This window comes from Tenacibaculum larymnensis, from assembly GCF_028829235.1.
GTDB classification, from domain to species: Bacteria; Bacteroidota; Bacteroidia; order Flavobacteriales; family Flavobacteriaceae; genus Polaribacter; species Polaribacter larymnensis.
The window spans coordinates 346,029-403,699 of record NZ_JAIWJY010000004.1 but is presented as its reverse complement, the minus strand read 5'-3'; the positions used below and the strand labels follow the sequence as shown (position 1 = coordinate 403,699).

49 protein-coding genes (2 of these 49 cut by a window edge) are annotated in these 57,671 nt (G+C 31.8%); 10 read left to right on the top strand and 39 right to left on the bottom strand.

Features of this window, described 5'->3' with window-relative positions:
• The 3 genes from LCI24_RS08790 to LCI24_RS08780 all read right to left on the bottom strand — a co-directional run.
• Positions 1 to 454, bottom strand: partial view of an FMN-dependent NADH-azoreductase gene (locus LCI24_RS08790; RefSeq protein WP_274640038.1) — the 5' portion only. Its footprint begins 170 nt before the window's first position; the window shows 454 of its 624 coding nt (coding positions 1-454); the start codon lies at positions 452 to 454; its stop codon lies beyond the left edge, outside the window.
• Positions 455 to 520: 66 nt separating this feature from the next.
• A complete protein-coding gene (locus LCI24_RS08785; protein WP_274640037.1) occupies positions 521 to 1,102 on the bottom strand; it encodes a Crp/Fnr family transcriptional regulator in 582 nt (193 codons plus the stop codon).
• A 168-nt stretch (positions 1,103 to 1,270) separates the two neighbouring features.
• Positions 1,271 to 2,263, bottom strand: a complete 993-nt coding sequence (locus LCI24_RS08780; RefSeq protein WP_274640036.1) for a dienelactone hydrolase family protein — start codon at positions 2,261 to 2,263, stop codon at positions 1,271 to 1,273.
• Between the two features lie 139 nt (positions 2,264 to 2,402).
• On the opposite strand from LCI24_RS08780, the gene LCI24_RS08775 reads away from it, so the two are divergent.
• Positions 2,403 to 2,612: an SHOCT domain-containing protein gene (locus tag LCI24_RS08775; RefSeq protein ID WP_120187669.1), complete on the top strand. Its 210-nt coding sequence runs from the start codon at positions 2,403 to 2,405 to the stop codon at positions 2,610 to 2,612.
• Between the two features lie 77 nt (positions 2,613 to 2,689).
• On the opposite strand, the gene LCI24_RS08770 is transcribed toward LCI24_RS08775, so the two are convergent.
• A complete protein-coding gene (locus LCI24_RS08770) occupies positions 2,690 to 3,163 on the bottom strand; it encodes a nucleoside deaminase (RefSeq protein ID WP_099214218.1) in 474 nt (157 codons plus the stop codon).
• Positions 3,164 to 3,381: 218 nt separating this feature from the next.
• Here LCI24_RS08770 and LCI24_RS08765 point away from each other — a divergent pair, with 218 nt between their 5' ends.
• A complete protein-coding gene (locus LCI24_RS08765) occupies positions 3,382 to 4,887 on the top strand; it encodes a hypothetical protein (protein ID WP_274640035.1) in 1,506 nt (501 codons plus the stop codon).
• Positions 4,888 to 5,123: 236 nt separating this feature from the next.
• Here LCI24_RS08765 and LCI24_RS08760 read toward each other — a convergent pair whose 3' ends face one another.
• Both LCI24_RS08760 and LCI24_RS08755 read right to left on the bottom strand, forming a co-directional pair.
• The gene (locus LCI24_RS08760; protein ID WP_274640034.1) at positions 5,124 to 6,260 is read right to left on the bottom strand and encodes an NAD(P)/FAD-dependent oxidoreductase; all 1,137 of its coding nucleotides are present in this window, start codon (positions 6,258 to 6,260) and stop codon (positions 5,124 to 5,126) included.
• Between the two features lie 8 nt (positions 6,261 to 6,268).
• Positions 6,269 to 9,457 (bottom strand): LodA/GoxA family CTQ-dependent oxidase, encoded by a 3,189-nt coding sequence (locus LCI24_RS08755; RefSeq protein WP_274640033.1) that lies wholly within the window; start codon positions 9,455 to 9,457, stop codon positions 6,269 to 6,271.
• 422 nt (positions 9,458 to 9,879) lie between these two features.
• Between LCI24_RS08755 and LCI24_RS08750 the strand changes: the two genes are divergently transcribed.
• On the top strand, positions 9,880 to 10,128 hold the full coding sequence (locus tag LCI24_RS08750) for a hypothetical protein (protein WP_274640032.1): 249 nt from the start codon (positions 9,880 to 9,882) through the stop codon (positions 10,126 to 10,128).
• Between the two features lie 74 nt (positions 10,129 to 10,202).
• On the opposite strand, the gene fumC is transcribed toward LCI24_RS08750, so the two are convergent.
• Positions 10,203 to 11,603, bottom strand: a complete 1,401-nt coding sequence (fumC, locus tag LCI24_RS08745) for a class II fumarate hydratase (RefSeq protein ID WP_274640031.1) — start codon at positions 11,601 to 11,603, stop codon at positions 10,203 to 10,205.
• 145 nt (positions 11,604 to 11,748) lie between these two features.
• On the opposite strand from fumC, the gene LCI24_RS08740 reads away from it, so the two are divergent.
• A complete protein-coding gene (locus LCI24_RS08740; protein ID WP_164505156.1) occupies positions 11,749 to 11,925 on the top strand; it encodes a hypothetical protein in 177 nt (58 codons plus the stop codon).
• Between the two features lie 165 nt (positions 11,926 to 12,090).
• On the opposite strand, the gene LCI24_RS08735 is transcribed toward LCI24_RS08740, so the two are convergent.
• The 3 genes from LCI24_RS08735 to LCI24_RS08725 all read right to left on the bottom strand — a co-directional run bounded on the left by LCI24_RS08735 (position 12,091) and on the right by LCI24_RS08725 (position 18,354).
• Positions 12,091 to 14,538, bottom strand: a complete 2,448-nt coding sequence (locus LCI24_RS08735) for a TonB-dependent receptor (RefSeq protein WP_274640030.1) — start codon at positions 14,536 to 14,538, stop codon at positions 12,091 to 12,093.
• 127 nt (positions 14,539 to 14,665) lie between these two features.
• Positions 14,666 to 16,540 (bottom strand): membrane protein insertase YidC, encoded by a 1,875-nt coding sequence (gene yidC, locus LCI24_RS08730; RefSeq protein ID WP_274640029.1) that lies wholly within the window; start codon positions 16,538 to 16,540, stop codon positions 14,666 to 14,668.
• 194 nt (positions 16,541 to 16,734) lie between these two features.
• Positions 16,735 to 18,354 (bottom strand): CTP synthase, encoded by a 1,620-nt coding sequence (locus tag LCI24_RS08725; RefSeq protein WP_274640028.1) that lies wholly within the window; start codon positions 18,352 to 18,354, stop codon positions 16,735 to 16,737.
• A gap of 229 nt (positions 18,355 to 18,583) precedes the next feature.
• On the opposite strand from LCI24_RS08725, the gene rpmH reads away from it, so the two are divergent.
• Both rpmH and carB read left to right on the top strand, forming a co-directional pair.
• A complete protein-coding gene (gene rpmH, locus LCI24_RS08720) occupies positions 18,584 to 18,745 on the top strand; it encodes a 50S ribosomal protein L34 (RefSeq protein WP_028891113.1) in 162 nt (53 codons plus the stop codon).
• Positions 18,746 to 18,848: 103 nt separating this feature from the next.
• On the top strand, positions 18,849 to 21,701 hold the full coding sequence (carB, locus tag LCI24_RS08715) for a carbamoyl-phosphate synthase large subunit (RefSeq protein ID WP_274640027.1): 2,853 nt from the start codon (positions 18,849 to 18,851) through the stop codon (positions 21,699 to 21,701).
• Positions 21,702 to 21,757: 56 nt separating this feature from the next.
• Here the strand turns inward: carB and LCI24_RS08710 are convergent, their stop codons facing one another.
• The 6 genes from LCI24_RS08710 to LCI24_RS08685 form a co-directional block, all read right to left on the bottom strand.
• Positions 21,758 to 22,309 (bottom strand): hypothetical protein, encoded by a 552-nt coding sequence (locus LCI24_RS08710; protein WP_274640026.1) that lies wholly within the window; start codon positions 22,307 to 22,309, stop codon positions 21,758 to 21,760.
• A gap of 83 nt (positions 22,310 to 22,392) precedes the next feature.
• Positions 22,393 to 24,480 (bottom strand): M64 family metallopeptidase, encoded by a 2,088-nt coding sequence (locus LCI24_RS08705; protein WP_274640025.1) that lies wholly within the window; start codon positions 24,478 to 24,480, stop codon positions 22,393 to 22,395.
• Between the two features lie 9 nt (positions 24,481 to 24,489).
• Positions 24,490 to 25,578 carry a hypothetical protein gene (locus tag LCI24_RS08700; RefSeq protein ID WP_274640024.1) on the bottom strand — a complete coding sequence of 363 codons (1,089 nt, stop codon included), beginning with the start codon at positions 25,576 to 25,578 and terminating at the stop codon, positions 24,490 to 24,492.
• Between the two features lie 259 nt (positions 25,579 to 25,837).
• Positions 25,838 to 26,530 carry a cyclase family protein gene (locus LCI24_RS08695; protein ID WP_274640023.1) on the bottom strand — a complete coding sequence of 231 codons (693 nt, stop codon included), beginning with the start codon at positions 26,528 to 26,530 and terminating at the stop codon, positions 25,838 to 25,840.
• A 2-nt stretch (positions 26,531 to 26,532) separates the two neighbouring features.
• A complete protein-coding gene (locus LCI24_RS08690) occupies positions 26,533 to 27,081 on the bottom strand; it encodes an acyl-CoA thioesterase (protein WP_125344856.1) in 549 nt (182 codons plus the stop codon).
• On the bottom strand, positions 27,071 to 27,457 hold the full coding sequence (locus LCI24_RS08685; protein WP_274640022.1) for a 6-phosphogluconate dehydrogenase: 387 nt from the start codon (positions 27,455 to 27,457) through the stop codon (positions 27,071 to 27,073). Before LCI24_RS08685 ends, LCI24_RS08690 begins: the two co-directional genes overlap by 11 nt.
• A gap of 104 nt (positions 27,458 to 27,561) precedes the next feature.
• On the opposite strand from LCI24_RS08685, the gene LCI24_RS08680 reads away from it, so the two are divergent.
• Positions 27,562 to 28,737, top strand: a complete 1,176-nt coding sequence (locus LCI24_RS08680) for a GlmU family protein (protein ID WP_274640021.1) — start codon at positions 27,562 to 27,564, stop codon at positions 28,735 to 28,737.
• A 42-nt stretch (positions 28,738 to 28,779) separates the two neighbouring features.
• Here LCI24_RS08680 and LCI24_RS08675 read toward each other — a convergent pair whose 3' ends face one another.
• From LCI24_RS08675 to LCI24_RS08650, 6 genes are all read right to left on the bottom strand, one after another.
• The gene (locus LCI24_RS08675) at positions 28,780 to 31,152 is read right to left on the bottom strand and encodes a TonB-dependent receptor plug domain-containing protein (protein WP_274640020.1); all 2,373 of its coding nucleotides are present in this window, start codon (positions 31,150 to 31,152) and stop codon (positions 28,780 to 28,782) included.
• Positions 31,149 to 32,069 (bottom strand): FecR family protein, encoded by a 921-nt coding sequence (locus tag LCI24_RS08670; RefSeq protein ID WP_274640019.1) that lies wholly within the window; start codon positions 32,067 to 32,069, stop codon positions 31,149 to 31,151. The genes LCI24_RS08675 and LCI24_RS08670 overlap by 4 nt, the downstream gene beginning before the upstream one ends.
• 73 nt (positions 32,070 to 32,142) lie before the next feature.
• On the bottom strand, positions 32,143 to 32,661 hold the full coding sequence (locus LCI24_RS08665; RefSeq protein ID WP_099214236.1) for an RNA polymerase sigma factor: 519 nt from the start codon (positions 32,659 to 32,661) through the stop codon (positions 32,143 to 32,145).
• Between the two features lie 62 nt (positions 32,662 to 32,723).
• On the bottom strand, positions 32,724 to 34,472 hold the full coding sequence (locus tag LCI24_RS08660; RefSeq protein WP_274640018.1) for a M14 family metallopeptidase: 1,749 nt from the start codon (positions 34,470 to 34,472) through the stop codon (positions 32,724 to 32,726).
• An 18-nt stretch (positions 34,473 to 34,490) separates the two neighbouring features.
• Positions 34,491 to 34,943 carry a pantetheine-phosphate adenylyltransferase gene (gene coaD / locus LCI24_RS08655; RefSeq protein WP_099214238.1) on the bottom strand — a complete coding sequence of 151 codons (453 nt, stop codon included), beginning with the start codon at positions 34,941 to 34,943 and terminating at the stop codon, positions 34,491 to 34,493.
• Positions 34,943 to 35,926: a D-alanine--D-alanine ligase gene (locus LCI24_RS08650; RefSeq protein ID WP_274640017.1), complete on the bottom strand. Its 984-nt coding sequence runs from the start codon at positions 35,924 to 35,926 to the stop codon at positions 34,943 to 34,945. Before LCI24_RS08650 ends, coaD begins: the two co-directional genes overlap by 1 nt.
• 154 nt (positions 35,927 to 36,080) lie before the next feature.
• Between LCI24_RS08650 and LCI24_RS08645 the strand changes: the two genes are divergently transcribed.
• Complete coding sequence (locus LCI24_RS08645; RefSeq protein ID WP_099214240.1) at positions 36,081 to 36,662, top strand: PASTA domain-containing protein; 582 nt, start codon at positions 36,081 to 36,083, stop codon at positions 36,660 to 36,662.
• Between the two features lie 16 nt (positions 36,663 to 36,678).
• Positions 36,679 to 37,713 (top strand): RluA family pseudouridine synthase, encoded by a 1,035-nt coding sequence (locus LCI24_RS08640; RefSeq protein ID WP_121146982.1) that lies wholly within the window; start codon positions 36,679 to 36,681, stop codon positions 37,711 to 37,713.
• Positions 37,714 to 37,754: 41 nt separating this feature from the next.
• Here the strand turns inward: LCI24_RS08640 and LCI24_RS08635 are convergent, their stop codons facing one another.
• The 17 genes from LCI24_RS08635 to LCI24_RS08555 form a co-directional block, all read right to left on the bottom strand.
• On the bottom strand, positions 37,755 to 39,038 hold the full coding sequence (locus LCI24_RS08635) for an APC family permease (RefSeq protein WP_099214242.1): 1,284 nt from the start codon (positions 39,036 to 39,038) through the stop codon (positions 37,755 to 37,757).
• 39 nt (positions 39,039 to 39,077) lie between these two features.
• Positions 39,078 to 39,896 (bottom strand): hypothetical protein, encoded by an 819-nt coding sequence (locus LCI24_RS08630; protein WP_274640016.1) that lies wholly within the window; start codon positions 39,894 to 39,896, stop codon positions 39,078 to 39,080.
• A gap of 155 nt (positions 39,897 to 40,051) precedes the next feature.
• Complete coding sequence (locus tag LCI24_RS08625) at positions 40,052 to 40,447, bottom strand: VOC family protein (RefSeq protein WP_275563637.1); 396 nt, start codon at positions 40,445 to 40,447, stop codon at positions 40,052 to 40,054.
• A 105-nt stretch (positions 40,448 to 40,552) separates the two neighbouring features.
• Complete coding sequence (locus LCI24_RS08620) at positions 40,553 to 41,290, bottom strand: hypothetical protein (RefSeq protein WP_274640015.1); 738 nt, start codon at positions 41,288 to 41,290, stop codon at positions 40,553 to 40,555.
• Between the two features lie 202 nt (positions 41,291 to 41,492).
• Positions 41,493 to 42,536 carry a DKNYY domain-containing protein gene (locus tag LCI24_RS08615; protein WP_274640014.1) on the bottom strand — a complete coding sequence of 348 codons (1,044 nt, stop codon included), beginning with the start codon at positions 42,534 to 42,536 and terminating at the stop codon, positions 41,493 to 41,495.
• 192 nt (positions 42,537 to 42,728) lie between these two features.
• Positions 42,729 to 43,487, bottom strand: a complete 759-nt coding sequence (gene bla / locus LCI24_RS08610; protein ID WP_274640013.1) for a subclass B1 metallo-beta-lactamase — start codon at positions 43,485 to 43,487, stop codon at positions 42,729 to 42,731.
• Positions 43,488 to 43,535: 48 nt separating this feature from the next.
• Positions 43,536 to 44,444 carry an alpha/beta hydrolase family protein gene (locus LCI24_RS08605; RefSeq protein ID WP_274640012.1) on the bottom strand — a complete coding sequence of 303 codons (909 nt, stop codon included), beginning with the start codon at positions 44,442 to 44,444 and terminating at the stop codon, positions 43,536 to 43,538.
• 265 nt (positions 44,445 to 44,709) lie between these two features.
• On the bottom strand, positions 44,710 to 45,723 hold the full coding sequence (locus LCI24_RS08600; RefSeq protein WP_274640011.1) for an alpha/beta fold hydrolase: 1,014 nt from the start codon (positions 45,721 to 45,723) through the stop codon (positions 44,710 to 44,712).
• A 44-nt stretch (positions 45,724 to 45,767) separates the two neighbouring features.
• A complete protein-coding gene (locus LCI24_RS08595; protein ID WP_274640010.1) occupies positions 45,768 to 46,055 on the bottom strand; it encodes a YciI family protein in 288 nt (95 codons plus the stop codon).
• A 150-nt stretch (positions 46,056 to 46,205) separates the two neighbouring features.
• Entirely contained in the window at positions 46,206 to 47,066 is an 861-nt protein-coding gene (locus tag LCI24_RS08590; protein ID WP_274640009.1) for a hypothetical protein, read from the bottom strand.
• A gap of 3 nt (positions 47,067 to 47,069) precedes the next feature.
• Positions 47,070 to 47,861, bottom strand: coding sequence for a hypothetical protein (locus LCI24_RS08585; RefSeq protein WP_274640008.1), 792 nt, complete (start codon positions 47,859 to 47,861; stop codon positions 47,070 to 47,072).
• Between the two features lie 229 nt (positions 47,862 to 48,090).
• Positions 48,091 to 49,134, bottom strand: a complete 1,044-nt coding sequence (locus tag LCI24_RS08580; protein WP_274640007.1) for a metallophosphoesterase — start codon at positions 49,132 to 49,134, stop codon at positions 48,091 to 48,093.
• Positions 49,135 to 49,773: 639 nt separating this feature from the next.
• Positions 49,774 to 50,832 (bottom strand): restriction endonuclease, encoded by a 1,059-nt coding sequence (locus LCI24_RS08575; RefSeq protein WP_274640006.1) that lies wholly within the window; start codon positions 50,830 to 50,832, stop codon positions 49,774 to 49,776.
• Positions 50,833 to 51,066: 234 nt separating this feature from the next.
• Positions 51,067 to 51,864 (bottom strand): TrmH family RNA methyltransferase, encoded by a 798-nt coding sequence (locus tag LCI24_RS08570; protein WP_274640005.1) that lies wholly within the window; start codon positions 51,862 to 51,864, stop codon positions 51,067 to 51,069.
• A 283-nt stretch (positions 51,865 to 52,147) separates the two neighbouring features.
• On the bottom strand, positions 52,148 to 53,446 hold the full coding sequence (locus tag LCI24_RS08565) for an amidohydrolase family protein (RefSeq protein WP_274640004.1): 1,299 nt from the start codon (positions 53,444 to 53,446) through the stop codon (positions 52,148 to 52,150).
• A 19-nt stretch (positions 53,447 to 53,465) separates the two neighbouring features.
• Positions 53,466 to 56,408: an amidohydrolase family protein gene (locus tag LCI24_RS08560; protein ID WP_274640003.1), complete on the bottom strand. Its 2,943-nt coding sequence runs from the start codon at positions 56,406 to 56,408 to the stop codon at positions 53,466 to 53,468.
• Positions 56,409 to 56,484: 76 nt separating this feature from the next.
• A complete protein-coding gene (locus LCI24_RS08555) occupies positions 56,485 to 57,534 on the bottom strand; it encodes a WD40/YVTN/BNR-like repeat-containing protein (protein WP_274640002.1) in 1,050 nt (349 codons plus the stop codon).
• 64 nt (positions 57,535 to 57,598) lie between these two features.
• Between LCI24_RS08555 and LCI24_RS08550 the strand changes: the two genes are divergently transcribed.
• On the top strand, positions 57,599 to 57,671 hold the 5' end (the start) of the coding sequence (locus tag LCI24_RS08550; RefSeq protein WP_274640001.1) for a patatin-like phospholipase family protein. The gene runs 881 nt beyond the window's last position; 73 of the gene's 954 nt are visible here — the first part of the coding sequence; it begins with the start codon at positions 57,599 to 57,601; its stop codon lies beyond the right edge, outside the window.

Below are 57,671 nucleotides of genomic sequence, written 5' to 3'. Positions count from 1 at the left end.
CACCATAGCCAGTATCACCTCGGCTAGATAGAATAAACATTTTTTTGTTTTTCAGTAAGCCAACATAATCACCATCGGGTGTACCTGAGCGGAATTTCCATGTTTCATTAATTCTCATAAGCTGATCTATGTAAGCTTTTAATCCGCTAGGTATAGACCAATTGTACATAGGTGTTCCAAGAACATACACATTGTGTTCTTTAAACTCTTTAATTAGCTTATCGCTCAAGTTAACTCCTAATTGATTTTCTGCTGTTCTGTCTTCAGGCTTAATAAAGGCACTAGCAATCCATTTTTCATTGATAGGAGGTATTTCTTTTAACCCAACCTCTCGGTATGAAAATGTATCGTTAGGATGCTTTTGTTGCCAATTTTTTACAAAGAGTCGAGTTAATTGCCTACTGTGCGATTTTTCGTTTCTTACACTTGCGTTGATAATAAGTACTTTGTTCATATCTTAATATTGTTTACATGATATGGCAAAGTTCGTTGTATAAGAAATGAAAAAAATTGACCTAGTTTAAGATGGCTTGTGTTTTTTACGAATTCTGCTTAAAAACTCAGGAGTTACACCTAAGTACGAAGCAATTAAGTATTGAGGAACTTTGTCTGCTATTTTGGGGTAGTTTTTTATAAAATCAAGATACCGTTGTTCTGCATCATACACATTGTTGTGAATTATTCTTCTTTGCAAGCTGCCAAGATAGTTTTCGAGTATAATTCTAAAAAAACGCTCCAGCTTAGGTATTTGTTTTAGCATTTCTTGAAAAGAGTCATAGCGTATCTGTAACAATTCAGTTTCTTCTATTGCTTGGATATTATAAATAGAAGGTTGTTGCTTTTGAAAGCTATCAATATCTGTAGCCCACCAATTTTCTATAGCAAAATATAAAACTTCTTCTGTTCCTGTAGCAGCGTTTATATAAAAGGCTTTAAGAGTTCCATTAACTACAAAGTTATCGGTTCTACATACATCACCATTTCTTAAAAGGTATTCTCCTTTTTCAAGAGTCTTTTCAGTCCAAAAGCTTTTAATGATATTCTCTTCTTCTGAAGTTAACTTGATGTATTTTGAAATTGATGTTATTAGTGGATTTTTCATTTAAGCTGTTGCTAGTATATTATTCTTTTTTTATTTTGGATAAGCTATTATTCTTAACCCGAAAGCTGAAAACTTATCACCCACAAAAGGTAAGCTTTTTATAAGCTCTTTGTTAGTGTAGGTTAAAATAAAATATACTAGGTTTTAAAGCTGTTTTATATTCTTTTATTATTGATTTACCCAGTTCAAAAAATCTTTAAAAACAACGTTCCAATACTTTTCATATTTTCCATTCTCTAGTTCTTTTCCAAATCCATGGTCTAAACCTGAATAAGCTTTGAATGTTAAATTGTTTTTCTGTTTCCTAATAAACTCTATTGGAATTAGGTAAGCGGATTCAGGAGCCACAGCCTGATCTTTTGTTCCAATGGCTACAAATAGAGGCTTTGAAATTTTTAATAAATTGTTAATTGGTGGCTCAGAAAAAGAACTCCATCTTTTATAACTATTGTTTTTACCAGCCCAATATTTATCGGTAGCATTAGGGTTTGCCATTATTTTTTTAAAATCTTCTAATATTGAACTAATCTCTCTTTGTGCTTCTTTTTCACTAATTAAGCCTTTAGCTAATTTCTTTCTAGTAAATGTAATAAAGTCAATAAACTGAGTGCTACCTCCACCAGACAAATACCCAAAATGAGTTATACTATTATTTACAGTTCCTAATTTAGCAACAACATCGCTCCCTTCAGAGTGTCCGAGAGCAATAACTTTTTTGAATTTATTTGGATACTTTTTAGTTATACTGTTAATTACTAGGTTAGCTTGATGAGTTCGATACGCTAATGTTTGGTTTTCATAATATGATTTAGGAACAGGAAACTCCTCATCCATTTTTGTTAAGAAAGGAAAACCCTTTTTAGATATTACGACAAATAAATAATTATCAGGCAAAAGGTTAAAATCAAGAGGCAATGTTGTTCCAACATACGTTTTTCCGTTTTCTTTCATTGTTTGATATAGAGACATTGCTTTGGAACCTTGAATATATAAGAGAAGAACATTGGTAGATTCAATATCTTTTTTAGCATATGTATGATAGTTAATGGTGTCTTTACTTGTTACTACAGAATAGTGTTTAAAAGTCTTTAAGTCTTTTGTTCTTTGGCTAAAGGATGTTGAACAAATACATAACGATAATAATAGTGCAAGTAGTTTCATATAAATCTTTTTAATTTTACATTAAAGACTGAAAAGAAAAAGACATGTTGCAAAACTTATATTTAAAAGTGTATTTATCTGGTATTCAGCTGTATAATTTCGTAACTTAGTGTTGCTTTAATATAAAAACTAAATAGTTATGCATTATCACGACGGACATTTTTGGGGTATGCACTTTGTATGGTGGATTGTTTGGATAGTAATAGGAGTATTCTTTTTCTTGTTTTACAGTTCTTTATTCCAAGTAACAAAAAAAGAATCTCCGTTAGAAGTCCTTAAAAGACGTTTTGCAAAAGGTGAAATCACCAAAGAAGAATATGAAGAAGCTAAAAAAGTACTAGATTCTTAAGTGTAATAAAAAAGAAACCCTTTGTAAAAATTACAAAGGGAATATTATTCTACAGGTTTATCCTGAGGTTATTTGCTCTAATATTCTATTTTATCTTCTTTTTCAGACCATTTCTGGAAAGGTTCTAGCGCAATATCACGTCCTATTTGCTCAAACGGAATACTTCTCTTTTCGTATGGTAACGGAATTTCTTTGTAAATAAACTCATCATCAAAACCAATATTAGCAGCATCTTGTTGATTACTACCATAAAAAACTTTATCAGGACGCGCCCAGTAAATAGCTCCTAAACACATAGGGCAAGGTTCGCAAGAAGTGTATACAATACAACCATCTAGCTGAAAAGAACCAATATTTTTACAAGCATCACGAATGGCAGTTACTTCTGCGTGAGCTGTAGGGTCGTTAGTAGAGGTAACTTTGTTGTTACCACGCCCAATAACTTCTCCATCTTTTACTACAATACAACCAAAAGGACCTCCTTCGTTATTTTGCATTCCTTTTAAAGCTGCTTTTACAGCTTCACTCATATATTCTTCGTGTGTATTCATTGTTTAGTTTTTAATAAAAAAAGGGTTACAAAACTAAGCCTTTTCTTTGATTCAATTTACGAAATAAAACACTTTTTAAAGTAAGAGCATAAAGGGTATATACACTTGGCATCAAAAAACAGCTTTTTATAACTATAATTTAAGAGTTTATGCCATCTTTTTTAACAAGCTACTAAAATATTCGCTAATTTGTAACTATTATCAAAAACTAATCAATCATGAAATTAACAACCAAACTTATTTTAAATGCAATGCTTGTAATGGGTGTTGTATTTTTTAATTCTTGTAAAAAGAAGAAAAAAGAAAACGATGCTGTAGAGCCAGTAGAAGAAGTAGCTTACAATAAAACAGCAACCCAAAGTTTATGTGAAAGTGATTGGTTCCCTCACACACAAACCCCAGCCCCTTCAGAAGGAAAAGGAAGTCCGTTTGATGTATCGAGCACAACCAATGCAATTTTTCACCAATGGTCTTGGCAAAAGTTTTTATGGCTAACCAAACCAGAGTATCAAATAGAAAAACTAGCAGTAAAGCAGGAGGGGAAGGAAGTTCCTTTATATGTAGGAGAAACGTTGCCGCTGTTTTTAAACCCAAAGAAAATGTATCAAGTAACATCTCATATGCAAGATGTAAAACAAAAAGAAGGAGCTGCTTTGGTTTTGGTAGATACTGCTCAAGCAGGATCGGGCGGAACTTTAAAAACAAACCCTGCTTATAACGAAGACGGAGTTTCAGAAACAGTATTTTACTCTATTCACATAAGCCCTACAATGAGAGAAGCATCAAGAAAATATAGAGATTCTATAGTTAGCGGAACTTTAAGTGGAAATAATCAAGCATCTTTTCCGGTGGGCTCTTTAGAGTTAAAAGTATCATGGACACCAGTAACTGCTATTGCTGAAGAAGAGATAGGTAACTATTATACAACAGTTGCAGCCTTAAGTAGAGATGGAGAAACATATACTAATACTGAGGTTGCTTTATTAGGAATGCACGTTGTAGGTATTGTAGAGAATCACCCAGAGTTTATTTGGGCTACGTTTGAACATGACGATTTAGCACCAAACTATAACTGGAAAGACAATAACGCATCTTCATCTACCAATAAATTATTATTTGCTGAAGGTACTACTACAGGAATTGATGGAATTGTATGGAGTAATGGTAGTGCAAAGTTACCTTATAAAGCATACGATTTATTTAAGTATGGAGTTCCAAGAGACAGTGTAGGAAACTTTATGAACACAAGCCAATCAGAACCTGTAAACTTTAATAACATAGAGAACCTTAATCTTTGTGTAAAAGAGAATTTAACTGATGTATGGAAAAATTACTTCTACAATGGTTCTCTATGGATTGATACAGATGGATTGACACCTGAAGAGCAAACAGCTAAAATAAATAGTTTAGGAGGAGATATTGGAAACGCAACACCTGATAGTACTTCGGTAGCAAGAGGGTCAGTAAACTGTGCTAATGTTACCATGGAAACGTATACACAAACTTTTAAAAGTAGTTTAAAAGACATTGATGCTGAAAATTTAGCAAATTGCTTTAGTTGCCATAATGCTGTAAATTTTTCAACAAATAAGAAATCACCATTGTATATAAGTCACGTTTTTAATGCTTATTTATTAAGAGGAGAAGGAAAAACATTTAATGAAGTAGAAGCTCTTAAAGCGAAACAAGAAGTAGAAGACTTTATGAAGAACAGTTTAAAGTAAAGTTTTTAAGATTGACTTTACAAAAAAGCCTCTCCAGTCTATTTTTAGTTACTGGGGAGGTTTTATTTTTGTTAGTTGTTGGCATGTTTTACTTGAAAGAACAGTCATTCCGAACGGTAGTGAGGAATCTCACTCAAAGGAGTTACTCTTATTCTTTTATTGTAAGTCTTTATTTTTTGTTTCTTTTTATCGTCATTAAGAGGAAGATATGACGAAGTAATTTGTCCGTAAAATTATCAGCTAATATTACGCCTTTTCCAAAAAGGAGCTTCTTTCCATCGAGTCTCAGTACTATAAAAGAAGTATTTATGCTTAAGGTAATGATTCCAAACCTGTTGTATTTGTTGACTATATAATATATTGAATTGTTCCATCTTATAAGGATGTAAATCCTTAATAAAGTCAATATTTATAAGTAATTTTTGCATTTGCATTGCATTTGCCATAGCATTAAACATACCTTGAGAAGAAAGCGGATCAAAACTCATAGCAGCATCGCCTAAAGCAAGCCATTGTTTGCCAGCTACCTGTTCTAAACGAGTAGAATTGGCACTTACCGTACCATGAAAGTTAATGTCTGCTTCGTTACCTTCAACTAAAGGAGCAATGAGCTCGTGTTGTTTGGTAAAAGCTAAAAAAGCATCTAAATGTTTAAAGGTATTTCTATCTACCAAATCTGCATCTGTTTGAAAAGCAAGGACTCTTTTATTATTAGGAACTATAGCGCTATACCACCAACCTAATTCATCAGCAACAATAGTACTCATGGTATTTTCTTGTGTATTGGGTAAACTCATCCAACAAGATATAAGCTTATCATAGTGTGTGCGTTTAATACCTAAGCTCTTTGTGAAATGAGATTGCCTACCAGTAGCATCAATTACAAACTTAGCATGAATGGTATGTGTAGTTCTGTTTTTTAAATCATCAGACTTTGTTATTACTTCCCAGTAATTATCTTCGTAAGAAGTATTAGAAAGGCGTGTTCCCCAAACACAGTCAACACCTCTTTCAATAGCAACCTTTCTTAAATAAATTTCAAACTCTTTTCGATCTAAACTTCTAGAGAACCCATCGGGGTTTCTCATATGATCAACAATATGAAGTTGATTGCTTCCCCAATAGGATTGCATTCCTAAATTATTACGGAATATGGTTTGCTTTACATCATCTGATTCGTTTTCTAATAAATCTAACTCTTTTAAAATCCGTTGTGCAGCAGGTGCTAACGATTCCCCAATTCTATCAACAGGTTCAAGCTGTTTATCTACTATGGTAACATTATAATAATTAACTAAAGAAATGGCGGCAATGCAACCTGCAATGCCACCACCTATAATTAGTATGTCAGTAGTACTATTATATTCTTTCAATTCGTATATTATTTAGGAATATATCTTGAAAAACGCGTCATCTTCTCAGGAATACCAACTTCAACTCTTTTAGGAGCTGCTTCTTGATGTGAATCAGACTGTTTCATGTGGTGTAACTTAGAAGCAATTAAATGTATGGTTTTAATAACATTTGGTGTTGCTTTAAAGTCTTTTGCTAGTTCATCTTCCGTTAAGCTTAATAAACTACGCTGAGCATCTTCCAATACAAATTGCTCGTTTAATAAATTATCGTGCGATAGTTTTTTTACAGCTGTATCTATTGTATTTTGAACTCCTTTTTGTAATGTACGTTTAGCTGTTAAAACACCTTGTAAATCTTGTATCGTAGCTTTTAATAATGTAGCTTCTTGTTCAGGAGTAGGAGTGATACCCACTTGCATTTCTTCAGGGAAATTTGGGTCATGCTGAACTCCCGGACGCTTTTGAACCACCGCTAACTTATCAAAATACTTAATCATACTATTAATTTGATTTGTATAAGTTGGAGCTTCACCATCTAAAGGAAGGTTGTCTAGCCAATCGGAACGGAAATTAAAGGCTTGAATACGGGTTTCTTCTGATAAATTAGTATCCATCGTTTCTTTATAACGCTTTTCATTTAAGATGTTATTCGGTACTCTCGCAGGCCAAAATGTGGGCAAATACGGATCGTACTCACTAGTGTATCCGTCTCTACAACTCGCCGTGTCTGTTTGCCAAGGTATTGCCATCCAACGCGTAACTCCTCCAGCTACTTGTCCGCCTAAAATAGGCCCTTTTGCCAATGGTAATGTATCATTATTCATCATTGGTCCGTAATACGTGGTATTCACAGGCGGTGTTTTAGGTGCATGTTTAATTCTAAAAGGTGCCATATACATTCCTGACGAGCGCATAGGCCAAGTCATTTCACAACCAGGATGGAAAGCATCTGCTAAACAAAATTCCATGGCAGCTTTGGTTAACATATCAGGTTGTTCAGCAACAGGAAGTTCATCTATCGTTGGTGGTTTGGGTACATGCGGACATCCAGTCATATCCACATAATCTGCATCGAAATCACCTTGTACCCATTGGTCTAAAAACTCTAATTGTAAGTCTGATAAGGTAGCGTGCTGGCGTACAGAACCTGTAGTAGGAATGCTAATTGCATCACCATATAACCAAGGCCATAGTTGAGGTGCTTCTGCTCCCGATACATCAAAACGACGGAAGTTGTTAGAAATCGTTCTTCTCATTTCCATATAGGCAGGTGATGGATTCCCTAATCGTTTAATCCATTCGTTTGTGGTATAATCAAACTGACCTCCAAAACCAAAAGCTCCTGCAAAACCTGCATTCACCCATTGTAAGTCAGTCATACGTTGGAAAATTGGTAAAATATCTTTGGTAAAAGATGGTCTGGTAGGACGTACTAACATTTTAGACTTTACAGCTACATCACGCATTAAATCCCACATAGTACGTACCGATTTTTGCATTGGTGCATAGTCAGGTGGAGCACAAATAACCCAAGCAGGGTCTACTTTTAATTTTACACCTTCATATTCAACTTCCGCAGTAACAGGTCCGTCTGAAATATCATCGTGCCAACCTTCGTTATTTGCAAACGTAATAGCGATATCACCATTGATGTTTTCCGATTTTCCATGTCCGCCTAACATCACTAAACGTCCTTTTTCATCCGTACGCATCTCACCTAAGTACACTTTTTTAGATAGAAATTCTCCTTCAAAGAAAGGACCTTCGGTAACATTGGTTCCAGTAATAGACTTTGCTCCGCCGTCAATTAATAAAGAGTTACGGTCTTTTACATCAATATTACGTAACATAGAAGGTGGCATATCGGCCGCTTCAGGAATATCTAAGGCAATGTTAAACTGATACCAAGATGATTTTTGATTGGCTAAATGGCTATGCCAGGTTATTTTGGCATTTTCAGCAGTTAATTCTTTTACAGCTTTTCCTGCAGCATTGAATCCGTAGATTCTAAACTGTGCTGCTTGTCTTTTTAAGGCACCTGTTTTATCTCTATATGCATACGGATCGGTTTGTGGTTCAGGGTTGTCAACCAACGGACCGATAAAGTATTCATTTTCACTATTTCCAACACGCATGACACCAATAGGAGGATAGATACCTGCTTTTACAATACAGTCGCTATTTTCATCGGTGTTACCTTCAAACTGTGGATTGATTTCTTTGGGTTCTTGTAATTGTTGCCCGTTTGCTTGATGACGTGCTTCGGCACTTGCAGCATATACTACTTTTCTTGCTTGTGCAATAGATCCTAATGGTTCGTGTTGAGGTAAGGTTCTCCAAATATTAAAGGCTAAGTTGCTTCCAAACTCTGCTTGCCCAATACTAGCCACATCTTGTTGAGGTAAATGTAATTTAGCAATACATATATACGGACTCTCTTCTGTACTCCATACTACCTGTGCATCATCTAAAGGCATGGTAGCATCGTTGGTACGCAATTGTATTTCGAAGCGGAAGGTAGCTTCTTTGGTTAACAAACGTTGTTGCAAATCAATACCTAAGTAATTGTTATCGTTAAAAGGAGTTCCTTTATAGGTGTTTTCAGGAACCAAACGATATTTTACAATTTGAGAATCGCCTAATTTAAAAGGAAGAATTGCCCAGTAGCTAGCACTTAATACACTAGCTTCTTCTTTGGTCATTGCCTGTAAAATACTCGCTAATTCGGGATGTTTTGCTATGTAAGAATCATAATCACGGTCAATAACACCAGCAGTGGTAAAGCTACACATTTGTTGCGCATCACGTGCAAAAAAACGGTCGATGTTTTGAAAGATAAAATCAGCATTGGTACCATCTCCTAATAGTTTAGGTCCATCTACACCGAAGAGTTTTAAACCTAAACCTAAAGTAGAGTGTAAATCAGGAGAAGTTGGTCCCGTATCACTTGAAAAACGAACGGCACATTCGTAAGCGTCACCAGCAAAAATTCCAACTTTGAACTTTTCGCTTATGTCTTTGTTTACAACAAAACGACCGTATGCAATCCCGTGTTGTTTTCTAAATACCGCTCTTTCGGCAGGTTGTTGTCCATTTTCAATGCGTGTTTTTTGCCCCATTTCCACAAACATTTCTTTTAAACGTTGTGTAACTTGGGTAATGTCTCCATCGCAGTTCCAGCATGATGAAGATTTGTCTTGTGAGGGGTTTGTCATTTTTTTGGTTAGTTTAAGTTTGACATTATATACCTTTAAAAATAAGGAATATAAGTTAGAGTTGTTTTTAAGAAATTCTTAAGCGTTTAGTTTTTGGGTATTAATTGTTTGCATTTAGATTTGAGAGGGATATTTATAAAGCTCTTTATTGTTAGATAGAATAGTTATTGAAGGCTTTATGTAACTATAGATTAGAAGTTTTTCTATAGAATTAACGTATATCCTTTTGTAGAGTTATTAGTTATCCGTAACTTCATACTTTGAAAAAGCAAAAGTAATTCTTACTACATTCCTTTTATTTTTTTGATTGAACAGATAATACACTATGTATATACGTAATGGTGTATTACCATAAATTATGGTGTTTTATAATATGAATGATAATTGTAAAAAGAAACTATTAAAAACCTAAATAAATAATTATGACAAAGACAGAAATGAATAAAAAAGGAGTAATAGGTATAACCAAACAAGCAAGTTTAATAGATAAGAACATTGGTTTGTATAAAGAGCATTTTATAAATGAAGATTTTGGGTATACTGTAAGATTATCTAATGGAGCTATTGAAGTACCAAGAAAAACTGCTGAAGATTATGAGGTGCAAAAAGGAATTGTTACTCCTGAAAGAATAAAAAAAATAGCAGAAACATATAGACATAAAGAGATATAATTTATTTTAAAGTTCGTTAAACAAAAAACCACAACAAGCGTTGTGGTTTTTTTATGTTTATGTGAAGGAAGTGATTATTTTAAACTTCCTGTCATGTCTTCTGGTTTAACCCATTCGTCATATTGCTCTGGAGTTACATATCCTAAACGTACAGCTTCTTCTTTTAAAGTAGTTCCGTTAGCATGTGCAGTGTTTGCAATCTCAGCAGCTTTGTAATATCCAATTTTGGTATTTAATGCTGTAACTAACATTAATGAGTTGTTTAATAACTCAGTAATTCTTGTTTGGTTTGGTTCAATACCAGCAGCACAGTTTACGTCGAATGATACACAAGCATCTCCAATTAATTGAGCTGATTGTAATACGTTAGCCGCCATCATAGGTTTAAACACATTTAACTCATAGTGTCCTTGTGTTCCACCAACAGTTACTGCAACATCGTTACCCATTACTTGTGCACATACCATTGTAATAGCTTCTGCTTGTGTAGGGTTAACTTTTCCAGGCATGATAGAAGAACCTGGTTCGTTTGCAGGAATGATAAGTTCTCCAATTCCAGAACGTGGTCCTGATGCCATTAAACGAATATCGTTGGCAATTTTATTTAATGAAACCGCTAATTGTTTTAAAGCTCCGTGTGTTTCCACTAAGGCATCGTGTGCAGCCAAAGCTTCAAACTTATTTTCAGCAGTTATAAATGGTAATCCTGTAAACTCAGCGATATACTTAGCAACTAATACATCGTAACCAGCTGGAGTGTTTAGTCCTGTTCCAACAGCAGTTCCTCCTAAAGCTAATTGAGCTAAGTGTGCTAATGAATTTTTTAAGGCATTTAATCCGAAGTTTAATTGAGCAACATATCCAGAAAACTCTTGCCCTAAGGTTAGGGGAGTAGCATCCATTAAGTGTGTACGTCCAATTTTAACTACATCTTTAAAAGCTTCTGATTTAGCTTGTAACGTATCTCGTAATTGCTCTACACCAGGAATGGTTACTTCTACAATCTTTTTATAAGCTGCAATGTGCATTCCTGTAGGGAATGTATCGTTAGATGATTGTGATTTGTTTACATCATCGTTTGGTTGAATAGTTTTTTCACCTTCACCAATTACATTTCCTGCAATTTCGTGTGCACGGTTAGCAATAACTTCGTTTACATTCATATTCGACTGTGTACCAGAACCTGTTTGCCAGATTACTAATGGGAATTGGTCGTCGTGCTTTCCAGCTAAAATTTCATCACATACTTGTGCGATTAAATCACGCTTTTCAGTAGCCAATACACCTAACTCTGCATTAGTGAAAGCTGCTGCTTTTTTTAAGTACGCAAATCCGTATACTACTTCTAATGGCATAGAGGCAGCAGGACCAATTTTAAAGTTATTACGAGAACGCTCAGTTTGTGCTCCCCAATATTTATCAGCTGGAACTTCTACTTGTCCCATTGTATCTTTCTCAATTCTATATTTTGTCATTTGGAATGATTTAAAATGCTTAAAATTAATGATGTCCAAAATTACAAATTCTAATAGTTTTTAATAGTGATTTTTATCAGATTTTATTGGAGGAAAAGAAAAATAGTTATAATTTTGTGGCATAACAATTATTAATAAGAAACAAATGTTAGATTTTTCAGAATTCTCAGGATTGGTATTATTCATGTTTATTTTTACAGCTGGATTTTGGCTGTTAATTTTCTTATTAACATTTGTAGTTCCTTACTGGATTGGTGGAACTATCTGGGAAAACATGAAGTTAAAAAGAGAAGCTAAAAAAGCTGCTGAGGAAGGTAAGTAAGCTTTTTATTACAATATATTCTAAAAACCACGCTAATGGGCGTGGTTTTTTTTATGTTCTTATTTTAATATTGGGAACACTTTAACCTGATTTAATTCTTATTGTAAATAAAAAAAGAGAACTTTTAAAGTTCTCTTTTTTATTAAGTTTTATAATGTTTAAGAATTAGAATCCTTCACCGCCTCCATCAAAGTCACCATTACGACCTGAACGTTCACGTTTCTTCTTTTGATTAAATCTATAAGTAAAGCTTAGTGTAATTTGACGCTCTCTCCATTGAAATTCTTGATAAGACATTACTCTAGCTGTATTCGTGTAGCTTTTTCTTTTACGTTCGTTAAATAGATCACTAACGTTTAAAACTAATGAGGCCTTGTCCTTGAATATATCTTTACTGAATGCTAAGTTGGTAACAAAAATACCTTCTCTACTACCTTGTGCATCATCTTGTGGTCCTCGATACATAATACGTGTTTGCCAATCTATTTTCGCAGGTAAAGTAATTCTAGAGTTAAAACGAGCAAACCAACTGCTACTATTTACTTCAGGTAAAGACTCAGTTTCGGTTACTAGATCACCATTGATAGGATTAGTATAAGAATAAGTGTAGTCGAAAGCATCTGTTCTAAACTTAAAATAGTTAAAAGTTGCTGATAAACGTGCCCATTTTGCTGGATTATAATTTGTTGTTAGTTCAAGTCCGTAACGATCTTCATCATTTAGGTTTAAGAACTGACGTACGAAAACATTTCCTTTATCTCTTGTTTCAATTCTAGAAACAGGTCTGATTAAATCAGTTGAAAATTGATAGTACAATGAAGAGTTTAAGGTTACTTTACTAACTCTTGTAGTATACCCTAAGTCAAAAGAACTAGTATATGTAGGGTTTAAGTCTGGATTTCCTTTAAATACGTAAGTATCTGAACTACGTGTTTCGAATGGGTTTAAAAACCAGTGACGTGGTCTTCGTAATCTACGAGCATACCCTAAAGTTAAGTTATCTGTTTCACTAAATTCATACCCTAAATTAACGGTAGGGAACCATTCAGTATAGTTTTTATCAGAAAATTCACCAGTATTTAATACTGTTAAATCAACATCAGTGTATTCAGCACGTAATCCTAATAGGTATGAAAATTTATCTATTTTACTACCATATTGGGCGTAATAAGCGTAGATATATTGTTTAAAATCTATAGCATTAGAAGGATCAAAATCAAAAGGTTGTCCATTTTCATCACGAACTCTAAAATCAGAAGTTAAATCTTGTAAATCCGCTTTATGACCTAATTCTAATTGACTTTTCTCTCCTAAAGGAAGTACATAGTCTATTTGTAATAACCTGTTTTTAGATTTAGTAACTTGACTATTTTGTTCAGCTAAAATATTGTTGTTAGTAATATTAGCAAGTTCATCTTCTTCGTTTTCGCTATACTGTAAGTCAATAATTAATTTTTGACCTTTGTCATCAATATTATTGGTATAGTTTAACGAATATTGAGTGTCAATATCGTCTTCAGTTTCAGTTTCTACTCTCTTTAAACTTCTGATAGGGTCGTTAGCAGGAGAAAAAACATCTGTATTGTTTGTGGCAATATCTTTACCGTCATTATTTCTATAAAAAACTGTTCCTGTAAGAGAGCTTTTATCGTTTAAATAATATTCCAAACCAAAAGAACCGTTAAAACTTTTATTTTTTCGGTCATAGTCTCTTTTTTCAATACTTAAACTATCGATAACACCATCGGTTAAATATGTAAAATCACTAAAGGCATTTCCTGGACCTTTTCTATAAGAGTAACCAAGATTTGAAAAAATATTGAACTTTTTTGTACGGTAGTTTAAATTACTACTAACCCTGTACAAATCAGGATTACCTACAGAAAAGTTTAGAGAACCATTGAAGCCTCTTACTTTTCCTTTTCTAAGAATAATATTTAAAATACCAGCTGTACCTTCAGCATCGTAACGAGCCGAAGGAGAAGTAATAACTTCAACTTTTTCAATAGCATCAGCAGGTAAGTTACGTAAGGCATCTGTACCACTTAAACCTACTAGAGCAGAAGGCTTTCCGTCTATTAAAATACGTACGTTTTCATTACCACGCAAGCTTACAGATCCTTCAGCATCTACATTTACTGATGGGACATTATCTAAAACATCAGAGGCGTTACCTCCTTTTACAGTCATGTCTTTACCAACGTTATATATCTTTTTATCTAACCGTATTTCAACAGTAGATTTTTCTGCAATAATTTCAACTTCTTCTAATGTCTCTGCATCTTCTGAAAGTAAAATAGTTCCTAAACTTTTATTTTCAGTTAGAGTATGATTTCCTAAACTTTTAGTTTTAAACCCTATAAATTCAACTTTTATATCATATGTGCCAGATGAAGCATCGATAGAAAAGCTTCCATTAGCGTCAGTAACTCCTCCAATAATTTGTTGTGTGTTAGTGTTTGTTAATACTAAAGTTGCGTACTCTAAAGGTTGTTTAGAGTTTGTTTCTAATACTTTACCAGTTAGGGTAACTTTAGAAGCGATACCTTTTGTAGCACGCTGTGCAACAGCTGTAAAACTAATTAGTAAAATAAGTAGTGTAATTTTCTTCATTATGTTGATTTATAAAGCTTGTTTGACCGCAAATTTCCCCAAAGGTTTAATGGGGTTTAGTTAAAAGAATGTTAAATAAAAAAAGGATGCTTTTAGCACCCTCTTTTTTATCAAAAATATATTGAAATTATTTCTTTTTAGCACGTTGTTGTGCAGCTTGTTGTTCTTGAGCTTGTTTCATGGCAGCATCTAAACGCTCACGGAACTTACTCTTTTTAACAGGCTTCTTTTTGTTCTCTTCAATTTTAGCATGAATCTTAGCTTCATCAATAACATAGTTCTTAATAACAAACATAATTATGATGGTTAGTAAGTTTGAGATAAAGTAGTATAAACTTAATCCACTAGCATAGTTGTTAAAGAAGAATAACATCATAATAGGAGAGAAGTAAATCATCCATTTCATCATTTTACTCATATCAGGCATTCCTTCTTGAGTAGGTGCTTGCATGTTAGCTTGTTGGCTTTGGTTCATTTTCATATAGAAGAAAATGGCTACAGACGCTAAAATTGGAAATAAGCTTACGTGGTCTCCATAGAAAGGAATTTTAAATGGTAATTTAAAAATAGTATCATAAGATGATAAATCGTTAGCCCATAAGAAACTTTTTTGACGGAAGTCAATATTCGTAGGGAAGAATTTGAATAAAGCAAAGAACACAGGCATTTGCATTAATGCAGGTATACAACCAGACATCATACTTACTCCAGCTTTTCGCTGTACTGCCATAATTTCTTGTTGACGCTTCATCGCGTTTTCTTTCCCTGGATATTTTTTGTTGATTTCTTCCATTTCTGGACGAATCACCTTCATTTTAGCACTTGATAAGTATGATTTGTATAATACTGGAGACATGATTATACGTACTACAATTGTCATTAAAATGATAATTAATCCAAAGTTGCCAATAAATCCTTTTAACATATTAAATACAGGGTAGAATATGGTACGGTTTAAGAAACCAAAAATACCCCAACCTAAATCAGCAATTTCATCTAAACTAGTTCCTTCGTAAGACTTTAATAAATTATAATCTGTAGGTCCATAAAACCATTGCATGTTATAGTTTAACTCTCCATTTGTTAAAGCTAACGGAGTTTTTAATCCATAGGTTTTAGTGTATACACTATCTTTATCTTCACCTGCAAAGTCAACAGATTTTAAAGTGGCATTACTAAATGGTGTGTCTGATGTTAAAATAGAAGAGAAGAAGTGTTGTTTATAAGCAACCCAATCAATATCACTCACAACATCATCATCATTCATTTGTAAGTAATCTACTTCGTCATCAGCTTTATAATAGTAGTAAGAGTACATGTTTTCGGTTTTCAAACTCTTTTCGTGTCTAAAACCTTTTAAACTCCAATCTAAATTTATTTCTTGTGAACTATTAATAGTATTACTCAACCCTTGTGAACGAACGGCAAAGCCTACACGGTAATCACCTTCCTTCATTTCGTAACGATACTCTAAAAACTTAGCTTCAGAAACCTTTAATTTCATAGAAAGTACTTGAGTATCTCCATTTTTGATTAGAGTAGGAGTAAATAGTAAATCTTTAGTATTTAAAATTCGGTTATCAGTAGTTCCGAAGTTAATATTAAAAGAAGCATTGTTATCCTTTACTAAATAAAGAGGTAATGAATCGTATGTTTTATAGTTTTTAACTAAAGCTTCTATAATCTGTCCACCTTTATTGTCGATAGTTAACTTTACAAGATCATTTTCAAGTGTAGTATTTCCCTCTTGACTTTTAGAAGCCCCGTATGCAAAAGCACCAAACTTATTTTGTAAAGCAATTTGTTGTAATGAATCGTTTACTATTACATTATCAGTTAAATTGTTTTGAGTGTTGGTTGTTGTAGCATCAGTAGTTTGCTCTGTCTGGGTAGTAGCTTCAGGAGTTTCTTCTGGCTTTTGTGTGTTCATCCACCAAAGCATAATTCCTCCTAATAAAAGCATTCCTATAAAGGAATTTAAATCAAATTTTTTTTGTTCCATTGATATATGTTAAAATGTCAACTTGTCATTTAAAGTTTTTCTAAAAGCTGAAAAACCCGACAAAGGTAGTAAAACCCTATAGTTTTTTTGAGGTTTTACGGTGAATAATTTTGTTAGTATAGGTAGTTCAAACAGTGTTCCAGTTTTTATATGTCAAAAAAAATCCTGTAATTTTAGTTACAGGATTTTTTAACTTATTTTTTTGATTGTTTTAAAGCTGCTTTGATAAAGCTTACAAACAACGGGTGTGGATTTAACACCGTACTCTTGTATTCTGGATGATATTGAACTCCAACAAACCAAGGGTGTGAATCAATTTCAACAATTTCTACTAACCCTGTTTTAGGGTTAACACCTGCTGTTTTCATACCAGCATTTTCTAATTGCTCTTTATAATCGTTATTGTATTCGTATCTGTGACGGTGACGCTCACTTATCAATTCTTCTTTATATGCTTGAAATACTTTAGAGTCTTGTGTTAATTGACAGTCCCAAGCACCTAAACGCATTGTTCCTCCTTTGTCAGTAACATTTTTTTGCTCTTCCATTAAGTTAATTACTGGATATGCTACTTCAGGATTCATTTCAGTAGAGTTAGCTTCTTTAAGTCCTAACACATTTCTTGCAAATTCGATAACAGCCATTTGCATTCCTAAACAAATACCTAAAAAAGGTATGTTATTTTCACGTACATATTGTACTGCTGCAATTTTACCTTCAATTCCTCTATCACCAAATCCTGGGGCTACTAATACACCATTTAATCCTTCTAGTTGTTTGGCAGCATTCTCTGGAGTTAACTCTTCAGAGTGAATCCAACGAACGTTAACTTTTGTTTTATTGGTAGCTGCAGCTCCTGCGTGGATAAATGCTTCGGTAATTGACTTATAAGAGTCGTGTAACTCAACATATTTTCCTACTAAACCAATTTCAACAGAAGAAGTTGGGTTTTTATGACGTTCTAAGAACTTATTCCATGTTTTTAAGTTAGGCTGTTTACGTGTAGATAAATTTAACTTATCTAAAACTACATAATCTAACCCCTCTTTAAACATTAAGTTAGGAACATCGTAAATAGTCTCAGCATCTAATGATTGAATTACATTTTGCTTTTTAACATTACAAAATAAAGCTAGTTTACGTTTAATGTCATCAGAGATTTCATGTTCTGAACGACATACTAAAATGTCAGGTTTTACACCACTTTGCATTAATGTTTTTACAGAGTGCTGTGTAGGCTTCGTTTTTAATTCACCAGCAGCTGCTAAATAAGGAACTAAAGTTAGGTGTATAACAATTGCGTTATCTTCTCCTAAATCCCATTGTAATTGACGAACAGCTTCTATATACGGTAAAGATTCAATATCACCAACGGTTCCTCCAATTTCAGTAATTACGATATCATAATCACCTGTATTACCTAAAATTTGGATTCTGTTTTTAATTTCATCAGTAATATGAGGAATAACTTGAACGGTTTTTCCTAAAAACTCTCCTTTACGCTCTTTGTTTATTACAGATTGATATATTCTTCCTGTGGTAACATTGTTAGCTTGTGAAGTAGGAATGTTCAAATAACGTTCATAGTGTCCTAAATCTAAATCGGTTTCAGCACCATCATCGGTAACATAACATTCTCCATGTTCATATGGGTTTAATGTTCCAGGATCTATATTAATATATGGATCTAATTTTTGAATGGTTACTGAGTATCCTCTTTCTTGTAATAATTTGGCTAAAGAAGCGGCTATAATTCCCTTCCCTAGTGATGAAGTTACGCCTCCGGTTACAAAAACGTATTTTGTGTTGTTCATGGTACTGTTAGGTTTGCGCAAAAGTAAGAAGTCTGGCAATTAGAACAAATAAAAAAGAGAAAAAACGTACAGAAAAATTATGTATGTTTGCCAAACAAACTTTTTTTTAAAAAAAATAAAATAAGGGTTTGTCAGACTGAAAAACTGTTGTATATTTGCCCACGCTTTTAGCAGACGGAATTTCACAAAAGCAAAACATTTTTAAAGAAGATATTTAAGATATACTGTAATGAGTAAAAGAACGTACCAACCATCGAAGAGAAAAAGAAGAAACAAACACGGTTTCCGCGAAAGAATGGCTTCTGCTAATGGACGTAAAGTATTAGCTAGAAGAAGAGCAAAAGGAAGAAAGAAGTTGTCTGTTTCATCTGAATCAAGACCAAAGAAATAATGATTAACTATTGTTAATATTTTAAAGGCGTTACTATTAAGTATCGCCTTTTTTTATAACCAAACAATTTTTATTTTTACACCACAACACAACACAGACTAAAATGCCTAAAAGACAAGACCTTAAATCAATTTTAATTATTGGATCTGGACCAATTGTTATTGGTCAAGCATGTGAATTTGATTATTCAGGTTCTCAAGCGTTAAGATCTTTGAGAGAAGATGGAATTGAAACCATCTTAATTAATTCGAATCCTGCAACAATTATGACAGACCCTTCGATGGCTGATCATGTATACTTGTTGCCGCTTAACACGAAGTCTATTGTTCAAATTTTAAAAGAACACCCACAAATTGATGCCGTTTTACCTACAATGGGAGGGCAAACTGCATTAAACCTTTGTATTGAAGCCGACGAAAAAGGAATTTGGGAAGACTTTGATGTTGAAATTATAGGAGTAGATATAGACGCCATTAATATTACAGAAGATAGAGATAAGTTTCGTTTATTAATGGAAGAAATTGGCGTGCCAATGGCGCCTCAAGCTACTGCAACATCTTTCTTAAAAGGAAAGGAAATAGCACAAGAATTCGGATTTCCATTATGTATTAGAGCGTCGTTTACCTTAGGAGGAGCAGGAGCGTCTATTGTATATGATGAAAAAGAATTTGAAGAATCATTATCAAGAGGGTTAGAGATTTCTCCAATTCATGAGGTAATGATTGATAAGGCAATGATGGGATGGAAAGAATACGAGTTAGAATTATTACGTGATGATAATGATAATGTTGTAATTATCTGTTCTATTGAAAACATGGACCCAATGGGAATCCATACAGGAGATTCTATTACAGTAGCTCCGGCCATGACATTATCGGACAAAACGTTCCAAAAAATGCGTGACATGGCAATTAAAATGATGCGTTCTATTGGTGAATTTGCAGGAGGGTGTAACGTACAGTTTGCGGTTTCACCAGACGAGAAAGAAGATATTATTGCGATTGAGATTAACCCACGTGTATCTCGTTCATCAGCATTAGCATCAAAAGCAACTGGATATCCAATTGCAAAGATTGCTGCGAAATTAGCAACAGGTTATACTTTAGATGAGTTAGATAACCAAATTACTAAATCTACTTCAGCTTTATTTGAGCCAACATTAGACTATGTAATTGTAAAAATACCTCGTTGGAACTTTGACAAGTTTGAAGGTTCTGACAGAACGTTAGGTTTACAGATGAAAGCGGTTGGAGAAGTAATGGGGATTGGACGTTCGTTCCAAGAAGCTTTACATAAAGCAACACAATCGTTAGAAATTAAACGTAACGGAATTGGAGCAGATGGTAAAGGTTATAAAGACTATAACCAGATTATAGATAAATTAAAGTACGCTTCTTGGGATAGAGTATTTGCTATTTATGATGCAATTCAAATGGGAATTCCGTTGAGTAAAATCCACGCAATTACTAAGATTGATATGTGGTATTTACGTCAATATGAAGAGTTATATATGTTAGAAAAAGAAATTTCTACATATACTGTTGATACACTTGATAGAGAACTATTATTAGAGGCTAAGCAAAAAGGATATGGTGATCGTCAAATCGCTCACATGTTAGGATGCTTAGAAAGTGAAGTGTATAAAAAACGTGAAGAATTAAAAATAAAACGTGTATACAAGTTAGTAGATACTTGTGCTGCTGAGTTTAAAGCACAAACTCCTTACTACTATTCTACTTTTGAAAGTGAAATTGAAACTGCTAAAGGTGAAGTTTCTGTGTCAAATGAAAGTGTAGTTTCTGATAAGAAAAAAGTAATTGTATTAGGTTCTGGACCAAACAGAATCGGTCAAGGAATTGAATTTGATTACTGTTGTGTTCACGGTGTATATGCAGCGAAAGAATGTGGTTACGAAACTATTATGATTAACTGTAACCCTGAAACAGTTTCTACTGATTTTGATACGGCAGATAAATTATACTTTGAGCCAGTTTTCTGGGAACATATTTACGACATCATTAAACATGAGAAACCAGAAGGAGTTATAGTTCAGTTAGGAGGACAAACAGCTTTAAAATTAGCTGAAAAGTTAGAGCGTTATGGAATTCCGATTTTAGGAACAAGCTACAAAGCATTAGACTTAGCAGAAGATCGTGGAAGTTTCTCTAGCTTATTAAAAGAAAACAATATTCCTTATCCAGAGTTTGGAGTTGCTGAGAATGCTGATGAAGCCTTAGCTTTAGCTGACGAATTAGATTTTCCAATTTTAGTGCGTCCATCATATGTATTAGGAGGACAGGGAATGAAAATTGTGATTAATAAAGAAGAGTTATTAGAACATGTAGTAGATTTATTACGTAAGATTCCTAATAACAAATTATTATTAGATCACTACTTAGAAGGAGCAATTGAAGCAGAAGCTGATGCAATTTGTGATGGTGAAAATGTATACATCATCGGAATTATGGAGCATATTGAGCCTTGTGGAATTCACTCAGGAGATTCAAATGCTACCTTACCAGCGTTTAACTTAGGAGAGTTAGTATTAGAACAAATTAGAGAGTATACTAAAACAATTGCTTTAGCACTTGATACGGTTGGATTAATTAATATTCAGTTTGCAATTAAAGATGACAAAGTATATATCATTGAAGCAAATCCACGTGCATCTCGTACGGTTCCATTTATAGCAAAAGCTTATAAAGAACCTTATGTAAATTATGCTACTAAGGTGATGTTAGGAGAGAAGAAAGTTACTGATTTTGATTTTAACCCTCAGTTAGAAGGTTTTGCAATTAAGCAACCTGTATTCTCTTTTAATAAGTTCCCGAATGTAAATAAGAACTTAGGACCAGAAATGAAATCTACTGGAGAAAGCATCTTATTTATTGAAAGTTTAAGAGACGATGCCTTTTACGACTTGTACGCAAGACGTAAAATGTATTTGAGTAAGTAAAAGCGTTTTAGAATTAAAATAGATAAAATCCGAAGTTTAATAAACTTCGGATTTTTTTATTGGTTTAAAAAGTTAACTAATTTCTTAGCGTCAATGGTATACCTTTTTTCAATAAGCTTCTCTTTTTCTAATTGCTTCATCTTTTCTTTTGAGTAAACTTCGGTATCAAAGTTCTCCATATATCCATTTACTTTATAAATATAGATTTCAAGTTGTTTGATATTGCTTTTTTGAGCAAATTTTTTAGGTAAATTGATGTTTTCTGAGCCACTCTCTATAGTTTTTTCTATCTCTTGTTCTCCCACAGGTCTTATGGTCAGTGGATCATTCAATTCACTGTAAAAGAATAATTTTTCATTTTTATACGCTACTAAAAACATATCCGTAGGAATTTGAACATCAAATAACAAATTACCTTCATTTTGAGACTTCGAAATCAGTTGGTAATCCTCTTTTGTAAATTCAAAATTAACAGTGAAATAATAATCTTGTGTTTTAGAAATACTTTGTGATGAGTTAAAATCGCTTTGTGATTTTTTAGACGTATAATTTTTACAGTTTAAAGTGAGAAATAGGAAAGTTAAAGGTAATAAAGCAAAATGTTTCATAATAAAGACTTTATAGTTTTTAAAATTAAGAATAACACGGATAAAATTAACCGTGTTATTCTTTTTTTTTATAAAATTACTTATTAATACCATCCATAATCATGATACTTAAATGCATGTATATAATCTTTATACATTCCTTTTATGTACATGTTAGATGAACCTGGCCACATGTAAGCAAACCAGTTAGTATTGTGTATAAATAAGTTGTCTTTTCCTGTTTTACGGTTGTCTACAATTAATTTATCACTACTTCCAAGATTCCAGCCACCAATCCAGTCGCTTTGATAGTTTACACTTACTGTACTACCATTGGTAATTACACGTCCTAAGTATTGAGTAGACCAATCTTGATTATTGAATACATATAAATCATCTTTTCCATCACCATTAATATCAGCAACATAAAACTTATCACGGTTATTCATATTCCAACCTGGTAAAGCATCATTATATCTTTTAATATATTTGTATTCATTTCCGTCAGATCTAAGCAATAATAGATATTCAGGCCCCCAGTTTGTACCATTAAAAATATAGACGTCATCTTTTCCGTCTCCATTAATGTCAGCAATATGGTATTTATCACCAGATTTACTTGTCCAGCCTGGTAAACTAGCAAAATATTCTTTGGTTTTTGTTAGTGAACTTCCTGTAGATTTAAACATTCTGGTAACTTTAGAACTTGTATTAAATAATACCAATTCTTCTTTATTATCACCCGTATAATCAGCTACAAAATACTTATCAGTAGAACTCATGTAATGACCAGGTAAATATTTGTCGTATCTTCTTACATAAGAAAAGTTACTACCAGTTGACTTGAACATTCCCATATACCCTTGATTCCAGTTAGTAGCATTAAAAATGTAAAAATCATCTTTTCCATCTCCGTTAAAATCAGCAATAAAAAATTCATCACCATTACGCATCTGCCAACCAGGAAGGTTGTAATATATCTTTTTAACACATTCAAACCCATCAGGAGTTGATTTTAATATTCCTAATCTTGAATATTGATTATTAGGATAGAATACAAGTAAGTCATCGTAGCCATCACCAGTAAAATCTCCTACATAAAACTTGTCTTTTGAAGATACATACCATGTGCCACCTGGACCTTTAACCCTTTTTGTGGTTACATAAGAGTTAGCGGGACGCGTTATGTTTGCTCCACTACCTGTAAAACCTTTTGGGTGTTCGGTAGGGTAGGCTGCAATATAGTTTCCATAGTGAAGTACCACATCGTTATAGCTATTTCCTTGAAAATTACCTACTATTGGTTTGTTAAAATTGTAATTACTTTTTGATTTATTTCTTTTCCAGAATTCGTTATAACTTGGTGGATTAAAAAGGTTGGTGTTTCCTCTCATTGTGCTATTGGTTGAAGGACGGTAAATACACGTTGTATTATAGCGTCCACCTTCAAATCCATCTACATTATATTCAGATGGAGATCCAGTAGTTACAGTACTTCTAGCAAATTTATTCCACTTGTTTGGATTATTATTTTTATCAACATTAACTGCAGAAGGATTGGTTCCGCTAAAACAACCAGGTCTAGAATATTCGTCGGCTAGTTTACCAACTGAGTGCCCTAATTCATGTAATAATACATTGTTACTAGTAGATTTGGTAATAGATAAAACTTTACCATAAGAGCAACCTCCAAAACCAGATTCATTTAAGATAACCACTACAAAATCAGCACCAGATAAACCAACTGTGCTTAAAGCGTTATTAATTTTGGTATCGGTATTTCCAGATTTTGACATCCAACAACAATTCCAACATCCTGAATATCTAAAGTTTAGTGCTGTATTTCTACTACTAGCTGGATTGTTACTACAGTCGTCATTGTCACATGTGTATTGAGTTACTCCTGATTGACTTGAGTTTAAGTTTACTCTGTATACATTAAAAGCATCTTGTAATTCAGATAAAACATTGTCTAAATTACCGTTTTCATGTGTAAACATTGCTTTAAAATAATCTGCAACCAAATTATTAAATTCAGTTTGGTTAGATGAAGTAAATCCATCTCCCATGAATACAATATCAAATTTTGATGCTGAACTTCCATTATAAAGTAAGGTGCTTTTTGTTTGTGAATAAGCCGTAACAGCTAGAAAGGTCATTAATATTATTAGTGTTTTATGTAGGTTTTTCATTTTTTCTGATTATTGGTTAGTAATTTTTTTCAGTTTAGAAAAGTCAGCTTTAGGAGCTGTTCTTACGATTTGAAAAGAGGAGTTTAAATCACTTTTTCTTAATTGCTTCCTATTTACTCTTTGTAAAACATTTTTAGCTTTAGAAACATCTTTAAACTTAACTAGTTTTAAATCTAATTTTTCTGAAGCTACTTTAGATTTGTATTTAATAGGCATCTTTACAGAAACATAAGCTTCTTTTGCGGTGAACTCTTTATGATCACTTTTTTTAGGATCAAAGATTGTTCTATAATTAAGAGGGTTTTCAAAAGTTTCAGCAAGCACAGTATTATTACCATCTAAGCCAATGATGGCCCAATCTCCAGATTCTTCAGTTGGTAAAGAGTAACTACCTTCTGCTTCAGTTTTTGAAACAGGAGTCATTCCGTTGTTAGTAATTTTGTATGTTACTACTAAGTGTTTTTTACTGACTCTGTTTTTTTTGTTTTGTAATCTAAGTTCAGGAGATAGATTGTCAATTTTCCTAATACTCCTAGCAGAAGCAGGTTTAATTCCTCCAGATTTACTCATTGCTGTAGTACCTCTAAACCTTACATTTTTAGGTTTAAAAGGATCTTTAACATTTTTTATGTTCTTAAAAGTGTTAATTCTTTTTACTTGAAGTAAGTTAGTACTGACTCCCAATTTAGGCTTGTTTTTGTCTATATTTTTGTTTTTATCATTTGTTTGTTTTAGTAAGAGTAATTTTGAAGTTTTTAAGCTTACTAAATTGTTAGTAGTTTTAGAAATCATATTTTTTTCTCCCTCTTTAGAGTCTATCTTATAAAAGTATTTGATGTTAGAAGGAATGATTTCTGAAAGGGCACGATCAACAGGTGTGTTTGCTAATTGACCTGTGACATTAAATTTTTTATTGTCTCCAACTATAAATAAAAGAAAGTTTTGTTTAGAAAGCTCTTTTATAACTGAAGAAATAGGGGTTCTGTTTAATTTACCTGATAAGGTGTGGTTGTTAACGTTATACTTAATGTTTACTTGTTGTGAAAACAAATAATTAGTCATAAGTAAACAGATTACTACAATAGTTAGTTTTTTCATTACAGTGTTTTAAGTTAATGAGTTGATTATTAGTTTACAAAGTTACTTTGAGACTTGTTTTTTAGGAGAATGCAAAAGAATGGTTTTAAAGGAGGGGTTTTCCCTCTTTTTCTATAGGTTATATATTGTAGATATGATATATTTTTCCTTGAAAAGAAGAGTAAAAATATGGTTATAAGGAAGTAGACCAAAAACACATTATCCATATAACTGTGTAGTTATATGGATAAGTAAAAGTTAAATTAAAAAGTAGAATGTTTTATTCAAAAATAGCGACCGCTCTTACTGGCGATCCTGTTCCTCCTCTAATTTTTAAAGGTAAGGCTATAAAGCGAAATCTGCCTCTGCCTATTAATTTATCAAGGTTTATCATGTTTTCATAATGAGTAAACCCCATTTCTCCACAAATATGATGTACTTTTTTGTTGGATACTTTAGGAACACCAGGAGACATAGTTTCTACACCAAAAGCAGCAATTTTTTGTTCTCCAAGCCAAGTGGCACATTCAGCTGTAATACCTGGACCTTTTCCCCAGTTTTCAGTATTAAAATGTTTAGCGTAGTGGTTTGTACAAATAAGAACAGTATCACCTTTTTTTATGCTGAGTTTTTCTTTTTCTAACTGTTCTTTAACTTCTTCAGAAGTAATTAATTCCTGTAAGTTTTTATGAGAAAAATCTAAACAAATACCTTCAGTATAAAACATAGAAAGTGGCATAGTATCTATAGATTTTCCTTCATGTTTAGCAGCCATATGGTTTAAAGCGTCAACATGAGTTCCTGTGTGTTCTCCCATTTCTAGTTTATATACAGCAGGAGTTTTAGTAGTAGGATTTTTAATTCCGTCCCATTCTTCATGGGTATTGTGCACAGACATTTTAACTTGTGGAAGACTTTTATAAACTGGCATTCCGTCAAAAATATCTTGACTTAGATCTATAATTTCAGTCATAGTTATAATTCAATCTTCACGTTATAATTTTTAAGCTCTTCGATGTAGTTTTGAGCAGTAAAATTATCATTATCAAACTTCTCTTGTCTATTTTTTTTCATCTTAATTCTATGGATAGCTTCTAGAAAGCGACGCATTTCATTATCATCATTAATAATAATTCCAGGAACTTTGGCATTGTCACCATTATCCTTTTTGGCAACCATAGTAAAATAAGAAGAATTACAGTGCTTGGTCTTTCCTGTTTGTATATTTTGTGCTTCCACACGTATCCCAACTACCATTGAAGTTTTTCCAACATAATTAATAGAGGCCTTCATGGTAACTAATTCGCCTACTTCAATAGGGTTTATAAAATTAACGGTATCTACAGATGCTGTTACACAATAGGTTCCTGAATGTTTAGAGGCACAAGCAAATGCAATTTGATCCATTAGCTTTAAAATATATCCTCCGTGAATTTTACCACTAAAATTAGCATGAGAAGGAAGCATTAACTCAGAAATAGTAATGCGGGTATCTTCTATATTTCTATAAATATTATTGTTCATTATCTTTTCTTATTCCTCTAAAGTGAGGAGATTGTTCTTCTTCAACATGAGTTATAAAATACTTTGTGTCACCTAACCAAAAGAAAGTTCCAAAACGCTCTTTGTAAGTAACTTTTACATAGCGACCTTGGTATTCTTGAAGTTTCTCTATAACTTCTTTTTTGTTGTCTTCTACAGAAAAGGCAAAAATTTGTGCCCCAGAAATACCTTGGCTAATTTCGCCTTCCCAAGTTTTTACTACTACACCTTTATAGCTAATTTTAATGAGTTCACCTGAGCGAACACCTTCACTATAAGGAACAAAATAAATAAAAGCATAGTATAGCGCTGCTATAAGAGCAATGCCAATTAAAATTAATCCTAAAATTTTTTTCATAGTAACATATTGAAGAATGTATAATAACAAAAGTAAGGTTTATATTTTGACTTGTAAAATGAATTGAAAGTGGTAAGTTTGTGATGCTTCAAAAAATGATTAATATGAATTATATTTTATTTGATGGTGATGTACGCACAGCCTTATTACCATTTACATATACGAGACCAGTAGCCGATATTAGAGTAGGGATTTTAACCATTAGAGAAAAGTGGGAAAAATATTTAGGTTTAACAACTACAACTGTAACGGAAGAGTATTTAGAAGAAAAATACCCTATGGTTGAAATGGAAGAAAATGTATTGTTAAATGCTTCTTTCTTGCCAACTAAGCCTTTGGTTGAAATGGTAAAAAACCTGCAAGCTAATCAAGCTATTTTCAAAGGAGAGGATGTAATTGCTTTTTATGCTGCCGATACTCAAGAAGAAGTAGATTTTTCTTCTTATGAGCATATAGAATTTGAAGATGATATAATTCAAATAAAAAATACTTGGGATATTTTCTCATTAAATGATAAAGCAATTAGAGCTGATTTTGATTTAATTACTGAAGGAAGAAAATCACAACCAATTCCTGAAACTGTTAACTGTGTTAATAGAAATGACATTTTTGTAGAAAAGGGAGCAAAATTAACTTTTGCTACGTTAAATGCTTCTACTGGACCAATTTATATTGGGAAGAAAGCTGAAATAATGGAAGGGGTAGTTGTACGAGGTGCTTTGGCCATGTGTGAAAACTCAGTATTAAAGTTAGGGGCAAAAATTTATGGAGCTACTACTTTAGGACCTTATTGTAAAGTAGGGGGAGAGGTAAACAACTCAGTATTATTTGGGTATTCAAATAAAGGACATGACGGATTTTTAGGAAACTCAGTATTAGGGGAGTGGTGTAATATAGGAGCAGATAGTAATAATTCTAACCTTAAAAATAACTATGCTGAAGTTAAGTTATGGAATTATGAAACTGGTCGTTTTGCTAAAACTGGATTACAATTCTGTGGATTAATGATGGGAGATCATTCAAAATGCGGAATTAATACGATGTTTAATACAGGAACAGTTGTTGGTGTTTCTGCGAACATTTTTGGCAGTGGGTTTCCAAGAAATTTTGTTCCTTCATTTAGTTGGGGAGGAGCTTCAGGATTTACTGAATATAAAACAAATAAAGTCTTTGAAGTAGCCGATGTAGTAATGAAAAGACGAGGTATTGAGTTCGATGAGAGAGAAAAACAAATTCTAGAACACGTTTTTGAAGAAACAAAACAATATAGAAACTATTAAACTATAAGAAAAAGGCTTTACATTTTGTGAAGTCTTTTTTAGTTAAAAACGAATCCTGAAAACAAAATTAGGAGTTACTCCTAAAGACATTTTATCTACTTCTTTTAGTTTATATTCAATTTCGTTATCTGAGTTTCTAATAGGAATAGCGTTATAGGTTCTACTTAAAATATTTTTATTATTGAAGATATTAAGTAAAGAGACCCCTAATTTACCTTTCCATCTTTTAGAAAAGTTAAAAGAATAGGTCATAGAAGCATCTATTCGACTATAATTAGGTAGTCTAAGAGCATTGATATTATCTGAGTCTAGGTTAATGTAAGGAGCCCCATCGTCATCAGTATAAAACTCTTTAACAGCAGTGTAAGGATTACCAGTTCTATAAATCCATCCAAGAGAGAATTCGTAATTATTTAACTTGTAGGCATGAGACCATGAAAAGTAGTTAGTAATATCGTGATTAGCAGGGAAAAACTTGTTTTCTAAATCTAAGAACTTAAATCTATTTTTAGTGTATGAATAATTAACCCAAGTTCTGTAATTGTTAATTTTTTTATTAATTAGTAAGTCAATACCATATACTTTGCCCTTACCATTAGAAAAGTCATCAGTTTGATCATTATACCCACTTGTTTGCGATGTCATACCGCTAACTTTTTTATAATATGGTTCAATATCTATTTTCCAATTATCTTTATTAAAAAGGATTCCAGTAGAAACCTGCAAACTTTTTTGCAGAGGAATATCGTCGTTATTAACTTGAGCCCATATTTGGTTTTCTAAATCAAAGCCTAAACTAGAGGTTTGAAATTCTATAATTTGACTTAATGTTTGATGTTTTTGTTCAAAAGAAGCTTTAATACTTAAGCTTGAAGCAAGTTTTTTCTCAAAATATAACCTAGGCTCTAAAACAAACTTGTCAATTTTAGAAAAGTAATTAAATCTAATTCCAGAGTTTATATTCCAATCATCATTATCGTATAAATATTCAGCAAAAATAGAATGAGTGTTGTTTGTTCCTTTATCTTTTTGTATTGAAGAGTATCGGTTTTCACCTTCTACGTCAGCTAAATATTTTAATTCATAAGCAGCTTTGGTTGATGTAAATTCATAACCCCAAAATAAATCTTTTCTATCATTAAAAGAGTAGTTCATGTTATATGAAATACCAAAATCAGTTAATGAGTTGTTTTTTGAAGACAATAAAATAAGGTAATCATCTATGTAATTGTAGTTACCAACATAATCTAAGTGAAAACTAGAAAAATAACTTTTTATACTGTGGGTCTTTTTTTCAGATGATTGTTTCTTCCAGTTTGCGCTTATACCAGTATTATCGATATCTAATTTGTCATTGTATTTATCTTGGTATGTTGGAATTGTAAAATCATTAAACATTTGATTTCTTGTGTGTAAGAAACTGATGCTTAAAGACTCATCTTCATTAGGTCTGTATATAAACTTGGTAGTATAGTCCGAAAACTTAAATTCGTTATCTCTTTCAAACTTAATACTTTTATCTATAATTTGGTTCTCTTGATTATCATCAAATGTTTGAAAAACACGCATAGACAACTTATCAAAAGTAAATGTCTTTAAAACATCAGAAAAAGATCTTCGAGCTGAAAAAGAAAGTGCAGTTTTTTCTGAAAAAGGAACAGTAATAAGAGCATCAGCATGCGTCATATTCAAACCAAAATTCCCTGTGATTTTTTCTGGTATTTTTTCTGTTGTTTTAATATCTATAACACCGGAAACTCTATTTCCATATCTGGCACCTGTACCACTTTTAGATAAGGTAACTTCTTTGGTTGTATATGGATTGAAAGCAGAAATCATTCCAAAGAAATGCCCAGAATAATACATTTTTATACCATCCCACAAAACTAAATTTTGATTAGGGGTACCACCTCTTATATAAATACCTGCTGCTGTTTCGTTAGGACTTTGAACACCGGGAATAATTTTTAAACTCTCTAACACATCTGGTTCTGTTAAACCAGGAAGAACACCTAATTGTTTAGGAAGTATGGATATAGCTCCATTTTTCTTTTTATTAATACCAGAGGTAATATAGTTTGTTACAAGTATCTCTTTTAAAAGATTGTACTCATTAAGTTTGAAATTAGAATTTTTAGTTATGTAATAATAACGTTCATTAATTTGGTTAAAAATTAAAGGAGTTTGACGTTCAATTTCACCTATAAGGTATACTAGCTCACATTTTTTCTTTTTAAAAGAAAAGTTTTTTCCACGAATTATCTCTGTATTAAAAGAAAACTTTACGCCAAAATTGGTTTCTGTTTCTTTTAATACATCCAATAAAGGTGTATCAATAAAAGAAATGTCTACCTTTTCTTGAGAAAAAATAGACATCGCTAAGCATATAAAAAGTATACTTAATTTTATCTTCATTTACTATATGTCAATACAACTGAACTATTTTCTGCTAATTTATAAGAAATTTTCATAGGAGCAAAAACAGTTTGCAATGCTATATTAACATCTTCATGTGTAAAAGTACCTGTAAAACGTTGAGAGGTATCTATTCTTGAAGCGTCAAATTTTAATTTGAATTGATTTTCTAAAGCTTTTATAACTTGATGTAAAGGGGTGTTGTTAAAAGAACTTTCACCTTTTATCCAAGAAGGAGTAGTATCTACAAACTCCCATTTTTCACTAGAGTTACTATAGTTTCTGAAGGCTTTTCCTTTAGTTAAAATAACCTCCTCTTTATTTTTTGAAGTAACTTTTACTTTACCTTCGAAACATTTAACTTCAAAATAGTTTTCAGAAGTATTTACAGTAAACTTAGTTCCTAGCACAGTTACATTTCCTTCATTTGATTTTACAGTAAAAGATTTACCTTTTTCTACTTCAAAATAAGCTTTACCTTTTAATAATAATTCTCTTTTATCATTCCAATTTTGTTTTTTGTATGTTATTTCAGATTTAGGTGATAAATGAGCTTTAGAGTTGTCAGGTAAAGTAATTGTTAGTTGTTCTCCATAACCTGTAGAAAAATCAGTTGTATTATTATTAAAGTATAAAAAACTAATTAACAAAGCTATAGATGCAACTGCACCATACATCCAAGTAGGGATTAACTTTACTACTTTTTTGTTAGTTTTTGTTGGCTCTAAGTTTGTTTGAATTTTATTAAAAGCATTTTCTTTATTATAGGAAGGAGCTTTTAATAATTGTGAAGCATCATCAATAGCTTTAAATTGATGATAAACTTCGGTTTGTTGAAACTCTTTCAATTCTTCAGCCGATAGCTCATTGGCTATCCATCTCGCTAAAAAAGTTTCATCTTTATAATTTATTTTCATTTCCTATTATTCGTGCTATTTGTATTAAAAACAAGTAAAAGACTAATTACCCTACTACAAATATTGTTTTTTATTACACTTTACCTATTTGCTCTTTTAAAGTAAGCAGAGCTTTGCTCATTCTTTTTTCTACTGCTTTCACAGAAACTCCAACTATATCAGCAATTTCACTATACTTTTTTTTGTCTATTCGACTAAGTAAAAAAACTTCTCTTTGCTTTTCTGGTAAGTCGGCAATGGCTTTTTTTAATTTTGAATGAAATTCTTCTTCTTCTAAAAGAAATTGAGGTGTTTCATTAGTCTTACCAGAAGAAACACTTTGTTTTTGATGCTCTAATACAACCTTTTTGTGAGCTACATCATTTAAAAAATGATTATTAGCTACTGTATACAGGTAAGATTTAGCTTTTTCAAAATAAACTTTAGAGCAATTATTCCATAATTTTATATACGCTTCCTGTACGATGTCTTCAGCTTGCTGAGTATCACCGCACTTATAATATATATAATTTCTTAATGTTTGTGAGTGCTGATTAAAAATTTCTTTAAAATTATTCTGCTCACAAACAGACTTTAAGGGTTCTTTATTCATTTAGATTAAATTCTTAATCAACAGCAAATGTATGAAAATGTAATTAAGAGGTTAAAAAATTATTAATATAACTTATAAGTAGGTAGTTTTTTGTGTGCTTTTTCGTAATGTGGAGTTTTTTTGTAAACCCAATACAACTGTGCTTGTGAATTTTTAGCAAAATCTTCCTCAGATTTTAACTTCTCTAAAAACTCTTGTTTTATTATAGGGTTATTGTTTAAAAAGTCTTCAGCAATATCTTCAAAAACGTAAGAAGAATATCCTTCTTTTTGTTGTAATATAGTATCAAAGAAGTTCCAGTTAAAAAAAGAATCAGGAGCTTCTGCCTCTAAGGTTTCTAAAATATAACGTATTCCTGGTTGATTTGTTGGAATATAAATATCTCCTTTAGAAAATTTAATTTGTTGATTTCCTGTTCTTTCAACTTCAGTATTATAATGTAAATAATGACCTTCGTATGCCATTTTTCGAGTTTCAAATTCTTTAATGTGTTGAACTTCGACAGTTAATATGGTATCTTTTTGAAAACGAGTAAAATCAATTTTATTATTTTGTAATCGATCTACAACATTATGCCAACCTTTTTGTAAAATATATGCTTTTGGAATTGTAATTTCTTTGGTAGAAATAAAGTTGTTATAATAGGACACCTTTTTATTATAAGGTTTTGTTCTATCATAAAACAAACGCTTTCCATTAGTTACTTTGCTGTCTATAAGTGAACCTTCATAACCTTTAAAATGTAACGCATTAGGAGAATTTTTATCGACTTTAAAAGAAATAGGATACGTTTTTTTATTAATAACTTCTTCAACAGCTTTTTTTCGTAAACTTTTTATTTTGGCGCTGTTTTCTTTAGAAAAATCTAAAGTAGAAAATAATAGCTCATAGGTTTGTTCTACTCTAATTTTGTACGGTTTTAACATATGAGTTTCAACCATTAATCCTAACGTGTTGAATAGGGTAGTGTAACCAGTAGAATATCTAGGTGAATCGAAAAACTGTGACCATCCGTTTTCTGGAGTTGTTCCCCAAACATTTACATAAGGAGTAATAATAATATCTTTTTTTGCTAAAGACTGTTCTATTTGAGGACGCATTTTTGTTTCAATGAACTCACCAAGTTTTCCTCCTAATTTATTATGCTGAGTGAATAAATGAGTAATAGAGTACTGATAATCAGCACCATTACTTACGTGATTATCAATAAAAACATCGGGGTTTACAGTGTGAAAAATCTCAGCAAAAGCAGCGGCGTTTTTGGTATCTTGTTTAATAAAGTCACGATTCAAATCGTAATTACGAGCATTTCCTCTAAAACCGTATTCTTTTGGTCCATTTTGATTGGCTCTTGTGTATGAGTTTCTGTTGAATGCACCACCAATATTATATACAGGAATTATACAAATCAAAGAATTTTTGTATTTGCTTTTTAAAGAGTCATTTTGAACAATGTTTCTTAATAGTAACATTGATGCATCAATTCCGTCAGATTCTCCAGGGTGAATACCGTTATTAATTAAAACTCTATTTTTTGAAGAGTTCTTGAGTGCTTTAATATTGGTTTTTCCATTGGCATTGAAAACAACTAAATGTAAAGGTTTTCCAATATCTGTAGTACCTATTTCAAACAAAGAAATTTCAGGGTATATTTCAGCTAAACGTTCATAAAAAGAAATTACTTCTTGATACTTAGGAGTTTCTGTTCCGTTAGATGTTTCAAACAGTGTAGTGAAATCGTTATTCTTTTTTGTTGATTCTGGTTTACAAGCAACAGTAATTATTAGGAGTAGTACAAATAGTTTTTTCAAAGTAACGTATTTAAAAGTTTAAATTCTAACTGCGTCAGGTACTAATCCTGTATAGTCACCATTATTTCTGATTACATCTCTTACAATTGATGAAGAAATATAACTTTTACCCGAGGAGGTTAGTAAAAATACAGTCTCTATTTCAGAAAGTTTTCTATTAGTATGTGCAATAGCTTTTTCAAACTCAAAATCGGCAGGATTACGTAAACCTCTTAAAATAAATTGAGCATCTTGCTCTTTACAAAAGTTCACGGTAAGCCCACTATAGGTAAGCACTTTTATTTTTGGCTCGTGTTTAAAAGTCTCTTCTATAAAACGTTGGCGTTCTTCTAATGAAAACATGTATTTTTTATCTGCATTTACACCAATTGCAATGATTAACTCATCAAAAAGGGTAACACCACGTTCAATAATATCTAAGTGTCCTAAAGTTATTGGATCAAAAGATCCAGGAAAAATTGCTCTTTTCATTATATTTTGTCATTTAAAGCCATTTCAATAGCATTTCCGAATAATTCCGTTAAAGAAATACCCGCATGATTGGCTTGCTGTGGTAAAATACTTGCCTCAGTTAACCCAGGAACAGTATTCATTTCTATAAAATGTGGCTCATCGTTAACCAAAATATATTCAGAACGAGAAAAACCACGCATGTTTAAAATTTCATATACACGCTTAGCTACTTCTTTCACTCTTTTTCTTTGAGAGTCAGTTAAACGTGCAGGAGTAATTTCTTGTGACTCTCCTTCATATTTAGCTTTATAATCGAAAAAATCATTTTCTGAAACAATTTCTGTTATTGGTAGTACTTTTGTTACTCCTTTATATTGAATTACTCCAACAGAAACCTCAGTTCCGTCTAAAAAGCTTTCAATTAATATTTCAGTATCTTCTTCATATGCTTTTTCTATAGCAGGAATTAACTCTTCTTTAGTATATACTTTCGATATACCAAAACTAGAACCCGCACCATTTGGTTTTACAAAGCAAGGAAGTCCCACTTTTTTTATGAAAGCATCACAATCTATTTCATCACCCTTGTTTAGGTATATAGAAATAGCAGTTGCTATTCCGTATTGTTTTACCACGCTTAAGGTATCACGTTTATTAAAGGTTAAGGCCATTTGATAGAATGGGGCAGAGGTGTGTTTTATGCCAATAAGATCAAAATAGGCTAAGATAATTCCGTTTTCACCCGGTGTACCGTGAATAGCATTAAAAACACAATCGAATGTGATTTTTTGCTCTTTAACTTCAACTGAAAAATTTTCTCTATTTATTGGATATTCTACATTATTATCATCAACATATACCCATTTATTTTCTAAAATATGAACTTTAAAAGCGTTATACTTTTCTTTATCAATATGTTTGTAAACTACATTACCACTTTTTAGAGAAATTCCTACTTCTGAGGAATAACCTCCCATAATAATAGCGATGTTTTTTTTCACTTCAAATGTATTTCAATTACTGTTTTTATCATTGTTTGTCTAAAATCCAATCATTGGATTATACAAACTTACCAAAAAAACTCGTTTAAGACTTGTCGAATTTAAAATAGTAATATTTTTACTGTAAATTTGTGCGATCTTACAAAAAAATGATATGAGTAATTTTACAGAAAAAACTGGAGGTTTATTTCAATTTATAAAAAGTAAATCTTTTTTAAAAAACATAATTATAGCAGTTGTTTCAATACTAGTTTTTGTATTTGTATTACAATGGTGGTTAGGAGTTACAACAAACCACAATCAAAAAATACAAGTACCTGATTTGCATAAAATGTCATTAGCTGATGTTGAGCAAAAACTAAGTGAATTAAATTTAGATTTTGTGGTAATTGATAGTGCAAGCTATAATCCTGAATATCCAAAAAAATCAATTATTGAACAAGATCCGGAAGCAGGTGATTTTGTAAAAGAAAAGCGTAAAATATATTTAACATTAAATCCATCTAAATATAGAGATGTAGAAGTTCCTAATTTAAATGGGCGTACCAGACGTCAGGCAACAACACATCTACGCTCAATAGGGTTTAAAGTTGGAACGAATGTTACTTGGGTTCATGATATAGGAAAAGATGTGGTTCGTGGATTAAAACATAACGGACAAAAAATAGAGCCAGGAACTAAGTTACCAAAACAAACAACCATCGACTTGATTTTGGGTGATGGTAATGGATACTAATTTTTATAACTGATTGATGCAGGAAGATAATACTCCAGAGATAGAGAATGATGATTTATATGAACATCATAGGTTTGTAGCAACAGATGGTCAAGTACCATTACGAGTAGATAAGTTTTTAATGAATTTTATTGAAAATGCTACTCGAAATAAAATACAGCAAGCAGCTAAAGCAGGAAATGTTTTAGTAAATGATGTTGCTGTAAAACCAAACTACAAAGTAAAACCTAAGGATGTTGTTAGAGTGGTATTAACATATCCACCTCACGAAAACTTATTAGTAGCAGAAGATATTCCTATTGATATAGTATATGAGGATGATGAAGTAATAGTGGTGAATAAGCCAGCAGGTATGGTAGTACATCCTGGTCATGGAAATTATTCAGGTACGTTAGTAAATGGACTGATTCACCATATAGAAAACTTACCAAAGAATTCTAATGAGCGCCCTGGTTTAGTACATCGAATTGATAAAGATACTAGTGGGTTGTTGGTTGTTGCAAAAACTGAGTATGCAATGGCTCATTTATCTAAGCAATTTTTTGATCGTACTACAGAACGTTTATATTACGCTTTAGTTTGGGGGAATATAGAAGAGGATGAAGGAACTATTGAAGGAAATATAGGACGTAGCTTTAAAAATCGCTTACAAATGGATGTTTTCCCTGATGGAGAGCATGGTAAGCATGCAGTAACTCATTATAAAGTGTTAGAAAGACTTACGTATGTAACATTAGTGCAATGTAAGTTAGAAACGGGTAGAACGCATCAAATTAGAGCTCATTTTAAGCATATTGGTCACACACTTTTTAACGATGAGCGTTATGGAGGTAACGCCATTTTAAAGGGAACTACATTTACTAAATACAAACAATTTGTAGATAATTGTTTTAAAATATTACCAAGACAAGCTTTACATGCAAAAACGTTAGGTTTTACGCATCCAACTACTGGGGAATTTCTAAAGTTTGATTCTGAAGTACCTGAAGATATTACCGCTTGTTTAGAGAAATGGCGTACGTATTCTGAGCATTCTAAATTGGAAGAATAAAAACTTATTCAAAGGAAAAGGCTATATAAAATGAATTCATTTTATATAGCCTTTGTTTCATTTTTCTTATAAATCCACTCAATAATAAAACATAGGGTAATAATTCCAAGAGATACAAATACTCCAATTAGATTCGATTGAAGTTGTTGTTTGATTAGAATAACTAGAGCAATTACACATAAAAAACATCCTAATAAAGGAATTATTTTATTAGCACCTGTTTCTTTTGAAAGTTTAAAACCTACGTAATTTACAATTCCGAAAATAAGGATGAAGCCAACACTACCAGCAGTAGATATACTTTCTAAATTTAATGTGTTAACTAATACTAGAGTTGCTATAGCGGTAATTAGTAATCCGATAGGTTGATTCCAAAATTTGGCAAGAAAATGATGTGGTAATTCATCATCTTCAGCAATTTCATAGTTAACTTTACTACCTCCATATAATGAAGCATTAATGGCAGAGAAAGTAGAAATTAATGCAGCTATGGTTATGATAGTAAATCCTACTTGTCCTAACATTGGTTTAGCGGCTTCTGCTAGTACATAATCTTGCGCTTTGGCAATTTGATTAAATGGGAGAGAACCTACAGTAACAAGAGCAATGATAATGTACAACACAATAACAAATATTACAGAGTAGTAATAAGCTTTTGATATGTTTTTTTCAGGATTTAAAATATCGGGAGCAGCATTGGCTATTAACTCAAAGCCTTCATAGGCAACAAAAATAACCATACCACCAGCAAATAATTTGATAGGGTTTTCCCAGTTACTAATAGATAGTTGAGCCATATTAGGATTTCCTATTAGTCCATAAGCTCCGATGGCAATAAAACCAATAAGAATTATAAGTTTAATAACTACTGCGTATGATTCAATTTTTCCCACTACAGCAATACTGTAGTAGTTAATTGCTGTAGCTATAATAATAATAGCACTGGCATATATATGAAAGTTGATTGTTTTGTTTTGAGTTATTTCCCATAGGTTAGGAGCATAAGAGCCAAAAGCAGAAGCATATAAAGAAAGCATTACAATATAGCTTACCCATAAAAGATTGTTAATAGCTCCGCTAAAAATGGTTCTTCCAAAACCTTGATTAATAAATTTTACAGTGCCACCTCTATCTGGATATTTTTTTGAAAGATTTACATAGCTATATGAGGTTAATAAAGCTAGTATTCCTGCAAGTAAAAAAGCAATTGGAGTTCCTCCTTTAGCAAGTAAAACAGCTAGACCTAAAACGGCAAAAATACCACCGCCTACCATACCACCAATCCCTATTGAAATAGCTTCTTTTAATCCAATTTTTTTAGACATAGTTAGTGACTGTTAGTTAATATTACTAATAAATCATATTTAATAATCGTAAAACTCTTTTAAGATAATATCTTTTCCTTTGGTTAGGTTTTTTAATTCACTCAAAAGGTAATATCTGTGCATGAATCCACATAGTACAACAATTCTTTTTCCTTTGTTTTGTTCTGAAATTCGCATTATATTTTTAGCCATTGTCTGATTTCTTAAACCCCAAAAATCACAAGCCAACTGAAATCCGTCACGGTAACTTATTTTTTCTCCATTTGGTTTCGTATGAAAACGAGTAGCAAATTCATCTCTTACACTGGTTATTTTTGGTAACATTTTATATTGATAATATTGTCTTTCGGCACAAATACTATCTGTTGTAGGATTGTTAAAGTTTTCAGGTGATTTAGAAGCTAATACTATTAAAGGTTCTAAAAGAGCTTTATATTTATTATGAATTACAGACTCTGTAGGAGACAATAAATTAGCCTTGTTTAAACTGTCTAATAACTTTGTGGTTAAGCCATCAGTAGGACGAGAGCCTATGTTTATTCTATATTCATTTCGTCCTTCAAACTCATAAGGTCTTAATTTTGTTGAAGGATACTTATTAACATATTTTTCAGATGCCATATCTTCATTACTATTAGAAATATTTTTGTATCTAAAATTAGAAGTGAAAAACGAAGAATCTAATTCTTGCAATATAAAATCAGGCTTTACGTCTTCTAATATTTTAAAGAGTGTTTCTGAATTAAAATTAGGTTCTGGTTTATGTAGAGTTCCTATAACGATTATTTCAGTTGCTTTTTCTGTTTTACAAGAAAATGTTATTGTTAATAGTAGTAATACTAGCGTAATTTTTTTCATTATTTTTAATTATCTATGTAGAAGTTTTTTGTGATTTTGTTCTTTTAATCAATGGTAGCCAATATAAAATAAAAAAACTACAAAAGATATAGTAAGAAGGTGACCAGTAACTACAAGTAGTCCTTTAATAATCAACAACAATTTTTTAAAAAACATTACTCATTTTTGATAGGGCTACAAATTTCTATTAAGAAACCATTAATGTCTTTTACATAACCTGCCTTTTGTCCCCAAGGTTTTTCTTTGAGTGGTTCAAATTCAATAGCACCCATGTCAATGGCTTTTTTAAAATCGACTTCTATATTTTCTGATACAAAAGCCATTTCTATTCCAAAAGGTTTATTAGATGTATTTGATTTTACAGTTTTTTCTTTAAAGTTAGATTTTTCCAATTCATAGGAAGCAAAAGCAATAGTTGTTTCTCCAGAAATTAATTCTCCATAATCATTTTCAGGTGTGATAAATTTTGAAGTAAAACCGAAAGCTTTTTCGTAAAAGTCAATAGTTTCTTTTACGTTTTTAACATAAAGTATAGTATATCCGTATTTCATTATAGCTCTTTTTATACAAGTAAAATTACTTATTTTTTAGATACTTTGTATAAAAAAGCTATTTATAGTGTAACCTATGAGGCTTTTAATGTAAAGCTTATTATTTTATTTATGCTTACTACCAAATGGAGCTCTTTTAATTAAATACTTAATTGTACTATGGTATTTATCTAAACCAGCCATAAATGGTTTACGAGAAACAGAGTAAATATTAGAGCCTTTATCATTATATATATCCATTGTAATCTTAGAGTCATATGTATCTGAAGTAGATGAGCTACCAGAACTAATAGCTGTTCCTTTTCTTTTACTTCTGTCTTTTTTTGACTTGTATGTAGTTACCGTAGATCCTGAGGTTCTAGTTCCTGTATTTTCAACATCATAAGAACCAAAAACTACATGCTCAACGCCAAGTGTAATAGCTAACTCATTAGGTAACATTGTTTCAAACTGATTAACAGAAATATTGTTTTTAGCTAAAGTAGCGTTAACAATTCTAGGGTCTATAACTTCAATCATAGGTGACTCCTTCTTTATGGTATTAGTACAATCAGTCTGAATTTGTCTTCCAATGGCCTCTTTATCTACTGAAGCCATATTAGTTATAACTTTAAAAGGAAGTACAGCCATTTTACCTTTTCTAATAACAAGGTTTGAGGTACTTTGAGTATTTTGTTTTGTTGCTTTTTCAGAAATTAATTGAGTTCGTCCGCTGGCAAAAATAATTTTATTGACTTTAGCTCGTTTGATTTTATATTCTAAGGTTTCACCGGTAAAAATGAATGTAATTTCACTATCATTAATGACTGTTACTTTTCCTTTTCTTTCTTTTCCATCCATCATAATAACTGTATCAGCAGTATCTTGTGCAGTTGCTGAAAATGATAAAAAGAATATTAAAAAAGATAAAACTGTAAGGGGGTAGAGTTAAATAAGCTTTTCATGGTTTTGTAATTTTATTGGAAATGAAAATACAAAAAAATGATTAATTTCATTTTAAATAATTAATTATGTGCTGTATAGCTGTTTTATAACAAGCTGAATTTTAGTTATCTCTTACAATTTCATCACCTCTGTAGGTGTGATTTTTATCTTTATATAATAATGAGTGTTTTTTATTTACTGGTCCAAAAGTAGCTACATCAGCACCTTTTAATAGTTTACCGTATACGTACACGTGACTTTTATCTTTTGAGTAATAAGACGTTTCAAAAATACTAAAGGTCTTTGGATCAGCTTTTTCTATAATATTTTCGTGATAAAACACATGATTTTTGTCTCTAGAATAAGGAAATTGAATGATTTGAAAAGACGAAGCATCAGCTTTTTCAATTATAATTCCATCATACATTACCTTATTGTCAAATAGTAGAAACTTATCTTCTAATATGGTTAAATTATCAATGCTTTGGTAAGGTATAGAAGTGAGAGAATCTACCTTTTCACCATTTATATATTCTTGAAAATCATAAATATTGTTATTATCTGCAATATATCTACTATTGATTTTTTTTGTTGTAGTAGGATCTATTGTAGAAGCTAGTAATTCATAGTTTTTTAAAGAATATACTTGGTTTTTGTCTTTAGTAAAGCTTTTATTTAAAATAGTAAAAGAGTTATAATCCACATCAATAGGCACGTAATTATAAAAATAATGTTTGTCGTCTTTAGACCAGTCGCTATCAATTTTTTGAAATGTTTTCGGATTAGCTTTCGCAACTTTCCATAAATGCTTTTTTTCTTGGTTGGTTTGAGTAAAGTCGTGAGGTAAATAATTTAAAGCTCTATATACATTGTCTTTATCAAAACAGATGTAATTGTCATCATCAACATAGAAAGTAGCGGTATCTACTTCATTATCTATAATATGAGTTTTAAAGAATAAATGATTTTTGTCTTTCCCAAAATCTCTTCCTAAAACTTTAAAACTCTCAACATCTGCATTTATTTTGGTATTACCCAGTTCAAACCAATTTCCCATAGGGGAATAACAAATATTTCTTTTTGATTTTGAATAGTAATAAGAATCTGAAATGGATTTATCAACGGGGCCTGCAAAAGGACTACAGGCTTGGCTAATTATAGCCATGATAAACAAGGATACTTTTACAAGTGGGGAATGTTTAGCTCGTGTAATTTTTTTAATTATAGAATTCAAAATAAGTATAATTATGATTGTTGATATATAAGGATGGTCTGTAATTAAGTTCATTAAATAACTATAATCTTTTTATTTAACTTTTAGAGTTTTGTTAAAAAATATTATTGGTTGATGCCTTTTTTATTCAGTTTTGAATAAGTTAATAGTGTAGTCTAATAACTTCATATCTCCATATTTTCCGTGTCCAGGAACAACAATTTTTATATTGGGGTATTCTAGTTTAATCTTTTCAACAGTATTAGACCATTCTGAAACATTGGCATCTGCTAAATTTCCTTTGCTGGCATTAAGTGTTTTTGTTAAACATCCTCCGAACATAATATTTTCATAAGGGAAATAACCAACAACGTTATCTTTCGTATGTCCTTCTCCAAAATATTTTGCAATAATATCTTTATTACCAACTTTTAATATAAGAGAATCTTTAAAGCTGTTTTGTGGAGCTTCAGAATTATTTTCTTTAGCAAGCTCTATAGTTTTATAATATGAATGAGAAGGAATTTGATGTTGGTGAAATGCCTTTAATCCACCTAAACAATCATCATGAAAATGAGTTGGAATAATTGCGTTAATTTTTGAGTCAAGAGTTTCATTTACCCATTTTATTAACTCTTCTGAGGTAGAGTTATCTGTTGGGGTATCAAAAATTATAACTTCATTCTTATAGCTAAAAATTAAACCGTTACAAGGAACATTTCCGAAACTTTCAGTTTGTAAAAAAGAGGTATGTTGAAATGAGTTTTTAGAAATTTGTTTGATAATCAGGTTTTTAGTTTTATAAACCTCTTTAGATTTAAAAGAATCATTTTTTTTATGGTCACAGCTTGTAACTGTTAATGAAATTAAGATTATAAATAAAGTTTTTATTACAGCTTTCATTTAGGTATGTATATTAGTGTTTTTTTGATTTAGTTCTTCAAATTGTCATTAGCGCAATTTTATAGCTTCTCTTTTTATCCATTTCATTGCTATGTTAAATGGTTCTTTAGAGGCTGAATATCCAGTGTTATGACCTAATGCAGGGAATAGAACATGTTCGAAAGGTTTGTTCTGAGATTTTAAGTTATTAAGGTTTTCTATGCACAATTTTGCAGGTATCTGAATATCTTTTTCACCAAAAAGCCAAAGACCAGAAATTGAAAGATTACTCAAAGCATCTAGAGGGTCAGTAGCTTTAAATTGGTATCTGTCAGGATCATTTTTAGTGTGTTGTTTGGCATCTTCTTCGGTATGATTTTTCCAAAAGTCAGAATTTCCATTAGTATAAAATTGAAACCTGAGCTGTTCAAGAGTTGTAATAGTAGGACAACTAAACAATACCATGAATTCTACACGTGGATTTTTGTTTGCAGCAATTGGAATTATCCAACCTGCTTGGCTAAAACCTAATAAACCAATAGGTAGACTTTTATTTTCTTGTTGAATCAAATTTACAGCTGCACTTGCATCTTTTGCTAATAAATCAAGATTATCTGTACTAATATTGTTCGTACCTACTTCAGGTCCTGCATAAATTCCACCTGATTCTCCAACACCACGTTTATCGTAAGTAAATACTAAAATGTTATTTTTAGCTAATAATTCAGCGAATTTGGTCATTCTCGGAACACTATCAGAACCGTGTACTATAACAACAGAAGCATGAGGTTTTTTTGGGGTGTAAATTGTACCAGCCAAAGTAACCCCTTCACTCTCAAATGTTACATCTTTTGTTTTTATTGAATCTATTGATTCGACTTTTGCTTGAGTAACTGAGATGCTTTTTTGCTTACCTAATTTATTACAACCAATTAAAGTTATACATAAAAATAGTAAAAGGAGACTGATATGTTTCATAAGTGGGTTATTTCTTACTTGAATTTAGAATGTATTGCTACTACTAGTTTATATACAGAATAAATTTACTGTTATATTCCTTTTATGGTATGATAAGCGGAAGTTTTTAGCAATTTTTGTTTTTTTTATTAGCGCTAGCCAAGATAAAACAAAATAAAAAACCGTACAAAAATGTACGGTTAAAATGGTGTTTTTGAGCTGTGATAGGTGAATTTCGAATCCATTGTAATGTGGCTATATAATATTTTACTTACGATTTTATTTTTCAATTTTTTTCCACCATTAAAAGTATTTCTTTATTAATTATATCAGCGTTTTCCTTTTTGGTAATTATAGTACCATGATTTGATTCAATAACAAATTGTTTGCTATTAGCAGATAGTTTCGCCAGTTCTTTTTGTATATCTAACCATAATTGAGTTTGTTTGTCAGGATCAATACCATTCTTTCTATATCTTTCTTTTTGAGACTCTCTAAACTGTTCTGTTGCGGTAAAAACCAAAATAGGTAATGAATCTAAACTTTTTGCTTGACCTGCTCGCTTAAGTATATCATCATTGATGCGGTTTTCTTTTAGGTACCTATGATAAACCTTACCTGAATAACAAGCAAGATTAAGGTTACGGATATGACAATCTTTAGGTAAGCCATCATTTTTAGCCTTAGGGCTAGTTATTTTATTATAGATTCCTCTTATACCCATATCTGAAATAACTGCAATAAATTTTAATAAGTTAATTTGTTCTTTGGGAATTAATTCATTTTGAGCTAGTCGTTCCCATTGTCTAGGGTGGCTCGAATCTAAGAAGACCATTCCTTTTACTTCATTTGGATACAGATCTCTGAATATTTGATTGTAGGACCCACCCATAGAATGACCAACTAAGATATAAGGAGGCTTTTCTCCATTTTTCTCAAGTAATTTGTGTAATTGGTGGGCATAAAATTCTGATGTAATACTATCTTTACTTGATTCGCTAAACCATTTTCCTTCTCTATCATAGCGTATTACTCTCATATTTTTCTTCAACCCTTCCGCAATCCAATGAAGCATATCTGTATGACTGTTTGCACCTGCTTCAAGAATAACAGTTGGTAAATCGTTTTTTTCACCTTCAGCTCTTATATGAAGTTTTGTTCCATTAACATCAACTAATTTTCCTGGAGGAACAGGTTTTGAACTAAACAATCGGTAACATGCTCCTGATACTATTAGCAGTAATATAATTCCAGCTAAAAATATACCTATCCATTTGAAGGTTTTTAGAATTAATTTCATAGTAATTTTTATATATAATAAACTTATTGTGTGTTCGTATTCTTTTATTCCATTAAGAACTTCAATTCTTCACAAGTTTTACTCGGTGCAAATTCAGTCAGTTCATAGTCTGCTAATTTATTTTTCTTGAAAGGGTCTTTTTCTATAATCTTCTCCAATTCAGATTTAGATTTGACATTCGATAATATTACTCCGCCTGTTCTTGGTGTTTTTCGTCCAGAAGCTATAAAATGTCCTAATTCATATTGCTCATTTAGAAATTCAACATGCTCATTAAGAAAGTGGTCAATTTTTTTTAGTTCTGTTTTATAAGTCAGATTAATTATAAACATTTAAAGTTTTTTATTCAGTTATAGTTTTTTACGTTTGTTTGGGTATGAATCATAGCGGTTTTGGCTTATAAATAGTACTAGGATTAATACCTATAAAAAAATCAATATCATTAAATAGTCTATTCTAAATTATGCTAAAAGTCTAATAACTTACAGACTACAATTGTTTACATTAAAATATTTTCTTGTATTTAAATTGATAAGACCTGGACCTGCATGTCCATAATGAGAAGGGTTGTGAGAGTATGCAACATTACGGTTTACAATAAGTTCATAGGCAGGAAAATTATTATGAAAACCTTTTACGCTTATACTAAGCGATTTATTTGCTAAATTTTTATACAATATAAATTCTAATTCAAAATCAATATTAGGAGAAAATGGTTCAGCAAAAGGATAACCAGCAGAAGCAGATACTTTTATAGTAGTTGTATCATTGTTAAGAACCGTTCCTGATTCATGAAAATATGTACCTGATAACGAATTTTGTATATCTACGTTTAATGGAAGCTCATCAGAACGATCATGAGAAATAGTATTACTACAAACACCTACGTAGTGGTGCCCAGTTTGAATAAATGTAGTTCCAGTATCTACTAGTTCAGGAACTTTTTTTATATAGGCACATACTTGATGGCTTTCTCCTGAGTGTTGATTAAATGGATTTCCTTTTCCTTTTTTATGTTCAGGGTGTTTAAATATTTCATTATAAAAATTATAATTTCCTATTTTTTTAGGTTCAATTATCATTTCTATGGCTAAACGTGTTGAATGTTCACTATGGTGGTGATACATTTCTACGCTATCAGTAGCATAATATTTATTACTAAAACTATTTCCAGGTTCTGGAAGCCAAGTAAAACCTTTAGAATCTATATTTCTGATTTTTCTAACAAACTCTTCCTTGTTGGTTAAAGAATTAAAATGTTCTGAGTTTTGAAAATAACTTAATAAAGGTTTTCCTAATGATTTAGGTATAAATGCTTGAAATTTTATGATTATTGGTAGCATGTTTTATTTTTTGTGATGATAGTTTTGTAATTCATAATAATGCTGAAATTCCTTTCTTAATATTCGAGTATCAAAAAATTCTCCTTTAGAAGGTTCTCTATTATATTTTTCTCTGTAGCGTTCAATCATTTCTTCTTCAGTTAGATAATAGTCATAATATTTATTAGGCGTTGTTACAGTAAATAATAGAAGTGGATAATAGAAGTCTACTCCCTCTTTATATATATATACACTATCTTGTTTATTTTCCCATTTAAAAAAAGAAGCTTCTTTAATCTCATTATCTAAATCATCTTCATAATAAATCTTTAGTCCTTTAGGAGAACTATGTTGTTGTGCCCCAAGAAAAGGTATAGCATTGTTATGATATGTAAATTGCGATTTAGCCATACCAGTGCTATCTACTTTAATTAGTCGAGAAGCACCTATGCCTAAAAAACCTCCAGTCCATTCTTTTGCTTGCCCATCAGGTATATTATACTGTACAGCTACAATACCTTCATAGTTTTTAGGTAAAATAATAGCTTGGTTGTATGGTCTCCATACATACCAGCTAAAAAGAATAACATATATAAAAGGAAAAAGGATTAAAAAAGCATCCCATAAAATGAGTTGCTGTTTTGTTAAATTATTTTTTATGTTTTTCTTTTTAAAACCAAACCTTAAAATAAGGTAGAATAGTAGAAGTAATATTCCTAATATTGAAATAGGCCATAGTTTAAAAAAGAAAAAACTAACAGTTAGTAAAGCTCCAAAAATGATATAATATATCGCTGTGTTTCTTAATCTTTTCATTTTGTTTAGCTGTTTAATGACTAAAGTTAAATGAGAATAAAACTGTTAGCAGAATTCTATTTTTGATAGATAAATGAAAGTTGTAGCAATTTTATTCTTCTTATTCAATGGTAGCCAAGATAAAACAAAATAAAAAACCGTACAAAAATGTACGGTTAAAAAGATGATTTCAATTTTGATAGATAAGTTATGAACCTACTGTAATAGAGGTTGTAGATAATATAACTCCCTAAAATTGTATTTTATTTCCTTTTAATGTTTTACGAAAATATTTCCCGTTTTTTATAAATAATAGTTCACCATATTCTCCTTTTTTAATACTAGAGTCTACTCCGAAAACTTTGTTGTTAAACAAACTAACTACTTCTTTGTTAGAACAATGTCCTACTATTATATGTTTTGAACTTATATCAGTTAAGATATCAGAAATATCTTTATCCTTTAGATTGTCTCTAAAATATCCACGATACCATATTAAACTTGTATTACCATAATAGGTTTTATAAAAGTCTGTAGATTTCATTTCTTTTTTGCTACGATCTATAGAACTTCTCATTATATCGTTTATGTTTTTGATATTAAAATCATTTTGAGCTAAAAAGTCTTTTGAAATTCCACCGTGAACAAAAACGTTATTATTTATTTTTACTATTGTTGGTTTAGAGCGTAACCATCTACCAATAAGAGTCTTTTTTCCATATAACTCATCATAGTCTACGTTTAATAATTTAGAGGTTAACTTGTATTTTTCGTTTATGTATCTTAAATCTTTATGGAGAATCATATACTCGTGATTACCCAATAAAAAATGTACACGTCCACCTTTTCTTTTTGCTTGGTGTTCAAGTTTATAAATTAACCAAAGGGTTTCATTAACTTTATCACCTCTATCAAAAATATCTCCAACAATTATTAAGTGACCTTTACCAAAATTCCAATTCAGTTTGCTGTCAATTACCTTATTGTTTTTTAATATTTCAATAGCTAAATCATATTGTCCGTGAATGTCACTTAACGCAGCTATTTTTCTTATGTTATTAAAAACAGCTTTGTCAGGATTAAATATTGTGTCATAAGCATTAGGTTCTAAAACTTTAGAGAAAACCTGACCATTTATTATTGATTTTTTAATCAGATTATTGTTTTCAATAAATATATATGGTCCATCAGAGAATTTATTTTGAACACTAGTTTTTACATTTGTAGTATTTTGACAAAATACAGGTGAAATAGTCATAAAAACTATTACTACTATTAAAAATTTTTTAATCATAAATTTATTTTTGGTATTACTAATAACTATAATACTGCTATTATCCAGATACTTATAGGCAATAAAAGGGAGTTGTGGTAATTTTTGTTCTCTTAATAAGCGAAAGCCAAGATAAAACAAAATAAAAAACCGCACAAAAATGTACAATTTAAAGTAGTTTGTTTTTCAATTTTTTAATCCTCAATATTCTATTTGTTATAATTCCAACGTAACAGGTCAAAATTATAATGAGAGATAAAATGATTTGCCAAGACTCAGATTTTGGGGAATCAAATAATAATTTAAATTGTGGGATTTGAATTATAGTCAGAATTATTATGAGAGTTGAGAATATTAGTAATGATTTCAGATTCCGAGCTATTGATGTTGGTTTATATCCAATTAATATTTCTTTTGCGTAGAATATAAGTAGTCCAATTGTCAAAATATTTGGTATAAGTAAATTCCAAGAGCTGTATTGATTGGTTTCAATATTTCCGAAAGTCAAATAAATAAAAGTCAACCAACCAAAAATATAGATTGTGAACAAAGTTAATCCAACCCATAAAAGTTTAAATAATATTTCTAGTTTGTTATTTTTCATTTAGTCTAATTGCATATAACGGTCTTGTATGTGAAGCGTAGCCTGCCGATAGGTGGCTATGGTTTATATACAGTGTTAGGCTCTTTTATGGTATTGTAGAAAACTCCAAATGCTTCATTCTCATTCGCAAGCTTTTCAATATCAGTCTCTTCAATAATTCTTTTAATTTCTGTTCTAAAATCACCACCTTTACGAAGTTTAGCCTTTAGTTCATGTCTATCCTTAAATCCTAGCCATGTTTCGATTTCAGGATCGGGAATAGCTGCGTTCCAATTTGGTGAATCAATATTTCTTTTGAACAAGTCTATTGTTTTAGAAGTATCTGAATCAGAGTCGGCAACAATTAAAACAGGTGTTTTGTAATTAAGGTTGAAAACTGAGTTAGCAACTTTTGGTATGGTAAATTTTCCCATTGCAACTATAATCTTTATAGAAAGTGTAGAATTCAGTTGATTAAGAATTTTAGTTGACATGAAAGAGATAATATCACTATCTGTTTTTCCTTCACAGATAATTACCAAATCAGTATCAATTTCATCAACACCTTCATTTTTTACAATTTGAGTTGAATGTCCATCGTAAAGGTAATTTTCAATTTTCGTCACTCCTTCTTTCGTTACTTGTTCTGACTCAATTGGTAAATAAACAATTCCTTCTTCTGCTGCTTTTCTAAGTTTAGATTTTAGAATATTCTTGAAGGGTTTATTGTGTATTATAACTGAGTCAATATCGTCTTTTCCAAAAAGAATAACATTTAAAGATTTTCCTAGAGTTAAAGCATCTACAGCGTCATTAGAGTAACCCGACATGGAAATAAATATCCCAATAGTTCCCAATAGTTTCCCGTCAACTTTTCCCTTGAACTGATAAATAGATGATGCTGGAAGTTCATCTTTGTGCCATTTGGCTTCAAGTAGAAATACCGCTCCGTCTAAAAAAAATGAACCATCTATTTGTTCTCCTTCTGGTTTATATCCAGATCTTGGCTCTAATCCTTCTCTTTTTAAAAGTTCATTTAAAATTCTTTCAAATTTGAATCCACGCTGTCTAAACCAGCTCGGTTTAGCATTTTTTGGTGGTGATAAAAGTTCTGTATATTCTTTATTTATATCCATTTTTGAATTGAGCCTAACTTGTTTATATACACATTAAATACATCATTACACAACCAAAAAGGAGTTATAAGAGTACTATACTGTTCTTTTATTGCTAAGCTTACTTGTTTTGAAAAAAAGGAAATCTATAGCAATTTTTGTTCTTTTTATTAGCGCTAGCCAATATAAACAAAATAAAAAACCGTACAAAAAATGTACGGTTATAATATTGTTTTTCAGGTTTAATAAGTAAACTTACTTTATAAAATTACGTTGTCGCTTAGCTTCAAAAGTTAAAATAGCTGCAGCAACCGATACATTCATAGAATCAATTTCTCCTTGCATAGGGATGTTGATGTTTTGAATAGCTTCGTCTCGCCAAATTTGTGTTAAGCCTGTAGCTTCGGTACCTACTACCAAAGCCGTAGCTTTTGTGTAGTCGTTTTTATGGTATTCGTTTGAGTTTTGTAGCGTAGCACTATAAATATGGATGTTTTTCTTTTGTAAAAAAGCAATAATTTCTTCAGAAGAACCTACACCGATTTGATTGGTAAACACACAACCTACACTAGAGCGAATGATGTTGGGATTGAATATATCCGATTTAGGATTGGCGATAAAAACAGCATCTACATTCGCAGCATCGGCAGTACGTAACATGGCACCAATATTTCCTGGTTTTTCAATACCTTCCATAATCAACACGAGTGGAGTAGTGGTGTTGAATTCAATAGCGTCTAAATCAAAACTTTTAGATTTAACCACAGCAATAATGCCTTCGGTAGTATCGCGATAGGCAAGTTTTTGATATACTTCTTTCGTAATTTCGATGCAATTAGCCGTTTGGTTTTTTATTTCAGTTAGATTTTCTTCTGTGAAAAGTTCAGGTACAAAAAGTACAGTGTCAATTTCATATCCACCTTTGAGTACTAACGAAATTTCGCGTTGTCCTTCAACTAAAAAAAGTCCTTTTTTCTTACGTTCACGCGATTTTTCTTGAAGCTTTAAAAGCTCTTTTATATAGGCGTTTTGTGTACTGCTAATCTGTTTCATTCTTGCAAAAATACGAATATAGACTTAATCAATTACCTAGAGAGAAATACATGAGTGTAGAAATGAAATGATTTAAAGTCAAGTTGCAGGAAATTAACTGTTTGGCTATCGTTTTAGAATAAAAAAAGCTCGGGTAACCGAGCTTTTTTGAGAAAAAATTGTTGTCATTTCAAACATAAGTGAAATGGAAGGAGAAACTTGAATGAGATTCCTCCCTATTGCTCGAAATGACTAGATGAATTGTTATCTAGATTCCTTAGTCCAACTTCCTCGGAATGACGTTTTATTGATTCTTATACTTATCAGAATAACGTTTCCATAATTTGGTTTGGTGCGACTCTAAACTAATCTTTCTTCCTTGAATAAAAGCTTCGTTTAAAATATTTGTTCGCATGTCTAAAGCATCTCCTTCAGAAATAAATAGGGTAGCATCCTTACCAACTTCTAAAGTACCTACTTTATCATCAATTCCTAATATTTTGGCATTGTTACCTGTAATTAACTGAACTGCTTTTTCTTTATCTAATCCGTAAGCAGCGTAAGTACCTGCATAAAAAGGAAGGTTACGTGTACTCATACGTTCCATTTCTCCTTCCATACCTAAACCTACTAAGATACCTGCATCAGCTAATATTTTAGCAGCACGATAAGGTCTGTCATAATCAGTATCTTCACCATTAGGTAAACGGTGCGCACGTTCTAAAATAACAGGAATGTTGTTAGTGTTTAATAAATCGGCTACTTTTTCAGCTTCTTGTCCGCGTACGATTACGATGTTTTTAATACCTAATTCTTTACAAGTATTTACCGCGTCGGTAATTCCTTTTTTACCAGATACGTGTACAAACATTTTTTGAGAACCGTTTAAAACACCTTGTAAAGACTCATAAGGTAAGTTTTTAGTAGACTTATTGCTGGCTAAATAGCTTTTTGCGTTGGCAAAAAAGTCTTTAAATTCCTCAATGTTTTTTTGATAGTCTTTATTTGGTTTTAAACCAGGATCTTCTCCCATCCACCAACGACCACGGCTAAAAGCATTAGGCCAATTCATGTGAATTCCGTCATCAGTTTTGATAGAAGCGTCTTCCCAATTCCAAGCATCTAGTTGAACGATAGAAGAGGTGCCAGAGATAACTCCACCACGAGGCGCTACTTGTGCCATTAACACTCCGTTAGGACGCATCGTTTCTACTACTTTGCTTTCGGTATTGTAAGCTATAATACTACGTATGTGAGGCAACATGGTACCAACTTCGTCAACATCTCTTGTAGCACGAACGGCATCTATTTCAGCTAATCCTAAAGAGGTGTTTGCAGCAATAAATCCTGGATATACATGTTTTCCTTTTGCATTAATAACGGTACCCATGCGGGCAATTTTCATTTTAGCACTTCCTACAAACTTAATTTTTCCGTTAGAGAACATAATTAAAGAGTTTTCAATCACTTCTCCATTACCTAAATGTGCTGTAGCTCCTTCAATAGAATAATCTTGAGTCTGCTTAGGTGCTGGTGTTTGTTGAGCTAGCATGTTTCCTAAGAATAAGAAACATACCAAACTATATATTAATTTAATTTTCATGTTTTGTATTTTTAAGTTCTTATTCTGTATCACAGTGAAATAATTTTTGAGTTTTTTTCTTAGGAGCTTGTGTTTTACCACCTTTTAACTTCTCTTGTAACATCATATTGATCAATTTAGCACGTTCTGCTTTGATAGCTTTACGTTTTTCTAAATCTTTTTCAATATCGAAGTATACTGCTCCATCAATAATTGTTTTCTCTGCTTTTGAGTACACAGATAAAGGATTTCCGCTCCATAGAACTACATCGGCATCTTTACCAACTTTAATACTTCCTGTACGATCGTTTAAGTGTAATAATTTTGCTGGATTTATAGTTACCGTAGCCCAAGCTTCTTGTTCGCTCATTCCACCGTACTTTATCAATTTAGCAGCTTCTTGGTTTAATCTACGAGACATTTCAGCATCATCAGAATTAATAGCAACGGTAACTCCTTGGTTGTGCATAATTGCCGCGTTGTAAGGAATAGCGTCGTTAACTTCATACTTGTATGCCCACCAGTCAGAGAAAGTAGAACCACCAGCTCCGTGTTCTTTCATTTTATCAGCAAGTTTATATCCTTCTAAAATATGAGTGAATGTGTTGATGTTAAAGTTGAATTGTTCAGCTACCTTCATCAACATATTAATTTCTGATTGAACGTAAGAGTGACAAGAAATGAAACGCTCTTTGTTAATGATTTCAGCTAAGGTTTCTAGCTCAATATCTTTACGATATGGTTGTCCGCTTTTCTTTTTAGCATCGTATTCTTTAGCTCTTTGGAAGTAATCGATATATACTTGTTCAACTCCCATACGAGTTTGTGGGAAACGAATGGTGTTAGAATCTCCCCAGTTAGATTGTTTTACGTTTTCACCTAAAGCAAACTTGATAAATTTAGGGGTATTGTTGTATAATAATCCGTCAGCATTTTCTCCCCATTTTAGTTTAATAATAGCAGAGCGTCCTCCAATAGGATTGGCTGAACCATGTAAAATTTGAATAGAAGTAACACCACCAGCGATGTTTCTATAAATATTAATATCGTTAGGATTAATCACATCTTCAATAGTTACTTCAGCAGAAGAATTATGACCTGATTCGTTAATTGCTGACGCAGCAATATGTGAGTGTTCATCAATAATACCAGCGGTAAGGTACTTACCTGTTCCGTCAATTACTTTTGCAGCTCTACTAGATAAATTAGCTCCTATTTTTGAAATTTTTCCGTCTTTGATTAACACGTCAGTATTGTTCAATACTTCGTTGTTTTCAGAAGTCCAAACAGTAGCATTTTTAATTAAAATAGTTTCATTTTGAGGTTTAGCAGCGTTACCATAACCTACATTAGGGAAAGAAACAGCAAAAACTTCAGGTGTTTTGTCGTCTTTTTTCTTGTCTTTCTTTTTCTCGTCTACTTTTGAAGTATAAGTAGCTGACCATTTACTTTCGTTTCCGTTATTATCAATAGCGGTACCTTTAATTTGTTTATTGTCTAATTGACCAGTTAAGCGTGTAAAATTATCACCTTCTCTTAAAGTAATGTTTATCCAATCATTAGCAAATGAAAAGTTTGAATTGATTTTCTCTTCACCTTTTTTAATTTCTGCAGTTTGTTTAGCGCCTGAACCTGTAATTGCCATGGTATACGTCGAACCATTAACATTTAAGGCATAATTACCCGTAATATCTTTGATATCCATAGGGTTGATAACATTCTTAGCTCCTTGAACCCAGTTTTCAAATAGGGTAGTTTTTGAATCAAAAATATCTCCAGAAGTAATTAAAAAGTTAGCATAGCTTCCAGCTTTTAAGTTTCCTATTTTAGTATTATTTAAAATGTTAGCAGGAACCGTTGTCAATGCTTCTAAAGCAGTAGTTTTATCTAATCCGTGAGCTATAGCTTTTTGTAAGTTAGTGCTAAAATCTTTTACATTTTTTAAATCGTGTGTAGTTAAAGCAAAAGGAATTTTATTTTGAGCAAAAACAGCAGGATTTGAAGGCTCTTGATTCCAAGCGCGCATATCACTCAACGCAATTTTATCCGTTAAAAATGGGTTAGATACATCGTAAGCTTTTCTAAAATTAATAGGAAGGATATAAGTAGCATTGGTTGCTTTTATATCATTAATTCTTTCGTACTCATTTCCTCCACCTAAGATAGTGTATTGAATACCGAATTCATCTCCAATTTTATCAGCTCGTAAATTATCTAAATAACCACCTGCATTAAAAATTTGTGGTAAGTTTTTGTTGTTATTTAAAGCTTCTAAAGCTAAGTCAGTATTTTTAGCATTTCCATTAGCATACCAATCAGCATCTAAATAGGTTTGGCGCAGTAAAGCCATAGCTCCCATACGTGAAGTTGGGTAACTTTGACGTGATTTTACACTTTTAGAAAACGACAAGTAGTTTCCTGATTTTTTATCTAGAATTCGATACGCGTCAGTATTGTTAGGATTTAAGGCAACTAGAATTCCGTTTCCTTGCATAATTCCATCTTCTAAGTGCGTATTAACAGCACCAAAACCAGCAGCTAATAATTCTTTAGCTTTTTTAGCGTCAAATTTGAATTCTGAAGCAGGGTCTATATCAGGGCGAATATGATCGTTCCAATAATATCCTTTTCTGCCAGCATCGTATTGAGGCCCTTGTCCGCGACCACCTTCCCTTTTTGGTTTTTCAATACCAAAAGTAGCATAAACATCTACAAAAGAAGGATAAATAGATTTGCCATCAAGATCGATAGTTTGTGCTTCGTTAGGAATAGTAACAGATTTTCCTACAGAAACCACTTTTCCGTCTTTTACAAGTAATGTTCCTTTTTTTATTACTTGATTAGGAGTAACATAAATGGTAGCATTGGTAAATGTATACACATTGTTTTTGGATGACTTTACTCCTGTGTTGGTAGGAAAGTACTCTTGTGCAAAAGAACTACTAATACACAAGGATAAGAGTAAGAATAGTATTTTTTTCATTGATTATTGAGTTGATTAGTTCATAAAAGTATGTAGTAAAAAAGAAATAAAATTCCTTTTAACAAAACATTAAGAATTAGTTAAGGATTAATTTTCCAATTTTTTCGTGACCTGATAACCAAGCAGTATTGCTGTCTACAAATTGAATCGAATAGTATCCTTCTTTACTAACATCCGTCCAAGTGTGTCCACCATCATTAGAAAATGAAACGCCAGTTTTTCCAACCGCAAAAACTTCTTTTCCGTTAGTATTAGGCACATATTGCACACAGCTTTTATAATTAGGATTTTGATTGTTAGCTACAAGTGTCCATGTTTTTCCTCCATCAGAAGTAACAGCTTTGTTAGCAAGATTTTCTTCAGGTTTTGAATAGTTTCCTCCAATGGCGATTCCGTGGTTTTCATCGTAAAAATCGATAGAGTAAATTCCTTGTGGTCCGTCACCTTGTACAATTGGAGTATCAAAAACCTCCCAAGTGTTTCCAAAGTCGGTAGATTTTAAAATACGTGCTTTTGTTCCACCAGATCCAATCCAAACCGTGTTGTTTACTATCGAAATGTTGGTGTTACTAGCGGCAAAAAACGCTTCACCTTCTTCAAAAGTTGGTAATTGTGTGCATGGTAGTTTAGTCCAAGTATTTCCTCCATCCGAAGTAAGAATAATAGAAGGACAATCTTCAGTAGGGTCACCAACTGCAATTCCGTGTTTTCCATCAGCAAAGAATTTCATACTGTCGTAAAATACTTTTTCATTTTTTTCAATATAAACCAATTGAAACTCTTCTTGACTTTTTTTGTATAGCAGAGCTGGATTAGCTACCGATAGAACAAAAACATTGTTATTATTTTGAGCAATACTTCTAAAATGTGGGATGATAGAATCATTGTATTTCAGTTTTTGAGTACTCCAAGTTTTACCTCCATCTTCAGTAGTTGTAATATCTCCTATAGAACCAGCATAGGTTAATTTATTAGTATCAATAGCTAGTATAGCTCTAATACTAGTGCTGTCTTGTTTCGTTTCTGTTATAGTAACAGAATTAATAGTTCTTGGAGTGTATTGTTTTTCAGTTTTACAAGAAATTAACACGTAAAAGAGAAAGAAAAGTACAGATAGTTGTTTCATGTGTTTGGTTGCTTTTTTTTGATATTTTTACAGAACTAAAAATAGATAAATCAAACTTAATTCAATGAAAAAAGCCTTGGTAATTTCTGGAGGAGGAAGTAAAGGAGCGTTTGCAGGCGGAGTTGCACAATACTTAA

Coding starts and splice junctions, on each gene's coding strand:
- LCI24_RS08645 (WP_099214240.1), top strand. CDS start 36,081: ATGAGTAATTTTACAGAAAAAACTGGAGGTTTATTTCAATTTATAAAA.
- LCI24_RS08665 (WP_099214236.1), bottom strand. CDS start 32,661: ATGAATAAAGAACCCTTAAAGTCTGTTTGTGAGCAGAATAATTTTAAA.
- LCI24_RS08755 (WP_274640033.1), bottom strand. CDS start 9,457: ATGACAAACCCCTCACAAGACAAATCTTCATCATGCTGGAACTGCGAT.
- LCI24_RS08640 (WP_121146982.1), top strand. CDS start 36,679: ATGCAGGAAGATAATACTCCAGAGATAGAGAATGATGATTTATATGAA.
- LCI24_RS08680 (WP_274640021.1), top strand. CDS start 27,562: ATGAATTATATTTTATTTGATGGTGATGTACGCACAGCCTTATTACCA.
- LCI24_RS08635 (WP_099214242.1), bottom strand. CDS start 39,038: ATGTCTAAAAAAATTGGATTAAAAGAAGCTATTTCAATAGGGATTGGT.
- LCI24_RS08630 (WP_274640016.1), bottom strand. CDS start 39,896: ATGAAAAAAATTACGCTAGTATTACTACTATTAACAATAACATTTTCT.
- LCI24_RS08585 (WP_274640008.1), bottom strand. CDS start 47,861: ATGAAAAGATTAAGAAACACAGCGATATATTATATCATTTTTGGAGCT.
- LCI24_RS08565 (WP_274640004.1), bottom strand. CDS start 53,446: ATGAAAATTAAATTAATATATAGTTTGGTATGTTTCTTATTCTTAGGA.
- LCI24_RS08670 (WP_274640019.1), bottom strand. CDS start 32,069: ATGAAAATAAATTATAAAGATGAAACTTTTTTAGCGAGATGGATAGCC.
- fumC (WP_274640031.1), bottom strand. CDS start 11,603: ATGACAAAATATAGAATTGAGAAAGATACAATGGGACAAGTAGAAGTT.
- LCI24_RS08775 (WP_120187669.1), top strand. CDS start 2,403: ATGCATTATCACGACGGACATTTTTGGGGTATGCACTTTGTATGGTGG.
- LCI24_RS08600 (WP_274640011.1), bottom strand. CDS start 45,723: ATGAAATTAATTCTAAAAACCTTCAAATGGATAGGTATATTTTTAGCT.
- LCI24_RS08740 (WP_164505156.1), top strand. CDS start 11,749: ATGTTAGATTTTTCAGAATTCTCAGGATTGGTATTATTCATGTTTATT.
- LCI24_RS08735 (WP_274640030.1), bottom strand. CDS start 14,538: ATGAAGAAAATTACACTACTTATTTTACTAATTAGTTTTACAGCTGTT.
- LCI24_RS08710 (WP_274640026.1), bottom strand. CDS start 22,309: ATGAAACATTTTGCTTTATTACCTTTAACTTTCCTATTTCTCACTTTA.
- LCI24_RS08605 (WP_274640012.1), bottom strand. CDS start 44,444: ATGAAACATATCAGTCTCCTTTTACTATTTTTATGTATAACTTTAATT.
- LCI24_RS08690 (WP_125344856.1), bottom strand. CDS start 27,081: ATGAACAATAATATTTATAGAAATATAGAAGATACCCGCATTACTATT.
- LCI24_RS08590 (WP_274640009.1), bottom strand. CDS start 47,066: ATGCTACCAATAATCATAAAATTTCAAGCATTTATACCTAAATCATTA.
- LCI24_RS08765 (WP_274640035.1), top strand. CDS start 3,382: ATGAAATTAACAACCAAACTTATTTTAAATGCAATGCTTGTAATGGGT.
- LCI24_RS08625 (WP_275563637.1), bottom strand. CDS start 40,447: ATGAAATACGGATATACTATACTTTATGTTAAAAACGTAAAAGAAACT.
- LCI24_RS08770 (WP_099214218.1), bottom strand. CDS start 3,163: ATGAATACACACGAAGAATATATGAGTGAAGCTGTAAAAGCAGCTTTA.
- bla (WP_274640013.1), bottom strand. CDS start 43,487: ATGAAAGCTGTAATAAAAACTTTATTTATAATCTTAATTTCATTAACA.
- LCI24_RS08750 (WP_274640032.1), top strand. CDS start 9,880: ATGACAAAGACAGAAATGAATAAAAAAGGAGTAATAGGTATAACCAAA.
- LCI24_RS08580 (WP_274640007.1), bottom strand. CDS start 49,134: ATGATTAAAAAATTTTTAATAGTAGTAATAGTTTTTATGACTATTTCA.
- LCI24_RS08675 (WP_274640020.1), bottom strand. CDS start 31,152: ATGAAGATAAAATTAAGTATACTTTTTATATGCTTAGCGATGTCTATT.
- LCI24_RS08595 (WP_274640010.1), bottom strand. CDS start 46,055: ATGTTTATAATTAATCTGACTTATAAAACAGAACTAAAAAAAATTGAC.
- LCI24_RS08570 (WP_274640005.1), bottom strand. CDS start 51,864: ATGAAACAGATTAGCAGTACACAAAACGCCTATATAAAAGAGCTTTTA.
- yidC (WP_274640029.1), bottom strand. CDS start 16,540: ATGGAACAAAAAAAATTTGATTTAAATTCCTTTATAGGAATGCTTTTA.
- rpmH (WP_028891113.1), top strand. CDS start 18,584: ATGAGTAAAAGAACGTACCAACCATCGAAGAGAAAAAGAAGAAACAAA.
- LCI24_RS08575 (WP_274640006.1), bottom strand. CDS start 50,832: ATGGATATAAATAAAGAATATACAGAACTTTTATCACCACCAAAAAAT.
- LCI24_RS08785 (WP_274640037.1), bottom strand. CDS start 1,102: ATGAAAAATCCACTAATAACATCAATTTCAAAATACATCAAGTTAACT.
- LCI24_RS08555 (WP_274640002.1), bottom strand. CDS start 57,534: ATGAAACAACTATCTGTACTTTTCTTTCTCTTTTACGTGTTAATTTCT.
- LCI24_RS08695 (WP_274640023.1), bottom strand. CDS start 26,530: ATGACTGAAATTATAGATCTAAGTCAAGATATTTTTGACGGAATGCCA.
- carB (WP_274640027.1), top strand. CDS start 18,849: ATGCCTAAAAGACAAGACCTTAAATCAATTTTAATTATTGGATCTGGA.
- LCI24_RS08780 (WP_274640036.1), bottom strand. CDS start 2,263: ATGAAACTACTTGCACTATTATTATCGTTATGTATTTGTTCAACATCC.
- LCI24_RS08685 (WP_274640022.1), bottom strand. CDS start 27,457: ATGAAAAAAATTTTAGGATTAATTTTAATTGGCATTGCTCTTATAGCA.
- LCI24_RS08700 (WP_274640024.1), bottom strand. CDS start 25,578: ATGAAAAAACTAACTATTGTAGTAATCTGTTTACTTATGACTAATTAT.
- LCI24_RS08560 (WP_274640003.1), bottom strand. CDS start 56,408: ATGAAAAAAATACTATTCTTACTCTTATCCTTGTGTATTAGTAGTTCT.
- LCI24_RS08725 (WP_274640028.1), bottom strand. CDS start 18,354: ATGAACAACACAAAATACGTTTTTGTAACCGGAGGCGTAACTTCATCA.
- LCI24_RS08615 (WP_274640014.1), bottom strand. CDS start 42,536: ATGGCTATAATTAGCCAAGCCTGTAGTCCTTTTGCAGGCCCCGTTGAT.
- LCI24_RS08705 (WP_274640025.1), bottom strand. CDS start 24,480: ATGAAAAACCTACATAAAACACTAATAATATTAATGACCTTTCTAGCT.
- LCI24_RS08620 (WP_274640015.1), bottom strand. CDS start 41,290: ATGATGGATGGAAAAGAAAGAAAAGGAAAAGTAACAGTCATTAATGAT.
- coaD (WP_099214238.1), bottom strand. CDS start 34,943: ATGAAAAGAGCAATTTTTCCTGGATCTTTTGATCCAATAACTTTAGGA.